The sequence below is a fragment of the Arthrobacter sp. ok909 genome, from assembly GCF_900104405.1.
GTDB lineage: Bacteria > Actinomycetota > Actinomycetes > Actinomycetales > Micrococcaceae > Arthrobacter > Arthrobacter humicola.
The window spans coordinates 113,721-157,439 of sequence record NZ_FNJS01000001.1 but is presented as its reverse complement, the minus strand read 5'-3'; the positions used below and the strand labels follow the sequence as shown (position 1 = coordinate 157,439).

Below are 43,719 nucleotides of genomic sequence, written 5' to 3'. Positions count from 1 at the left end.
GGGTGGGCCCAGAGGCGTTCGGAGCGGGAGATGTCCGGGGTGGCCTCGTCGGTGACGCGCTCGGTGCCGAACTCGAAGAACCCGGCGTCGGCGTAGTGCACGAACGGGATGTCCAGGCCGTCGATCCAGGCCATCGGCTCATCGGTGTCGTTGTGGTGCCCGTGGAAGTTCCAGCCCGGGGTCAGCAGGAAATCGCCGCGGGACATCCGGACCGGGTCCCCGTTCACCACCGTCCAGACCCCTTCGCCCTCGACGACGAAGCGGAACGCGTTCTGCGAGTGGCGGTGCTCGGGCGCGGTCTCCCGGGCGCCGAGGTACTGGATGGCCGCCCACAGCGTGGGGGTCGCGTACGGGGTGCCGGCCAGGCCCGGGTTCGCCAGGGCGATCGCCCGGCGTTCCCCGCCCCGGCCCACCGGGACCAGGTCCCCGGCACGGGCTGCCAGCGGGTACAGATCGCTCCACCGCCAGACGTGGGGCACCGCCTTCGGCGACGGGACCATCGGCATCAAATCCGCGATCTCGGTCCACAGCGGGATCAGGTTCTCCCGGTCAAAATCCCGGTACAACTCCTGCAGCTGGGCGGCTTCTTCGGGCGTCGGCTCCGGAGCAGCATGCCCCGCGGCCACTGATTCGTGAGTCGTGTTCTCGGCGCTGATGGACACGTGGGCCTCCTCGGTAGGTCAGAACAGGTTTTTGGCGTAGTTCGACTCTACGGATGTGGAGGTGTGACCCCCAGCATATTCTGCCTGTCAGAATTGTTGGATTGTTCCCCCCGATGCCCGGCGGGGTACCCCGCTGTGTGCCCGGCCGCGCGCTCAGCGCGCGCTCAGTCCGGCTCGGCCGGATTGGCCGCGATGTCAATCTCCAGCTGCCGGCAGGTTTCCCGCAACGCGGGGACGAGTCCGGCGTCGAACACCCGGCGGAAGCGGGTCGAGGGAGTGGCGACACTGAGTGCGCCGACGACGTGCCCGTGCCGGTTGTGCAGGGCCATCCCGAGGGCGCTCACCCCCTCCTCCGTTCCCTCAAAATTGGCCGCGAAGCCGTTGCCGCGGATGGACTCAAGCTCGCGCAGGAACGCCGGGTACTCCGCGGCGGGAATGGTGTCCCCGCCAATCTCGGCATTGTTGCTGCGAAAGAGTTGGTCGATCATGTGGGGTTCCAGTTCGGCGAGCATGGCCTTACCGCCCGACGTCTTGTTGGCGGGCATGACCGTCCCCTGCCGGTCACCAACCCGCAACACGTTGTTCCCTTCGACCGTGGCCAGGAAGCGCACTTTCGTGCCCACGCGCACCATGAGGTTGACGGTCTCGTTCAGTTGCGCCGAGAGCAGCTCCATGTGCGGCTGGGCGAGCGAGCGCAGCAGCCTGGTCCAGCTCAGGCCCGCTGGCCCGACCCCCATGGCCGCCCCGGGAACATAGCGGCGGTTTTCATCCTGCACGGCAAAGCCCCGGTAGACCAGCATCGCCAGGAGCCGGTGAGCGGTCGAGGGGGCTACGCCGAGCTCGGCGGCGGCGTCCTTGAGCCGTAGCGCGCCGCCGTCGCGGAGCAACTGCAGGAGTTGCAGCGCATTGTCCACCGCCTCGATGGAATAGGTCGGCCGCTTTTGGACGGGCTTCCGGGTGGGCTTGGTTGGCGGGTTGTTCTGCACATCAGAATTGTATTGTTGTTCGTCTGCAATCGCCATGACAGTAGTGGGATGAATCACACACCTTCCGCTGCAGCGCCGGAGCGGCCGACACCGGGTCTTCCCGGCCCCACTACCGCTGATGGGCCTGCATCACGGTTCTCCAAAGGCTCGGCAGCGGCCGTCCTCGTCTGCTGGCTCCTGGTGGTCTTCGATGGCTACGACCTCATCGTCTACGGCACCGTCCAGTCCTCACTGATTTCTGAGACCGGCTGGGGCTTGAATAAGGCGACCGCCGGAACGATCGGCTCCATGGCCTTCGTCGGCATGATGATCGGGGCGATCTTCGCCGGACGCATGGCCGACTCGTGGGGCCGCCGCCGGACCATCCTGGGCTGTGCCATCGTCTTTTCGATCTTCACGATCCTCTGCGCGTTCGCCCCCAGTGCCCCGGTCTTCGGCGTCCTGCGGCTCCTCGCCGGCATCGGACTCGGCGGGCTGGTGCCCTCGGCAAATGCGCTCGTGGCCGAACTCGTCACGGCCAAATGGCGCTCCACCGTCGCCACCCTGATGATGTCCGGTGTCCCGATTGGCGGATCCATCGCAGCCCTCGTCGGCATCCAGCTGATCCCCGCCTTCGGCTGGGAGTCCATGTTCCTGGTCGCCGTGGTTGCCCTGATGGTCGTGGTGCCGCTCGGAGTGAAATACCTTCCGGAGACCCTGGCCCCGGCCAGCGCCGCAGGCAGGGCCGCCCGCAAGGCAGCCGGGAAGGGGCTTGCGGTCAACGAGCCGTCCGGCTTCTCCTCCCTGCTTCGCGCCCCGTACCTGGGGGTGAGCGTGCTGTTCGCCCTGGCAACGATTGCCACCTTGTTCGCCTGGTACGGTCTGGGCACCTGGCTGCCGAACCTCATGCAGCTGGCCGGCTACAACCTGGGCTCAGCCCTGACCTTCGCACTCGCCCTCAACCTCGGTGCCGTGGCCGGCTCGGTCATCACGGCCTGGGCGGGCACCCGCTTCGGTCCGATCCCGACGGCGATCGCCGCGGCCGCCGTCGCTGCCGGAGCCCTCGTGGTCCTTGTGACCGGGCCGCCCGTCGGCCTCGTCTACTTCATGCTGGTCCTCGCCGGCGTCGGCACCCACGGCACGCAGTGCCTCATCATCGCCGCCGTCGCGAGCCACTATCCCGGACACCTGCGCGGAACCGCGCTGGGCTGGGCCCTGGGAACGGGCCGCATCGGCGCCGTCGCCGCACCCCAGATCGGCGGCCTCCTGCTGGCCGCCGGGCTGGGCGTCAATTCCAATTTCCTCGCCTTCGCCGGTGCCGCCGCCATCGCCGCGGTCCTGCTGGCCGCCGTCGGCCTCAAACTCAAGTCCAAACTCTCAACCTCACCCTCACTCACATCAACAGGAGCAAGCAATGTCTGAGCACGCCACGTCCACCGATGTCCTCGTCATCGGAGGGGGAATGGCCGGGCTGGCCGGAGCCCTCGCGCTGCGTGAAAACGGCGCCAACGTCACCCTCGTGGAGCGGGCCCCCGAATTCGGCGAGGTTGGCGCGGGCCTGCAGATGGCCCCCAACGCCTCCCGCGTCCTGCGGCGCTGGGGCCTGCTGGAAAAGGCGCTGGAAATCGGCGTCCAGCCCAAGCATCTGGTCTTCCGCGACGCCGTCACCGGCGAGGAGCTCACCCGCCAGACCCTCGGCGGGGAATTCGAGGAACGCTACGGCGCGCCGTACGTCGTGATCCACCGCAGCGACCTGCACCGGGTCCTGCTCGAAGGCTGCGAGGCGGCGGGCGTCAAGCTCGTCAACGACGTCATGGTCGAGAGCGTTGAAACCGTCAACGGCCGCGGCGTGGCCCACACCGCAGCGGGCGTGGACTACGAGGCCGACGTCGTGATCGGCGCCGACGGACTCAAGTCCACCCTGCGTCCGCTCGTGGCCAACGATGAGCCCGTCCCCTCGGCCTACGTCGCGTACCGCGGCACCGTCCCGATCACCGAAAACACACCCAAGGCCGACCTCGAAGACGTCATCGTCTACCTCGGACCGGACTGCCACCTCGTGCAGTACCCACTGCGGAAGGGCGAGCTGCTGAACACGGTGGCCGTCTTCAAATCGGCCTCGTTCGAACGCGGCGAAGAGCAGTACGGCGGTGTGGACGAGCTGGAGGCCGCGTACAAGGATTGTGTCCCGGCCGTTCAGGAAGGGCTCAAGAACCTGGCCACCGGCATCCGCTGGCCCATGTACGACCGCGACCCGATCGAAAACTGGGTTGCCGGCCGAATGGTGCTGATGGGCGACGCCGCGCACCCCATGCTCCAGTACCTCGCCCAGGGCGCCTGCCAAGCGCTCGAGGACGCCGCCGTGCTGCAGGACGCCACCAATGGCACCGTCTTCACCCAGGGAGGCGTCAACCCGGAAGCCTGGGACGGCGCGATCAAGGAGTTCAACACCATCCGCGCCGGCCGCACGGCCCGGGTCCAGCGCACCGCCCGCGTCTGGGGCGAATCCTGGCACGTGTCCGGCCTGGGCCGGACACTGCGGAACCTGCTCTTCAAGAGCCGGAAGGACAACGACTTCCAGTACAACGACTGGCTGTACGGCCAGGACGGCGACGGCGTACCGGCCGTCCGCGAGGCCCGGTCCAGCCTGACGGACCGGATTTCCGCCTGACCGTTTAGGCCAAGAGCACGAGGTGCGGACCTTGTCCGCACCTCGTGCTCTTGGTTGTTCGTTCGCGAGCTGCTTGTGGGTTTAGCCTACGAGGGCGCGGGTGTGGTCGTTGAGGAACATTCCGCGGGGATCGAACTCCCGGCGTATCTGGATGAAGGTTTCGAGCTCCGGGTAGAGACGCTCCAGGCGGCTCCTCGTCATGAAATGGATCTTGCCCCAGTGTGCACGCGGCTCGAATTCCTGCAGCAGCGCATCTGCATCCCGGAAGAATCGCCAGTAGTCAGTTCCAGGTTGAGTGGTCAGGGTAATGACGGTGGTGTCGCGTCCTTGGAACTGGGACATGTACCCTTCGTCGGCCTTCACCCAGCGGACCTCAACCGGGTACTTCTGGTCGGGATGCTGGGTGCGGATCAGGTCCTGGACAGCCTCGACGGCCTCCAGGCCGTGCTGGCTGGGAACGAAGTACTCGAGTTCATGGAACTGTGTGGTGAACCCGCCCGGGTAGATGCGGTACGACCGGTCCAGCCGGGCACCCTCCGTGCGGGAAATTTCACGGTCGTCCTGGATCTGGGCGATGTTGTACCGCTTGGTGTAGCTGCGGTTCGCCATGTTCTGGTCCGGCGAACCGGGGAGGTCCAGGAGCTCACATGAATCGTCGTCCGGGCACCAGAGGAACGAGTAGTGCCTGTTCGCGTCGATGTCGGCCTGCCAGGTTGCCGCGGTCTCCGCCCACGTGGGATACGTAATCTCCTCCTGCAGATAATAGCGGTCCTCGACCGCCAGTTCGACCTCCAGGAAGATTCCGAGCGTGCCCAAAGCGACCTGGGCGGCCCTGAGTTCGCGGAGTTGCCCTTCACCGATTTCGACGATTTCGCCGTAGCCGTTGATCAGCCGGACCCAGCGCAAGGCGGAGGAGAAACTGCCCAGGTTTTTCCCGGAGCCGTGGGTGCTGGTCGCGAGTGCCCCGGCGATCTGCTGCTTGTCGATGTCACCCTGGTTGCCCAGTGCCAGCCCCTGTTCCCACAGCGGATCGCCAAAGGCGTTGATGGTGGTGCCGGCCAGGGCCCTGGCGCGGCGCCGCCCGCGGTCGGTTCCGGTGATGGCCGAGAGCGCTGACATGTCCATCAGGACGCCGCCGGTCTGAACCAGGGGAGAGGACGAATGTCCTGAGCCGACCGCGCGGACGGGCAGGCCCTCGCGGATGGCGAACCGGACGGCGTCGAGCGCTTCTTGTTCATTCCGGGGCCGGACGGTGAAGGCCGGTGTGGCGCTCTGGTTTCCGCCCCAGTTGGTCCACGTGACGTCGGTCCCGAAGGGAGCGGAAGGGGTCGCCGCGCGTGCCGACGGCGCGGCCTGGGAATGATTCGTGGTGGTCATTGCTGAGCTCCGATGCTGGTATCAACGCTCACGCGCTGTGGTTGATCATGACGTGCTTGGTCCGGGAGTAATCGTCCAGGGCATAGAGTGAGAGGTCGCGGCCATAGCCGGATCCTTTGAATCCGCCCCACGGAACCTCGCAGGCCAACACCAGGTGTGAATTGACCCAGACGGTGCCGAAATCGAGTTGCTTCGGAACGCTCAGCGACAGGCTCGAATCCCGCGTCCACACCGAGGCGGAAAGGCCGTAGGGGCTCTCGTTGGCCCGGGTAATGGCCTCGTCAGTGGTGCTGAAGGACTCGACGGTGACGACGGGACCAAAGATTTCGTGGGTAGCAATATGGGCCCCGGCCGGCACGTTGCTGATCACTGTGGGTTCAATGAAGTAGCCGGGACCGTCCAAGGCCGAGCCGCCGATGGCCACCTGAAGACCCGCAGCCTTTGCCTCGGCAAGCGATTCCTTCACGCGGTCGAAGTGCGGGCGCGAAATCATGGGACCGATTTCCACGTCGTCCCCTGCGCCCGGGGCACCGACGACGAGCGTGCCGACTTCGCGTACCAGGTGCTCGGTAAACTCCTCAGCCACGGATTCGTGGACCAGCACGCGGCAGGCGGCGCCACAGTCCTGGCCGGCATTCCAGAAGCCGGCGTTTCGCACCCCGGCGGCGGCCGCACGGAGGTCGGCATCGGGGAAGACCACAACAGGGGCCTTGCCGCCGAGTTCCAGGTGGACGCGCTTGACGGACTTGCCCGCGGTCTCCGCCACTGCCTGTCCGCTGACGACGCTCCCCGTCAACGCAATGAGGGCGACATCAGGATGTTCGGCAAGCCGCTGCCCAACTGTCCGGCCTTGTCCCGTCACGACGTTGAGGATTCCATCGGGGATGCGTCCGGCCACAAGTTCCGCCAGCTTCAGTGTCGAGAGCGGAGTCTGTTCGGAGGGCTTCAGGACGATGCTGTTTCCGGCGGCCAGGATGGGCGCGATCTTCCACGCAGCCATCAGCAGCGGGTAGTTCCAAGGGGTGATAACGCCGACGACGCCGACGGGTTCCCTGAGGATGACCGAGGTGTGTCCGGTGGCGTAATCGCCGCCCGCCAAAGACGTCAGCGTGCGGGAAGCTCCGGCCATGAACCGGAAGGTGTCGATGGTGCTGGAGACATCGTCCTCCGCGACGGTCCGCGGTTTACCGGTGTTGGCGGACTCGATGAGTTCGAATGCTTCGCGGTTCTCTTCAATGATGTTGGCGATCAGGGACAACACCTCGGACCGTTCCTTCGGCGTGGTGGCGCCCCAGGACTTCCGGGCCGCCACGGCCGCCTCGACCGCAACGTCCACATCCGCGGCTGTTCCGGCCTGCACTGACGCGATGACCTGCTCCGTGGTGGGGTCTACGACGTCGATGAGCTGAGTCGAGGAACCGGAGACAAACGTTCCACCGATGAAGTGCCCCGCGGGAGGCAAAACGCCGGCGAGGCTTTGCTCCGAGGAAGAGCGCCGGACTGCGAACTGCTTGATGTCTGTGAGTGTCATGATAATTGGCCTTTGTTTTTTGCGCCGATCTCGGCGCCGGGAGTTTGTGTGAGTGAGGGCCGCAGATGCCCGGGGTGGACGTTACGTCTGCGGCGCCTCAACCAGGTCAGTTGCGAATGCGGGCGACTGAAAGGGGACGGCAACGGCATCCGGCGTCTTGCGGAGCACCCGTGCCGCAAAGTAGTACAGGGGTGCAACGACCACCAGGCCAACAATCCAGGAGAGGTCCACGCCGTTCATCGCTGCGGCGACGGGCCCCGTGAACATCGCTGTTGCCGAGAACGGAACCTGGATCAGTGCGCCGGCAACATAGGCTCCGATCGCGACCCAGTTGAACCTTCCGTACACCCCGCCGTCGCGCTTGAAGAAGTCTTCAACCCTGTAGTCGCCGTGCCGCAGGAGGTAGTAGTCGACCAGGTTGATGGCCGTCCACGGAACCAGGACGTACATCAGGAACGAGAGGAAGTTCGTGTAGAAGAAGATGAAATTGTCCCGTGCGAACAGCGAGATCAGGAGGGCGAGGGTGAAGAGGATGATCGCCGCAATGGTCCGGGTCTTGGCGTGGGGCAACCAGGTTGGCCTGAACGTCTGCCCAATGGTGAGCGTGCACAGGACCCCGCAGTAGAGATTCATGGCGTTCGACGCCGCAACACCGAGGCAGAAGATTCCGATGACCACCATGGTCCATGGCCCGAGCAGGGCTCCCAGGCTGCCGACTATTTCGACGCTGCTGCCATCGTTGACCAGTGCCAGGGCGAGCGTTCCCACCAAGGCCCCCAAGACCATCGGGAAGAGTGTTCCCAAGACGCAGCCTGAGTAGGATGCCCAGAATGCCGGGGCCGAGCCGGTGCCTTGAGGCATGTAGCGGGAGTAGTCCGAGACGTAGGGAGCGTAGGCGAGCTGCCAGAGGGCGGAGACGGAGATGGTGGCCATGAAGCCCACCCAGTTGAAGTTTCCCTGGTTCAGGAAGCTGGCCGGCAATCCGTGGACGGCCAGGATCCAGACGAAGGCCAGCACCAGCGCCAGACCGGCCACGATGCTCAAGAAGCGTGCATAGGCGTGGATGAGCCGGTAGCCAAAGATGGTGGCGACGACGCTCACGACGCCGATGACAATGATGCCTCCGTCAACACTAATGCCCGGGCTGACTGCGGCCAGTGCTTCGCCGCCAAAGACGAGGTTCGCCGCAAAAAACCCGACGTACATGATCACCACGATGACGACGATTAGCAGCGCCCCGTACGAACCGAACTGGCCGCGGGTCTGAATCATCTGCGCCACGCCCAGTTGCGGGCCTTGGGCCGAATGCAGGGCCATGAAGATGCCACCGACGAGGTTCCCGACGATAATGCCGACGATGGCCGGCACGAAGCTGAGCCCGAACACCGTCGTCGCGAGGCCCCCGGTCACGATGGTCATGATCATGATGTTGGAACCGAACCAAATGGTGAAAAGGTCCCGGGCTTTTCCGTGGCGTTCGTGGGCGGGGATGGGTTGAATAGTCTTGTCCTCGAGCCGGGGCACCTCGGCCGCGACTGCGCGAGTGGGTCGAGCGTTCATGATGCATTCCAGGAGTACATGGGAACCTCTTTGTTCTGTCCCGGCACTTCGTCGAGCACGGGATCTGTTGTATCAATCATTCGTGACTTTTGTCACAGTGAGAATCCGGCGATTGAACAGTTGCCGTAAACCTCTTCATACATATGTATAAATCAGCCGCGACTACCCGGCCGTTGCGGCTCAAACGGTGGCCGATTCCAGCTGTTGGGCGCCGCTGGTGGTGGCCTTGCTGCGGTTCACCATCAACGCCAGAAGGTCGAAGACGAGGGTCGCCGCGGCGACAGTGGTGATGTCTGCGTGGTCATAGGCCGGAGCGACCTCGACGACGTCGGCGCCCACGATGTTGATGCCGTTCAATCCGCGGAGCAGCGCCAGCAGCTCGCGGGAGTGGAGCCCGCCCATTTCCGGCGTGCCGGTGCCCGGCGCGTAGGACGGGTCCAGGACATCGATGTCGATGGAGACGTAGACCGGAGTGTCGCCCAGACGCTCCTTGACGCGCTGGATCGCTGCTGGAACTCCGATAACGTCCAGGTCCGAGCAGCGGATGATCTGGAAGCCGAATTCGTGGTCGCGAAGGAAATCGTTGCGGTCGTAAACCGGGCCGCGGATGCCCACGTGCATCGAGCTGTCCTCGACGAGAAGGCCTTCTTCGAAGGCCCGGCGGAAGATGGTTCCGTGCGTGACGGGCTGGTCGAAATAGGTGTCCCACGTGTCCAGGTGTGCATCGAAGTGGAGCAGTGCCACCGGACCGTGGACCTTGTTCAAGGCCCGCAGCATCGGGAGCGCGATGGTGTGGTCGCCGCCGATGGAGATGAGCCTTTTGCCGGAGTCGGCGTCGCCGAGGAGCGGGAGGGCCTGCTCCTCGATCTCGCGGACTGCGCGGGCGATGTCATATGGGGTGCAGGCGATGTCGCCGGCGTCGACAACCTGCGCCTCGTACACGGGCTCCACGTCGAGTTCCGGATGGTAGCCGGGGCGCAGGAGCCGCGACGCTTCACGGACAGCTGCCGGACCGAAGCGGGCGCCCGGGCGGTAGGAGGTGCCGCCGTCGAAAGGGACACCGACAATGGCAATGTCGTAGTCAGGGACACGGTCGATCTGAGGAAGCCGGGCGAAGGTGCCCAGGCCCGCGTAGCGGGGGACTTTCGTTGCGTCGACGGGGCCGATGGGCTTGTGTGTGGTCATGACAGGGATCCTCCGGTTGCTTTGGTTTCAGACAGCCCCGCGGATTTCTTCTCCGTGCCGGGCATCTGCGCGGTTGCTGCTACCTCCACTATTAGTGATCTGCGTCACGGGGTATATGCGCAGATTGACTACAAATAACCCAGGGGTTTATACATGTGTATAAGCGGCTCGGGGGCGGCCTCCGCACTCATGAACAGGACCCGCGCATGGCGATCACCGTGGCCGAACTGCTGGCCGAACCCCAGTTGGGCCTGAGCCTCCTGGCGGGATCCGCCGGTCTGGGCAACAGGGTCACATGGGCCCACACATCCGACCTCCCGCGGCTGTGGGAATGGGTCACCGGCGGCGAGCTCATGATGACCAACGGGCTGTCCATCCCGGCGGATCCCGCGGGGCAGGTTGAGCTTGCCGAGGCACTGGTCAACGCCGGCGCGAGTGCCCTGGCGATCGGCGAGCAGATGCATGCCCCTAAGCTGCTTCCCGAGTTCTTCGAAGTCTGCGACCACCTGCCGTTGCCGGTCCTCAGCATCCCCTATCCGCTTCCGTTCATCGCCATCGCACGTTCGGTCGCTGAGGCTTCGTTGCTTGAGGAGTCCCGAAAGCTGCGTCAGACGGCTCGCATCTATGACCTCCTTCGGCTGGCGGGGCCTTCTGACGACAACTGGCTAAGTTTGATCGCTGGCATCGAAGCCGAACTCGACGCGAGACTCTTCGTGGTTGATCGACGGTGCCTGCATGCCTGGCATCCCGGAGGCCGGTCGTTGCCGCCGGAGCTCAGGCGTGACCTTGAACCGCTGACCAGCAAGTCACCGGTGGCCAGCAAGAAGTTCCAGTGGCACCGTGTGGGGGACCGTCACCTTCTGATGATGGATATTCCGACTCACGCCAATGCGCTCCTGGTGGTGCTGCCGAAATCCGAGCCGCTCCCGGATGCGGTGGTGCTGCTTCATGCCGCCACAGTCCTTGGGCTGGAGCTATCTCGGACGGTTCTGTCGCTAGAGAACCAGCGCCGGCTCGGTGCTGAGTTCCTTGTGCAGGCCTTTGACGGACGCCTGGGCATAGCCGAGATTGAAAGCCGGCTGCCTGAATTCGGGATTACTTCACGGGAATTCCTCATCGTCTCCATGTCCAGCGACGACGGTGAGGCCCTGGCGGGGATCCACGTAGATTTGTGGCGACACGGCTATCCGACGGCCTGCCAGCGCAGGTTCAATACGTTGCATCTGGCTGTCGCCTCAGACTGCACCGACGATCTCCTGCGGCACGTCGTTCCCTTGAATGTGAAGATCGGGATCAGTCGGCCTTCCGCGGCCGCCGGTGCGCAGAGGGCTCTTCAGGAATCGATGTGGGCGCTTGGGACCGCATCAAGCACCGGCGACCGGCTGGTCCGCTATGCGGAGGGACCCTCGTGGCTCGGACTCACTAGCTTTGAGGAAGGCAACGCTCTGGTACAGCGGCTGCTCGGACCCATTTTCGAGTACGAACAGGGAGAAAATGGGGACCTCATCGTCACGCTGAAGACGTTCCTTGACATGCAACGGTCGTGGCAAAAGACCGCGGGGGCCCTGTTCGCGCATCGGCAGACCATCATCTACCGCATTCGGAAGATCAGTGAGCTGACGGGCCTTGATATGACCGAAACGTCCACGCTGGCGCAACTCTGGTTCGCCCTGCAGATCCACGAAGCCATGGACCTCCAAGGCAATCCGCGGCAGAAGAAGCCGGCCGGCTTCTGAAACGCAACGGCATCGACCGGATGCCGCGCAACGAGACGGCGGGGAGACGGTTGGGATGTGGAAGGCCGATGAGGCGTTGGCGCCGTGCCGTTACCCTGGTTCGTGGCCTGGTGTGCCGTCGCCGTGGTCACTGTTGGTTTCGCCCAGGCTCCGGGCTAGCTGGTCATTGAGCCTATTGACCTGTGCCGTGAGGAGGGCAAGCTCGTCGCTGCCGGAGAGTTCAGCGGCTTTTGTGCGCGCATTGGTTGCGGCGGTGACACTTTCAACCAGCCAGGAGGACACGGCTGCCGTGACCATGCTCAGGACTGCAAACCCGCCGACCATCAGCGCGGACGCAGCCCATCGGCCGGGGACGGTTACGGGGTAGTAATCGCCGTATCCGATCGTTGTGATGGTGACCATCGCCCACCACAAGGCGTCGCCCATCGTGGTGATATTCGCGTTCGGAGCGCCCTTTTCGAAACTGAGGACGCTCAGGGCCACGGTGTAGATCAGAAGGACGGCCGATGCAATGACATAGGCCATGACCCGTGTTCGGATGGCGGTGCCCGGGGCCCGGTCCATGACTTTACGCAAGGTGAAGGGACGCAGGAGCCGCAATGGCCGCGCTACCGGAAGCACCACCATGAGCAGGTCCATAGGGTGGCGGATGAACCATCGGCCCCGCTGGGGCGCCAGCACCAATTTCACAATGTAATCGACGCCGAAGGCAGCCCACGTTGACCAGATGACAAGTGTCAGAAGGGTGGCGTAGGGGGCCGGCGGTTCGACAATGACCAGGATGGAGTAGGCCGCCAGGAAAAGAAAGGCCGCACCGACGAGGGGCCACTCGGAATATTTCTGCCACGTCTGAAGCGTCATGGCTGAATCGTAGGACTTTGTTCCCCGGATGTCCTTACGAAATTGCCGCCCCTGATCCTTCGGATGTTTGCGCCCTTCGGATGTTTGCGGGTGGCAGCCACGTCCTTCCCCGATCCGGCTGCACCCATACCGGCCGTGGCCCCTGACGGATGGATCTCTCTTCATTGGCCGGCCGACAACTCTTGGAGGGCCACCTGCGCAACGCTGACAACCGGCTCCGGCAGCGGTACATTGGGCTTCTCAGGTGCCGACCCGCTCTGTGCCAATAGATTGGCAATCAGATGGGCAATCAGATTGGCACGGCACGATTCCATAATCGGCGGAGGCGACACGCCATGGCGGAAAATCAGGACAAAGACGGAATCGGACGCGCGGGCGCGCGTAAGGACGAGGCGCACAATCACAACCTTGCCAGCGAACTGGGAGTTGTCGAGCAGAACATCCTGCTGCGAATCCAGGATTTTAATGATCCGCGCCAGGAATGGCGGCGGCTGTTCTCGGAGTTTTACGGCACATTTCTCCTCGTCATTGTCGCGGCCGGGGGTGGAATGATGAGTCAGGCCTTCCCCGGTGTCATCAGCCGCACGGCGGCCGTGGTCGCCCCCGGCCTGATGGTGATGGGGATCATCCTGTTTATGGGCAAAATCTCTGGGGCACATCTGAACCCTGCGGTCAGCTTCGCGTTCGCGCTCCGCGGTGACTTCCCGTGGCGCCGGGTGCCGGGCTACATCGTCGTTCAGCTCATCGGCGCGACGCTTGCCTGCCTGCTGCTGCAGGCCGTGATCGGTGTCTCCGCCACGTACGGTTCGAACTATCCGGCGGCGGAGTTTTCGGCGGGCGCCGCGTTCTGGATGGAGACACTGCTCACGCTGGTGCTGGTCAGCGTCATTCTGGGAACCGCCTCCGGGGCCCAGAACATCGGATTGCTCGGGGCCTTTGCAGTAGGCGCCTACATTGCCGTGGCTGGCCTGTGGGGCAGTCCCATCTCCGGCACATCGATGAATCCGGCGCGAACGTTCGGCCCCGACCTCGCCGGCGGCAACTTCAGCGACTACTGGGTGTACGTCGCCGGACCGCTGGCCGGCGCAGCGGCCGCCGTCGGTATCGCATTCATTTTGCGCGGCCCGGGCGGCGGGAAGGCGGGCTCGGGAGCCGCTCAGGGAGACCTCTTCACCGAGACCGCCAAAGAAGAGAAACCCTAACGGTCGGTGGGGCATTTTTTCCTCCGATCCCGGTTTTGCCCTGGCCATGACGTACTGCCCCATGATGCTCCAGTAGATTGTCGGAGGGAAGAGCCGCTTTTTGGGCCGAACGACAGGGAGTAGCGTGAGCAAGTTGATTAAGAGTCAGGCCGGAGCCGATGGAGACTTCGCGGCCAAACTGGCCGCCGCATCGGCGTATCCGCAGCTACGGCTCAACAGTGCGGCCCTCGACAGCAATATCCGGGTCATGGCGGAGTGGTGTCGTGAGCGGGGTGTGGAGCTGGCTCCGCATGTCAAGACAACGATGTCGGCACCGATCATCGAACGGCAGGTGGCTGCAGGCGCGGTCGGCGTAACCGTCGCCACCGTGGATCAGGTCGCTTCGGCGCTGGAGTGGGGACATGTCCGCGTTCTCGTCGCGAACGAGATCGTCGACAGGTTCGGACTACTGCGTGTCCGAACGTGGCTGGAGGAAAATCCGGGCCGGGAAATCCGTTGCTTCGTCGATTCGGCAGCCGGGGTCAAAGCCGCGGCGGCGGCGTTCGACGGCGCGACGGTCGCCCTTGAGGTGCTGATCGACGTGGGAACTCCCGGCGGACGCACCGGAGTCCGCGGCGTGGGCGAGGCCCTGCGCCTGGCCGGGCTGGTCCGTGCCACGCCGGGCCTGAAGCTGGTCGGAGTTGCCGGCTACGAAGGCGTCGTGCCCAATAGCAGGGCCGAGGAGACGGTCACGGCGGTTGACCGGCACTGCCAACTGGTACGGGACACCTATCTGGAAGCCGCGACGTACTTTGAGACCGCCACGCCCATCTATTCCATGGGCGGTTCCGCGTTCCCGGACCGCGTCATCGAGTTCCTTCCTGACCTCGGCGAGGTGCCTGGAACCAGGACTATCCTCCGATCAGGGTGCTATGTGACCCACGATCACGGCACCTACGCAGCCGTCAGCCCCGTGCCGGGTCTCATTCCCGCGCTTTCGGTTCGCGCCGTCGTCCTGTCCATCCCGGAAGAGGGGATCGCCGTCGTCGGCGCGGGCAAACGGGATCTTCCGTACGACGCCGGACTGCCGAGCTTCTTGTCGGCCCGAGCGGCTGACGGTGCGACGAAGACCGGCGCAACCGCAGCGGTGCGAAATCTTTTCGACCACCACGCGGTCCTTACCGGCGTGACCGGTCTGGAGGTCACGGATACTGTGGATTTCGGGATATCCCATCCCTGCTCGGCGTTTGATCGCTGGCCCGAATACGTCGTCACGGACGGGGACGGGCAGGGCATGGGCGTGTGGAGTACCGACTTCCGCCGGTCCTCGCTGGCGCCGCAGTCCTGATTGCGGCGCTCGCGGACGTTGCCACGGCTAACGCCACGACCGCCGTTGTGGTCCCGGCGGTGACGTATCTTTTCGTCGGTGGCTCGCGGGCTTCTACGCGGTCCCGCTGCTGCCCGCACTGCCGGTCAGTCCTTGAGGTGCCGTGTGAGCACGTCAAATTCCTCGACGCCAAGGATCTGCATGTGTTGCTCGGCGCTGGTCTCCGAACGGATTTTGGTCGCAGCTTCCGCGCTGCCAGCAAGGGCTTCCTCGTCCTCCCACAGCGTGATGGACAGCGACTTGTTGTCCTTCCCCAACAGGTAGTAGATGCCAAGGCACCCCGGCAATGCGAGCACCCGGTTGACGGTGTCCTCTGTGGGTGCCCCCGAGCTGTCAGGGCCTGGCTGATAGGTGCTGACGCGAGCGAACATGTCCATCCTCCTAGATACGCGAGAGTTGGAGTGCCTGACGCTCACGCCCTTTAACAGGGAACCGGACCTTCAAAATTGGCGGTCCTGGTGGGCGCTGGCCTGCTCTCCTCCTACCAGTAAGGACCAAGCACTGTGGGTGCACAAGGGTGGAATTGTTGGCTGGGCGCCGGCCCGGCAGGATCCGGAGAAGGCACAGGATCCTGCACTGGACTGGTGAAAGGGCTAGCAGTGGTCAGCTGCCGCAGGCGAAATCCAGGTGATCAGCCACTGGCGCCGAGGGCTGCCCGCGCGTTCTTCTTGAGTTCAGCGAGTTCCTCGCGGGCTACGAGTGCCTCGTCCTGGCTGACGGCCACGAATCGGGTGGCCGTGCCGGGGGCGGCACGCGCCACCAAATCCATGTCGGCGCTGATCACGGTGCCCACCATGGCGTAGCCGCCCCCGGAGACGGCATCGCGATGCAGGATGATGGGTTGCGTGCCGCCGGGGATCTGGATGGACCCGACGGCGTATCCGGCATCCACAATGTTGGACGGGTCGGAGCCGGCGCCGAACGGCTGTTCGCGTTGCTTCCATTTCACGCCGGGGCCGGAGTACCGCAGTCCCATCCGGTCGGCCACTGGAGTCAGCTTCCACTCGCCGTTGAGCAGGTTGTCCAGTCCTTCCTCGGTGAGGAGGTGGTCGTAGAGTCCAAGGACAATCCGGACAGCCTGCTCCTTCGCGAAAACTGGACGGAATTCCTCCGGAACAGTATCGGAGTCGGGCAGGGCCCCGGCGTTGAGCGGCGCGCCCACGGGAACCTGATCGCCGGCCTCCAGTTTGCGCCCGTGGAAACCGCCGATTGCGCCCAAGCTGTAGGTGGACCGGCTGCCGAGCACCTCGGGAACGTCGATGCCGCCCTGGACCGCGATGTAGTAGCGGGTGCCGCCCTTGATGACACCGAAGCTGAGTTCGTCGCCGGCGTTCAGCTGCAGCCGGGTCCACTGCGGCCGGGTTTCGCCGTTGACCTTGACCTCGACCGGGGCCCCGGTGACCGCGACGACGGCATCCTGGTCGGTGGTTAGGGCCGGGCCCAGGTACGTGCATTCGAGGACGGCCTCCTTGGCGGTGTTGCCCACCAAGGCATTACCGAGTTCGGCAGAGTATTGGTCCAGCGAACCGCTCTGCGGGATGCCCACGTTGTAGTGGCCGGTGCGCCCCTGGTCCTGGACCGTGGTGGCCAGCCCCGGGGTCTTGATGTCAAACGCCATTGAGGGCCTCCATGAGTTCCTGGTTGTAGCCTTCGGGATTCGCCAGCGCCTTGGACAGATCAAATGTCACGGGCGCCTGCCGGTAGTGGAACGTCCCTGCGGCGATTTCGGCCTGGATGCCGTTGTATTCGGCCTCGGTGACGGGCTTGAACTTCACGATGTCGCCCGGCCGGAAAAACACCATGAAGTCCTTGAAGTCGGCCAGGGACTGGGTGGGGTCGAAAATCGGCGCGGCAGCGACTCCGAACATCTGGTACCCGCCCGCGCCCCGCACTGAGTAGATGCAGCCGAAGCAGCCACCGTGCCCCACAGTCAATGCTGGTGTATCCGTGCGGGGGCTCAGGTACTTGGGGACTTCCAATTGTTTCTCGCGCTCAACCAGTTGGAAGAGGAACGGCAGGCCGGCGACAAATCCGACCATGGAGACCAGCCACGGCTGCTCGTGGTGGCGCTGGATGAATTCGGCGGCATCCTTGAGGTTGTTGACCTTGGCTGCGTAGTCAATGTCGGTGCCGCCGGGCTCCTGATGGAAACCTTCACGGAATCGCGCCGCCACTTCGGCTGTGAACGGATCGCCATACCAGACAGGAACCTCGATGATTCGGGTTTCGAGTGCCTGCTGCTGATGGTGCGCCAGGTCCCCTTCAATGGTCCGTACGGTCTCTTCAAGGGTCGACGGCGGCAGAACGTCGGGATCGAATCTCACCAGCAGCGAGGCGTTGGCAGGGCATATATCCACGATGCCGGGCAACTCCATCGCCGAAAGCTTCTCGGCGATGGACATCACCCTGAAATTGGCGGCCAGGCTCATCGACTCCGAGACTTCAACGAAGAGGAACTCGTCTCCGCCCCAGGTGTATCGGGCCTCCAACACTGCGGGTGCAGGGCTACTCATGGTGCCTCCATCAGATTGTCGACGGTTTCTATGAACTTCGAGTGGTGCTTGACGGCGGCGAATTCGAGCCGGTCCAGCAGCTTCTTGAGCACGGGGATGGTTGTCTTGACCCCTTCGATCCGGGTCCTGTATAGCGCCTCCAGCGCCCCTTCGATGGCGGCTTCGCGGGTGTCCTTGTGGACAATGAGCTTGGCGAGCATGGAATCGTAGTACGGGCTGACCGTCGATCCTGCCTCCACGCCGGCGTCAATCCGGATCCCGTCGCCTGCAGGCCATTCCAAGGCCGTGATGAGGCCCGGGCTGGGGAAGAAGTTGTTGTGCGGGTCCTCGGCGTTGATGCGGCACTCGATGGCGTGGCCGCTAAAATGAATGTCCTCCTGCCGGACTGACATCGATCCGGTGGAGGCAATGAGCAACTGTTCACGGATCAAGTCGACGCCGGTGATTTCCTCGGTGATGGGATGCTCCACCTGGATGCGTGTGTTCATTTCAATAAACGCGGCCTCGTGGCCGACGGGGTCGTAGAGGAATTCGACCGTTCCGGCGCCGCTGTAGCCGCATTCTCGGGCGAGTTCCACGGAAGATTCCCTGATGGTCCGGCGGACGCCGTCCGGGAGGTCCGGCGCCGGGGCTTCCTCAATGACTTTTTGGGAGCGCCGCTGCATGGAGCAGTCGCGGTCGCCGAGATGGATGAAGTTGGTTCCGTCGCCCAGGACCTGTACCTCCACGTGCCGGGCGTGCTGCACAAAGCGCTCCAGGTAGACGGTCGGATCTCCGAAGGCCGACGCCGCTTCGCCGCGCGCCATCTCTATGGTCTCCAGTAGTTCGCCCTCGTTGTGCACAAAGCGGATGCCCCGGCCCCCGCCGCCAGCGGAGGCCTTGACCATCAGCGGGTAACCAATGCCGCGGGCCTCTTCCAGGGCGTCGGCGTCGGGGTCGAGCGGCCCGTCGGAGCCGCGGAGGATTGGAACGCCTGCCTTGCGGGCGGATTCCCTGGCCAGGGACTTGTTGCCCATCATCTCGATCGCGTCGGCGTCAGGACCCACCCAGGTGAGTCCCGCTGCTGCGACTTTCCGCGCAAACGCGGCGTTTTCGGAGAGGAAGCCGTAGCCAGGGTGGACGGCGTCGCAGCCGTTATCCACCGCTGCGGCGATCACGGCGTCCTGGTTCAGGTAGCTGGCGGGGGCAGGGGCCGGCCCCACCACGACAAAGTTGTCGGCTGTGCGCGCGGCCAGGGAATCGGCGTCGGGCTCGCTGGCCACTAAGAGCGTCTCGATGCCCATTTCACGGGCCGTGCGGGCAATCCGCACGGCAATTTCGCCGCGGTTGGCGATGAGCAGTTTCTTCATCACTAGCCTTCTCGGATGACGATAATGGTGTCGCCGGGATTGACCATTTCGCCCTCGTTGACCTTGAAGGATTCGAGGGTCCCGGCCACATCGGACTGGATTTCGGTGAACTGCTTCATGATTTCGATGATGCCTACGGTCTGGCCGACTTCGATGGTGTCGCCCTCGTTGGCGAAAGGCGGCTTGCCGGGGCCGGGCTTGCGGTAAAAGACTCCGGGTAGGGGGGAAACAATGTTTGCCATGGGGTGCTCGCTTTCAGATTGTTGGATTAATCGGCTCTAACCCAGGACCGCACGCACGGCGCTGGCCACGGCAGTGGAATTGGGTGCGTCGGAGTGCACGCAGATGCTTCGGAACGGGATGTCCAGTTCCGTGCCGTCAACAGCTAGGACTGGGCGGCCGGCCAAGGCCCGGCTGACGCGCTCGGCAGCGGCGTCGGGGTCGGTGGGAGCCGGCCGGCGCTGGATCAGCAGTTCGCCGGCCGAACCGTAATTGAGATCAACATAGAGTTCCGGCACGAACTCCACCCCCATGGCCCGGCACACGGTTTCGTGGGCGGTTCCCGCGAGTCCGAAGAACGGAACGCCATACTGCGCGGCGGTTCCAGCGGCGGCCTGCATCAGTTCCTCATCGCCGGCCAGCATTCCGTAGAGGGCGCCGTGGGGTTTGATGTGGTTCAGTTCAAGACCGTGTTTGCCGAGAAATGCCGTCAGGGCTCCGGTCTGGTAGAGGATGATCGATTCGACCTCAGCCGGGGTCAGTACCATTCGACGGCGTCCGAATCCCACGATGTCAGGCAGGCCCGGGTGGGCTCCCACTGCAACGCCATGCTCGGCGGCCAGCGCCACGGTCCGGTTCATGACGTCCGGATCGCCAGCGTGATAGCCGCAGGCGACGTTGGCGACGTCGATGATGCGCATGAGTTCTTCGTCGTTGCCGAACTCGTGGAGGCCGAGGCCTTCACCCAAATCCGAGTTCAAGAGCACACGCCCTTGAGTGTGGGGAGAGGTGTCGGGGATCACAGTGGTTTGCATGGATGCAACGCTACTCAGCATTTCGAGTTCCCGATATTGTGCAGCTCGCTGAATCTCGGCTCGTGGATTATGCTTGCTGCACTGTTCAGCGGGCCACTCCCGCCATACTTGGAGGCCTTCTTGCGTATCTCAGACTTGGCGGATGACGCAGAACTCAACATCCGCCTTCGCGTTACGGGCGGCGAAGGCCGCCTGGCTCGGCCGATCACCTGGTGCGCCCCCACCGAGCACATGGACCCCTCACCCTTCCTTAGCGTGAATGCCCTTGTGCTGACCAATGGCATGGGCCTGAACGTCAAGGACTTCAGGATCTGGGACGCCTACGTGGAACGTCTGGTGGCCGTACCGGTCTCCGGGCTGGCTTTCGGGCTGGGCGCCGCGCACCGCGAGCTGCCGCCCGGTCTGATCCAGGCCTGCGAGGCGCACGGCCTGCCGCTGCTGGAGCTCCCCGCGGAAGTGCCCTTCGTGCTGATCATGCGCCATGTAGAGCAGGCCATCGCCGCCGAGCGCTACGAGGAGTTGCGAAAGGGCTGGGAGCTGGCCGATGAATGCACCCGGCTGGCGGCCGACGGGCATTCCCTGGCCGAGGTTCTGGAGCGGGTGGCGGACGCCGTCAGCGCAAGGGTGGCCGTGATCGACCACAATTCATTCGAGCTTGTCTCCGCGGGCGCGGCTCACGGCGGACCCACGCGAACCGCGCTGCGCCTCCCCAGCGGCGAATCCGAGCAATTCCGGCTCTCCATCGAGGGGATCGGGAGCAACATCGTGCTGCAGCCCATTCTTGGCCCCGTGGCCGCGGTCATCGCCATGCAGCTGAGCTACACCCTCGGGTCGCATTCGCCCCTCCATTCCCAGGAGGCCGCACGCTTTATGGAGGCCCTCTATGAGGACCGCGGTGAGCCGTCGGCGCCGTTGCGCCGCTACGCCCTCGAATCCGGGTTTGATCCTGACGGCGACTGGGGCGCGGTGCTCATCGGCAGTTCGGAAGAAGTGGCACCCGCAAAGTTGCGTGCCATCGCCTGGCGCGCACGCGCGGGGCTGCAGGCCGGTTTCAGCACGGTGAGGTTCATGGAGGAAGCCGGGCTCACGACTCTTCTGTTGCAGCACAGGCACGGAGCGGCCGACCTGCTGGATGCCACGCGGGGGTTCTTTACGGACGCCCCGGAACTGTCCGTCGTCGTCTCCGAATCACTGAGCCTCGGCGAATTGCCGCTGGCGCTGCAGCTTGCCCGCCGTAGCGTTGGGCCGGCCGGCGTGCACCAGGCGCCGCTGGCCGATCTCGCCGGCATTGTGCGGGGGTTGCCCAGCCCGGGCCTTGTGGCAATGTGCCAGCGGCTGTTGGCCCCGTTGGCCTCGGACGGCGGCAGCGCCTTGCGGGAGACGTTCGACGCTTATCTGCGCCACAGCGGGAATTCCTTGAAAATCTGCGAGGAGCTCTTCATCCACCGAAACACGCTCAGCTACAGGCTGCGGAAAATCGAAGAGCTCCTCAAACTGGATCTGTCTGACGGCGAAGTCCGCGCCACTTGCATGCTCGCCTTGGGAATCGTCGCGGCATCCCACTGAGGAAATCACGCCGGGAAGTCGCGCTCGCTGGCTGGCTTAGACGCCTGCCGGCCGGTGCATTGACGGACCCGGCGACGCCGATCCGGCCCTTCCGATTCACTGAGTAGAGGTTCCCTGGCCTTCTCAATTTGCGCTGCCTCAGGCGCTGCTTTCCCGCACGCAGAGGTCCGGTTCCAGCCTGACCGGTTCGACAATTTCGCCGTCCAGCACGCGCTTGAGGAGCTGCACTGCTGTCCGCCCGATCTCCAGCATCGGCGAACGGACCGAGGACAGCGGAATCGGAAGCTCTGCGGCCAGCGAAGTGTCATTAAAACCAACCACCGCCACGTCGCGGCCAACAGTGAGGCCATGGGACCGCAGGGCTCCCATGGCGCCGATGGCCGCGAAGTCATTGACGGCGAACAGCGCCGTCGGTCGGGGGGTGCAGTGAGTCAGGATTTCCTCCGCCGCTTCCCGTCCGCCGGCGGTATCGAACCGGGACCACACCACTGCCTCGGCAGGGATGTTTCCGCCCAGGGACCGCCATCGGTCCACGAACCCGGCTGTCCGGTCAACGGCCGTGCTGGCGTACGGCTCGCCGGCGATCACTGCGACGTTCCGATGCCCCTTGCTCCATAGGTGGTCGGCCACAAGCTCGCCGCCCAGGACGTCGTCGCAGGTGGCGGACGGGTAGCCCGGGACGCGGCGGTTCATGAGCACGAACGGCACTTTTCGGGCTGTCAACTCCCGCAACAGGCCGTTGTCCAGATGGGCGTCGCCGATGATCAGCCCGTCCACGCGCCGGGCCAGCATGGTGTCCGTCTTCCGTCGTTGTTCCTCCGGGTCGTCCCGGGAGTTCATGACGAACGTCGAATAGCCCAGCTCCGCTGCTGCCTCGTCAATGCCCTCGTACATGATCGCCAGAACAAGGTCCGAAAGCCGGGGCACGATCACTCCCATGAGGCGGGTGCGCCGCGTCCGCAGGCCGGCGGCCTGCGGGTCGGGGGAGTACCCCCGTTTCCGCGCCAGCGCGCGGACGCGTTCGGCCGTCGCCACGGAAGCTGCCCCCCGGGCGACTTCGGAGCCCGAGTGAAGGATCCGGGACACGGTCGACGGATGGATGCCGAGCTCGCTCGCGAGATCCTTAAGTGTGACCGTGCGGTCTCCGGCCGTGGTTTCTTCCATGCGATTCCCTGCCTCAGCTCAAAAAGACGTCACCACCAAGACTGCCCGATAAAGTGGCAGGCTCTGATTCGGGAGCCCTTGACGTGGCGCACCCCACATTCTATAGTCAGTTTACCGCCCTAACCCAATCGATTGGGTAGTAAGGGTTCCGGTGCCAGTCGGCGAAGTATTTACGCCCTCGAAATAGTCGGAGGCGTCAGCAGGAAACGTCGCAAAGATAATCTTTATCCCATAACCCAATCGATTGGGTAGGCGTCTGCTGGCAGCAGATGCAGGACAAACGGAGCGGAAATGACAGTCGCAGATTTGGTTGGCCCCCATGTGGTGTTGCTGGCCACGGGAGGAACCATCTCCTCCCGTGCGTCCGGTGCCGGGGGGGCCGCCGTGGCGTCCGACACAGGGGAGCAGGTGTTCGCCAGCTTGGGGGTGCCGGCCGCCCATCCGGTCCGCGTGGTCGATGTTTTTCGGAAGGGTTCATACCTGCTGACAGTCGACGACATGATCGCCATCTGCGTCAGGATCCGGCAAGCCCTGGCCGATCCGCAGGTTCTCGGCGTCGTGGTGACCCACGGTACGGACACGATGGAGGAGACCGCTTATCTCGTAGACCTCATCCACGACGATCCCCGCCCGGTCGTGTTCACCGGCGCCCAGCAGGCGGCCGACGCCGAGGCTCCGGACGGTCCAGGCAATCTGTCCCGCGCCATCGCCGTCGCCGGTTCCCCGCAGGCGCGCGGAAGCGGCGTGCTGCTGGCTTTCGCCGGAACCATCTTTCCTGCGGCCGGCGTCCGGAAGAGCCACACAACGCGGCTCGATGCCTTCGCCAACCCGGACTTCGGAACGGCAGGGTCGGTGTCAGACTCGGGCGACGTCACGATGCACCGAACGATGCGCGGTGCGCTGCACGGGCTTGCGCCATTGCCGTTGCCGGGCCAGGACGCCGGGTCGCCGCGCGTGGACTTGATTGCCGCCTACCCCGGAGCGGATTCCACTCTCTTGCGGGCCAGCCTCCATGCCGGGGCGGCGGGGCTTGTGCTCCAGGGAACAGGAACAGGCAACGCCAACCGCGAATTGTGCCGGGACGTGGCTGATGCCACGGCGGCCGGCGTCGTGGTTGTGACGAGCACGCGTGTGGACGCCGGCGCCGTCGTCCCCCGATACGGCGACGGCGGCGGTGAAGACCTGCGCGCGGCCGGCGCCATTCCCTCCGGGCTGCTCAGGCCTTCCCAATCGCTGGTCCTGCTGAGCCTTCTGCTCCGGCTTGATACTCCCATGGCCCGCATAGCGGAAGCGTTCGCCCACCGGGGCACGCTTCCTGACTAGTTCCCGCCCCGAATCCAAACCCCACCAACAAACCTCAAAAAAGCGCAGTGAAAGGTTGATCTCATGACTAAGGACATCCAAGTCGCATTCGGCGTCGACGTGGACGCCGTGGCCGGCATGCTCGGTTCCTATGGGGGCGAGGACTCGCCCTGCGATATCTCCCGCGGTCTGTTCAGCGGCGAGGTCGGCGGCCCGCGCCTGATCCGTCTTTTCGAGAAGTACGGACTGCCCGCAACGTGGTTCGTGCCCGGCCACTCGATCGAGACGTTCCCGGACCTGACCCGGATGATCGTGGACGCGGGGCACGAAATCGGTGTGCACGGGTACTCGCATGAAAATCCCATCGCGATGACCCGCGAGCAGGAAACGGCCATCCTGGACCGGTCGATCGAACTCATCGAAAAAGTGTCCGGCCGCCGCCCCACAGGCTACGTCGCTCCCTGGTGGGAGTTTTCCCCGGTCACCAACGAGATACTCCTCGAACGCGGGATCAAGTACGACCACTCCCTGATGCACCGCGACTTCGAGCCTTACTACGTGCGTGTTGGTGACAGCTGGAAGAAGATCGACTACACCAAGGCCGCGGAGACCTGGATGGAGCCACTTGTCCGGGGCAAAGAGACCGATCTCGTCGAGATTCCCGCCAACTGGTACCTGGACGACCTCCCTCCCATGATGTTCATCAAGGCGTCCCCGAACTCCCACGGCTTCGTCAGTCCCCGGGACATCGAACAAATGTGGCGCGACCAGTTCGACTGGGTGTATCGGGAAATGGACCAGGCCTCCTTCACCATGACCATCCATCCGGATGTCTCGGGCCGCCCTCAGGTGCTGCTCATGCTTGAGCGCCTCATCGAACACATCAACTCCCACGAAGGCGTCAGCTGGCTGACGTTCGACCAGATCGCGGACTCCTTCCTCGCCCGCAGCCCCCGAAAGGAAAACCAGTAATGACCATCCAGCAGCCCGCCGTCGATCTAACGCAACCCGCACCGGACGAAAAGCGCCGCTTCCCGGTCTTCTCGAAGCACCACACAACCATCGCCACCGTGCTGGCGCTGTGTGCCTGGACCGTCGCCGTGTTCGACTTCGGACTTTTCGGCACCCTCCTGCCGGCCATGCAGCAGGATTTCGGCTGGACCGCCACCGAAGCCTACGCAATCAACACCTGGATTGCCGTCGGCACCGCGATCGTCTGCTTCGGAATCGGCCCCGTCATTGACCGGCTCGGCCGCCGCAAGGGCATGATGACCACTGTCGGCGGAACCGCCGTTATCTCCGGCCTGACAGCCCTGATCCCGACCGGAATCCCGTTCCTCAGCAACGGCCTGTTGATTCTGGTCCGTTCCTTCGGTGGGCTCGGATTCTCCGAGCAGGCCGTCAACGCGACCTACATGAACGAGGTCTACCAGGTCACCGAAGTCGCGGACAAGCGCAAGCGCCCCGGCTTCCACTACTCCTTCATCCAGGGCGGCTGGCCGCTGGGCTTCCTACTCGCCAGCGCCCTCGCCCTCGTCTTCCTTCCGTCCCTGGGCTGGCGCGCCCTGTACCTGATGGCGACCGTTCCGGCAGCAATCATCGTGTGGCTCATTGCCAAGAAACTCAAGGAAACGCCGCAGTTCGAACTGCACCACAAGCTGACCCAACTCGAGAAGGACGGCAAGACCGAGGATGCACACGCCCTGGCCCACGCATTCGGCGTCGAGCACTCCTCCGCGGCCCCGCTCAAGCGCATCTGGGAGCCGCACCTGCGCCGGAACACAATCGTCTTCTCGCTGGCCTGGATTTTCAACTTCTTCGGCATCCTGATCTTCAGCATCCTCGGCAGCTCCGTCCTGAAGAACGCCAAGGGTGTGGAACTCTCGGACGCCTTCTGGATGCTGATCGTCATCAACATGCTGGCGTACTTTGGCTACGTTTTCCACGGATGGATCGGTGACAAAATAGGCCGCAAGCGCACCATCATCGGCGGCTGGATTCTCTCCGGCATCTGCTTCACCATCATGCTCAGCCCCATCGCCACGAGCCCCTTCATGATCATCCTCACCTACGGCGCCGGTCTGTTCTTCCTGGTCGGACCGTACGCCGCTATCCAGTACTTCATGGCCGAGTGCTACCCCGTCAGCTGCCGGGCTACCGGCACAGCCTTCATCGGCGCAATGAGCCAGCCCGGCACCATTCTCGGCGGCGCGCTGTTCACGGTAGCGGCAGCCAGCGCCGGAACCGGCGCTGCAGCGCTGTGGGTCGGCGCGGCCGGAACGTTGTTCTCCGGCCTCCTGATGATCGCCGCCAAGCCGCCGGTAGAGGCCCTGCTCGAGGATCACCCTCAGGAGGGCGCAGCATGACACCGGAGACAAAGGTGGCCGTGATCACCGGAGCGGCCAGCGGCATTGGACGGGCCCTCGCGGTCCATTACGCCCACCGCGGCGTGCGTTCGGTGATCGGTACCTTTCCCGGAGATCCCCACGACCCGGAAGAAACCCTCCGCCTGGTCAAGGACGCAGACGGCCAAGGGGTCATCCATGAAGTCGATGTCCGCAGCACACTGTCCGTCGATGCGTTCGCTGAACGCGCCCTCGAAGAGTACGGCCGTTTGGACTACGCGGTGGCCAACGCGGGAATCCTGCGTAACTCGCCCTTGGGCGAGATGACCGATGAGCGCTGGGGCGACATGCTCGACGTCGATCTCACCGGTGTGCTCCGGACCCTGCGCGCCGGGTCCGCAAGGATGACCGACGGCGGGGCCATGGTTGCCGTGTCCTCAATTGCCGGAGGCGTCTACGGGTGGGAGGAACATGCCCACTACGCCGCCGCCAAGGCCGGCGTGCTCGGGCTGATCCGCAGCGTGGCCGCTGAACTGGGACCGCGCGGCATCCGTGCCAACGCCGTTATCCCCGGACTCATCGAGACGCCCCAGTCCCTGGACCCCGTGAACTCCCTCGGGCCCGACGGACTGCAACGCGCCGGGCTGGAAATCCCCTGGGGCCGGGTCGGACGGCCCGAGGAGGTTGCCAGCGTGATCGGCTTCCTGACCTCCGATGACGCCGTCTATGTCACAGGTCAATCGCTGATAGTCGACGGCGGTCTCACCATTAAGATGCGTGCCTGAAAAGCCCTGGAAGGACAAGAATGAACAACCCTGACGCCTCTCGTCACACGGAGGGCCGCGCCGTGGTGGTCACGGGCGGAGCCAGCGGGATCGGCAAAGCCATCGCCGAAGCCTTCACCGCCAACGGCGACAGAGTGGCCATACTGGACCGGTCGGGCGTGGCCGGAACCATCGCCGTCGACGTCTCGGATGAAGCGAGCGTGAGGGCTGCCTTCGCCGCCGCGCGGGCCCAGCTCGGCGGCATCGATATTCTCGTGAACAGCGCGGGACTGCTCACCGAATCGCCGCTGGAGGATATGACCCTTGCCATGTGGAACGAGACGATTGGTGTTGACCTGACGGGCGTCTTCCTATGTTGCCGAGAGGTGGTGCGGGAAATGAGGGAGCAGAAGTGGGGCCGCATCATCAACATCGCCTCCCAGCTGGCCATCAAGGGCGGCACCGGGCTCAGCCACTACAGCGCCGCCAAGGCCGGCGTCGTAGGCCTGACCAAGGCCCTGGCCCTGGAAACCGCCGGCGACAATGTACTGGTCAACAGCATCGCCCCGGGGCCCATCGAGACGCCCCTGGTAGACGGCATCTCCGAGGACTGGAAAGCGGCCAAACGTGCCGGACTGCCGCTGCTGCGCTTCGGCCTGCCGGCCGAGGTCGCCCCGACGGCACTGCTTCTCGCCAGCGATCCTGGCGGCAACCTGTATGTCGGCCAGACGCTGGGGCCAAATTCCGGCGACGTCATGCCGTAGGAAGGACACTCACATGTGCGGTGCGTGCGGACGAAGTGTCGTGAGCGATCCAGTGCTGGGGCAAATCAGAACGATGCGGCAACACCTGATTGTCGCCCAAACCATCAACAGCGTCTGCCGATCCTGGCCCGGGGCCTCGAAGGTGGCTGCCACCAGCGGGGGCTGGCTGGTCTCCGGACCGACGGGTGCCACTCAAGCCGTCGCGACTGTGGAAGCGGTGTGGGCGGCGGTTCTGCGCAGCAGCCCGGGAGCGAGGTCTTCGGACGTGCACCGTGCTGAGGGCGGGCCGCGGGTCCCGGAAGAGCCGGGTCCTTCAGGTTCCCCGGCTGTAGCAAGTCTGGAGCCGGAGGACCTGTCCCTCCGGGTTCTGAAACTTGGCCATCAGTTGATGCGGGACCGTGGCACGGCTACCGGATCATAGGCCCGAACACCCGGGAAGCAGCCCGACTGCGCTGTGGCCGCGGTTCTGGCCGGTGCGAAAGTGCCGCTAATGCGCCGTCGTCAGCGGATTCCGCTACGGAAACGGACGCATGACGTCGAAAAGGTCCGGCGCCACGGGGATCCGCGTAGCGCCGGACTTTGTGCGTGGCGGCTAACGGAAAACGCAGCGAAACGGCTACGTCGGAGGCACCGGCCCGGTTTCTCATAGTGTGCGGAGGCATCCTCGGCGCCGCCCGGGTGCGGCGGGTACGAAGGCCCTGTCCCGTCGCCGGTGAATGGTGGGAGGATCCGTAGATAAGCACCAGGACCCATTCGCCGCTTCAGGCGCGCGGTGTGACAGACAGGTCGCACCGATCGGACGGGTCTGACGAGGAGGTTCTGATGATCACTGCCACGATGGATGTAGCCACGATTCCGGTCACGGACCTGGCGAGGGCCAAGTCGTTCTACGGCGATATCCTCGGCCTGACATTCCTGTGGGAGACCCCTGCCGGAGTCCGGTTCCGTTGCGGAGCCGCCAGCGAGATCTCGATCTTCAAGCGGCCGCCCGTCACGACGGAGCACACCCTGGCCCATTTCGAGGTGCAAGATATCGAGGCCGTGGTCCAGGACCTGGATGCCAAGGGCGTGGAATTCCTGGACTACACCGAAGGCCCTCTGGTGACGACGGACCACATCGCCCAGCTCGGCCCCGCGAGGGCTGCGTGGTTCCATGATCCTGACGGCAACACCCTCGGGCTTCGCCAGGGGTAGAACCAGGGCGGCAGGCAGCACCTCCCGCCCGGTCCCGGATCAGGCAGGGGCTCCGTCGGAGCGGGGGCATGGCGCGTCGTTGCGGGCCTCGCGGGCCGCCGCGACGTCCGCGGCGCTTTGCATGTCTCCGCGCGCCCGCAGCCCCGCGACGACGCCGTCAATATCGGCGTCGGGCCGGTTCTGGCTGAGCTTGTGCTTCGCCTCGATCCGGGTAATGAGGAGTTCGACGCCGACGATCGCGCGCAGCTGGCCGGCAATGTAGCGCTCGGGGGCGTCGTCCACGGTCCAGGGCCGCGCTGAGCCGGCTTCGTTGTGGTCGCTCAGCCGCCGGACGTGGCGGGCTAGCCAGGCAGGATCGTCGTGGATGACGAGGGTGCCGTAGACGTGGGCTGTGGAGTAGTTCCAGGTCGGAACGACGCGTCCGTGTTCTGCCTTGGACGCGTACCACGTCGGTGAGATGTAGGCGTCCGCGCCCTGGATGATGAAGAGCGATTCGCCGAGGGCGGGTTCGGACCATTGGGGGTTATTCCTGGCGAGGTGTCCGTGCAGCGCACCGTGCTCACCGGCCGCCGGGTCATAGACAAAGGGCAACAACGTGGCGAGCATGCCGTTCGCCGTGGAAGTGATCAGGTTGGCCGCGGCCGCGCGGGTGAGCAGGTGCTGGACTGAATCGGAGCTGGCGGCGAAATGTGCGGGGATGTACACGGAGGTTTCCCTTCGGATCGGGGGCCTGGGGTCGGGGATCGGACGCGGGGCGGGGCGCGCGGGCCGGGTGTGCGGAGTGCGGTGCGGGGTGCGCTCGAGGGGCCGGAGACGGCTGCCGGTCAGGGGCCTGTCTTCGCCGTCGCAGCAGCCGTCGCTGTAGCCGTCGGTGTCGCTGTAGCCGTTTCGGTTGCCGAAGCCGGCGCACCTGCTGTCGCATCCATACTGGTACTCGCTTTCGCCCTCGGGCTGCCGGGCCGGGAACGGACCGCCAGCCCGGCGCAGAGTATCACCGCGGCCCCGCCGATGATGGTGGTCCAGCTCAGGTTCTCGCCCAGTATGATCCCGGCCCAGCAAATGCTCAACACCGGCTGGACCAATTGGATCTGGCTGACTTGCGCCATGGGGCCGATGGCCAGGCCGTGGTACCAGGCGAAGAAGCCAAGGAACATGCTCACGATCCCAAGGTAGGCGAAGGCCGCCCACTGCGCGGGGGTGCCGGCGGGTGGTTGCCCGGCGATGGAGAGCGCCGCCAGGCACACCATGAGCGGAGAGGCAAGCACGAGCGCCCAGGACACTGTCTGCCAGGCCCCGAGTTCGCGGGCCAGCTTGCCGCCTTCGGCGTAGCCGATTGCAGCGCACACCACGGCGCCGAAAAGAAGCAGGTCCGCCAGATGCAGCTGCCCGATGCCGCCGGATTGAGCGGAGGCGAACACGATGGCCGCAACCGCGCCGACGCCGGTGATGACCCAGAAGATGACGGGAGGGCGTTCGTGGCCGCGAAGCACTGCCATCGTTGCGGTCGCCGCGGGGAGTAGCGCGATAACGACAGCGCCGTGGCTGGCAGGAACCGAGGTGAGGGCGAAGGACGTCAGCAGCGGGAAGCCCGCAACCACGCCGCCGGCGACCACGGCAACTCGCGCCCACTGGGACCCGCGGGGCGCCCGCTGGCGCGTCAACGCGAGGGCGCACGCGGCGAGAACGGCCGCGACGACGGCCCGCCCCGATCCGATGAACAACGGCGACAGCCCGGCAACGGCCACGCGCGTGAACGGAACCGTGAAGGAAAAGGCGGCGACGCCGAGCAGTCCCCACCACAGTCCGGTGGCCGGCCGGGACGATAACGGTTGGCCAAATATCTCAGTAGCGCTACTGTTGTCTATCATATCCAACGATAGCACCTCGAAAATCACCGAACGCCTCCGGGAGTGGATTGCCGGTGCCGCGCCCGGCGCCAGGCTGCCCTCGACGCGGTCCCTGGTCGCCGAGTACCAGGCCAGCCCCGTCACCGTGCAGAAGGTGCTCCGCACGCTTGCCGCACAGGGCCTGATCGAAAGCCGACCCGGCGTCGGAACCTTTGTGCGGGCCGTCCGGACGGCCCGGCCTGCGGACTACGGCTGGCAGACGGCCGCACTGGGCTCACCACGGGCGCCGCTCCGTCCCGTCTCCGCGGCGATGCGCAGCGCGCCGAACGATGTCATCGCCTTCCACTCCGGCTACCCGGACCGCGAACTCCTGCCCGAGCGTCTGGTGCGGGCGGCCCTGACCCGGGCAGCCCGGGGGGACGCCGCCCTTTCCCGCCCACCCGCCGCGGGCCTGCCCGAACTGCAGTCCTGGTTCGCACACGAACTCCGGGCCTCAACGCCGGCCGGTGTCACGCCGCCGACGCCCAGCGATGTGATCGTGCTCCCCGGCAGCCAGAGCGGGCTCAGTTCCGTGTTCCGGGCGCTGGTCGGCAGGGGACAGCCGCTGCTGGTGGAATCCCCGACGTACTGGGGAGCCATCCTGGCCGCAACGCAGGCCGGCGTCCGGGTGGTTCCCGTGCCGAGCGGCCCCGAGGGCCCCGACCCGGAGGAGTTGGCCCGAGCCTTTGCCGAGACCAGTGCGCGGGTGTTCTATGCGCAGCCGAACTATGCCAATCCCACCGGTGCGCAATGGGCCACGCGCGTAGGGGAGCAGGTGCTGGAGGCAGTGCGCGCCCACGGCGCGTTCCTCGTCGAGGACGATTGGGCACATGATTTCGGCATCACCACCGACGCCGCACCCCTGGCCGCCCGGGACGATTCCGGCCATGTCGTCTACCTGCGCTCGCTGACCAAGAGCGTGTCCCCGGGCATCCGCGTCGCTGCGGTGATCGCCCGCGGCCCCGCGCGCGACCGCATTCTGGCCGACCGGGGTGCCGAATCGATGTACGTCAGCGGCGTGCTCCAGGCGGCCGCCCTCGACGTCGTGACGCACCCGGCGTGGCAGACCCACCTGCGCGGCCTGCGCCACCAGCTCCAGGACCGCCGGGACCTGCTGGTCGGCAGCCTGCGGGAGCATGCCCCGCTGGCCCACGTTGAGCACGTGCCCAGGGGCGGGCTGAACCTGTGGGCCCGCCTGCCCGACGGGACCGATGTCGATCAGCTCGTCCGTGACTGCGAAGCTGCCGGGGTCATCATCGCCGCCGGGACCGAGTGGTTCCCGGCCGAACCGGCCGGACCATTCATCCGGCTCAACTACGCCGGCCCCAATCCGGGCGCCTTCCGGGAAGGCGCGCGCATCCTCGGCCAGGTACTCGAGCGCACAGTCGGCCGGTAGGGCGGAGGCTCCGGGGTCCCGCACTGTCTCGCTGGTGGTCCGGTGTTCTCAGGCCGGCGGGCGTGGCTGGACGTGGAGTGTTTCCAGATAGTTTTCGTCGTACTTTTCTTCCCGGGGTTCATCGCTGGGAAAACCGCCGGGAAGTTTGCCATGGTTCAGGCCCGCCAGAAGGAGATGTTCAATCCCCGGCCCGCTGTTCACGTTCGCTGCCTGATTGGTCCGTGTGGGCCGCCCCGGTATTTTGGCGTTGGCCATTTCGTCGATTCCGGCCGCGCCGGCGGCCACCAAGAGAAACGCGGCAGCGGCCGCCAGCCCGGGAACTAATGTTTTTCTCCATGCCCTCATCCCCTCATCCTGGGCTCCTCACATGGGAACCGGGCGCCTTTTTCCCTTGGTAGAGGCTGTGAAAGCCACCGCGGCGCCCGATCCGCGCTATCCCGCGTCGCGGGGCGCGAACATGATGACGGCGACCCCGAACAGGCACACCGCCGAACCCAGGATGTCCCACCGGTCCGGCCGGAAGCCGTCGAAGATCATGCCCCAGGCCAGGGAACCGGCCACGAACACGCCACCGTACGCCGCGAGGATGCGCCCGAAGTGCGGGTCGGGCTGCAGCGTGGCCACGAAGCCGTAGATGCCCAGCGCCACGACACCCAGACCGGCCCACCACCAGTCCCGGCCTTCGCGGACGGACTGCCACACGAGCCACGCCCCACCGATTTCGGCCGCCGCGGCCAGGATGAACAGCACGATGGTTTTTGCGATAGTCACGCCATCATGATGGCACCCGCCGCCGCGTCATCCGTGCGGGCACGCGCCGATGCTTCCGCCGGACCCGTCACACGGGGTCATCGCTTGCATCGTCGGCCGCCCCTCCCTATAACTTTAAGTTTCAAGTAAAGTTCTGCCGGGAATGCCGCGGACCGCACGTCGTCTGGCCGGTCGGTCCCGCTCCGGCGCAACGCCTGCACCTTCCTGCCGAATGCCTGAGGACCTGAGATGACCCTTGTGTCAGAGACCATCGAACAAGCCGCACCCGCTCCAGCGGCCGCCGTGCGCAGCCGGGTCTCCGTGCCTCTGCGGTTCGCGGACGGGTTCACCGCCGACGCCGAGGTGCTGACCTTCAGCGGACTCACCGATGGAAAGGAACACCTGCTCCTCGCCCTCGGCGACTGGGAGCAGGCCCTGCTGGACGCGGCGCGCGGCGGCTCGGGACCCCTGGTGCGGCTGCACAGCGAATGCCTCACCGGGGATGTGTTCGGGAGCCAGCGGTGTGACTGCGGTCCGCAGTTGCGGGAGGCTGTGGAGCGGATCGCGGCCGCCGGCGGGTTCCTGCTCTACCTCCGCCAGGAAGGCCGCGGCATCGGCCTGTATTCCAAGCTCGATGCCTACGCCCTGCAGGACGGCGGACTGGACACTTACGAGGCCAACCTCGCTCTCGGACACGGCGAGGACGAGCGGGACTACACGGCCGCGGCGCAGATGCTCGGCGCCCTGGGCGCCGGGACGGTCCGCCTGCTCAGCAACAACCCGGACAAGGCAGCCCAGCTGACCGTCCTCGGCGTCGACGTTTCCACGCAGATCGCCACCGGCGTCCACGTGTCCCCGGCCAACCTCCGGTACCTGACCGCCAAACGCGACCACACCTCCCACACGCTCCAGCTCCCGCCCGACGCCGGCCCCGGCCGTGATGAGCCGCGCAGCAGCATCCTCGCCGGGACTGCCGCCCGGCCCGCTGCCGCGGTGCCCGTCGTCGTCCCTACCCATGATGAGATGCTGGCCCGCGCTCAGGGACTCATTCCCGGCCTGCGCGAGCGGGCCGCGGAAACAGAGCAGCTTCGCCGCATACCCGACTCCACCATGGCGGAACTGCGGTCGGCCGAAATCTTCCACATGCTCTCCCCGAAGGCTGCCGGGGGATTCGGCATGGGACTGGAGACCTACGTCGACGTCGTGCGCCGGCTTGCGAGGGGGTGCGCCTCCACGGCATGGAGCGTGGGCCATCTGGTCGAGCATGTCTGGATGCTCGCACGCTGGCCCCGGGAAGCGCAGGACGAAGTCTTTGCGAACGGTCCGGCACCGCTTGCAGCCGCCACCGGCGCGCCGGCCGGGGTGGCGGAGAAGGTGCCGGGAGGCTACTCCATCTCGGGCCGGTGGACCTTCGCCTCCGGGGTGATGCACTCCGAGTGGGCGCTGCTCGCGGCGCAGCACGGCGCGGTGCGCTTGCAGTGCCTGGTGCCCCTGGCCGACGTCGAGGTTCTCGATGTGTGGCACACCGCCGGGCTGAGGGGAACCGGGAGCAACGACATCCTGGCCCGGAATCTGTTCGTCCCGGAGCATCGAGCGCTGGACTGGGAACTCCTGGCAGCCGAGGCCAATCCGGGCAGCGAACTCCATCAGGATCCGCTGATCCACACCCCCATGGGCGCGCTGCTGAATATGGTGGCCCCTGCCGCCGCCTTGGGCTCAGCCGAGTACGCGGTCGAACTCTTCCGCGAGCTGTTGATGGTGCGCAAGGTCAAGCACACCGTGGAGACGCGGCAGGCCGACTCGCCGCTCGCGCAGGTCCGCTATGCGCAGGCTTACGGCCTGGTTGCCACGGCACGGCTGCATTGGCAGGAGGCTGTCCGGGTGGTCTCGTCCTCCCATGCGCGCAGGCCCTCCATAATGACGGACCGGGAGCGCGCTGACTACCGGCTGTCCCTCGCGCTGAGCGGCGAGGCCTCGGCTGAAGCGGTCCGCCTGGTCATGACGGGATCCGGCGGGAGCGTCCACCGGCTGTCGCACCCGCTCCAGCGGATCCAGCGCGACGTCAACGTCCTGCTGAACCACGCGGCGCTCACCAGGGATCCGGTGCTCGAGCAGGCCGGCCGCGGCCTCCTGGGCCTCGGGTTCACCGTGCCCACGTTCTGACCGGAGCCCGCCGGGCGCCGGGCGGGGGACGGGAAGAAGCTTGAAGCTTCAATAAAAACGAGGTACGATGATGCCATGACTCAGATCGCTGACCGCCCTCCGGTTCTCTTCCTCAGCCACGGCGCGCCGCCTCTGGCCGACGACTCCACATGGACCCGCCAACTCAACGACTGGTCCGGCACCTTTGGCAAGCCCAAGGACATCTTGATGGTCTCGGCGCACTGGGAGAATGCGCCGGTGACGCTCAGCGCCACCCGGCGCGATCCCGGCCTGGTCTACGACTTCTGGGGCTTCCCCCAGAAGTACTACGACGTGGCGTATGACGCCCCGCAGGCACCTGAGTTGGCAGCCGAAGTGGAGAAGCTCGTGGCCGCCCACGGCCACCACGTGGAGCGCGATGAAAGCCGCGGCCTGGACCACGGCGCATACGTTCCCCTGAAGGAGATGTACCCCGCAGCAGACGTGCCGGTGGTGCAGATGTCCATGCCGACGCTGGATCCGCAGGGACTGTTCGAACTCGGCATGTCGCTTGGGCCTCTGCGCGACCGGGGCACGCTGATCGTCGGATCCGGTTTCACCACGCACAACCTGCGCTGGTTCAATCCCGCCGGCGGACCGGACACCGCCCCGCCGGCAGCATCCAGCGAATTCGACCACTGGGCCGAGGAAGCCATGGCCCGCGGCGACGTCGACTCCATCCTCGATTTCCTGAACAAGGCGCCGGCCGCCCGCGAAGCGCACCCCCGGAGCGAGCACTGGGCTCCGCTCTATGTTGCCCTCGGGGCCGCATACGGCTCGGGAGACATCCAGGCCAGGACGGCGATCGACGGCTTCTGGTTCGGGCTGTCCAAGCGCTCGTGGACCCTGACATAGGCGTTAGGTACAAGACGGTACAAAACGCGGGCCGGCGCCTGCGCCGCCGCGTGGACAGCCGAACGATGGACGGCGTCGCACAACGTAACACCGGAATGCCCGGCGCCGGGCACCGGTTGCGATCCCCGGTGCCGGTTCGCCGGCACGGCCAAGACTTGACATGAACTTCACCTCAGATTCCAGGAGCGCGACATGACGATTGCAGTAACGGGTGCCACAGGACAGCTGGGCCGATTGGTCCTTGAGGACCTACTCAGCAGCCAAGAGCCGGGTTCCCTCGTGGCGGTGGTCCGCGACGCCGCGAAAGCCGGTGATCTGGCGTCCCGGGGTGTCCAGGTGCGCGTAGCGGACTATTCCGATCCTGCCGCGCTCGAGGCCGCTCTCGCCGGCGTTGAGAAGCTCCTGCTGGTCTCCGGCAGCGAGGTAGGCTCCCGGGTGGCACAGCACGCCAACGTGGTCGGCGCGGCCAAAGCGGCAGGTGTCCGTTTCATCGCCTATACGTCCGTCCTGGCGGCGGACACCACAGAGCTGATCCTGGCGCCCGAGCACAAGGCAACCGAGGAACTCATCCGGGCTTCCGGACTCGACTTCACGCTCCTGCGCAACGGCTGGTACTCCGAAAACTACGCCCAGACCGTGGCCACGGCCCGGCAGACGGGCGCCATCGTCGCCGCTGCCGGTGACGGCAGGGTCGCCAGCGCCGCACGGGCGGACTATGCGGCCGCCGCCGCGGCGGTGCTCACCTCCGCCGGGCACGAGGGCCGCACCTACGAGCTCTCCGGCGACTACGCGTGGGACTTCAAGGAACTGGCGACGGCGATCGCCGGGATCGCCGGACGGGAAGTCGTGTACCAGCCCGTGTCCGCGCCCGAGCTGATCCAGGTCCTGACTGCCGCCGGGCTCGATCAAGGGACCGCAGGATTCCTCGCCGCCCTTGACACGGACACGAAAGCTGGTCTTCTGGCCACCGTCACGGGCGAGCTCTCCGGGCTGATCGGACGGCCCACGACGCCGCTGCTGGAGGCGCTGACGTCCGCCGCCGCAAGCTAGGGGCTGCGGTCACGCCGGGCGCCATTATCGACGGTTTCATCCGTTCCGGGTGACGGCTCCCGGCCGGGCCGGACATAGCGTTGGGTTATCGCCGGCGGAGGACCGCCCGGGACCCAAAGATCCGGCAACGGATTCGGATTTCGGACTTGGACCAAGGCCTTTCCTGGAGTGGAACGGGCGGCCTGTGCCGGCGGACCAGTACCAGGCAACGCCAGCGAATCGAAGTGAGCCATGTTAGTCCGGAACAAGCATGCCGCCGTCACGTCAGAGGCACGTGCGCTCTTCGTCGGCAGCGTGGGCTTCGCAGTCCTCGGCGGCGTCGCGCTTCTGCTCGTCGGGCGGGAACCTGTGGCGTTGTCCGGACGAGGATCGGCCGGTGACATTGCAGCGATCGGCACGGCGGTTCTTGGTGCCGCGGCGGTGGTGGCCGGTTGCCTGCAACGCCCGATGCCGGTGTCACCGCAGTTCCGCGGCGGCCGGACGCGTTCCGCGATCGACGTCGGCGCCCTCGCGCTAGCCCACGCGTGTATGTTCCTGCTCGGCTGGCTGGCGCTCTTTTGGATCTTCCAGCAAGCGTTCATCGGCGCGGTCCTCTACCCGGTGGCGGCCGCAGTCCTGGTCGGGGGTGCGGGGGCCATCAGCGCCTACGTCGCGTACCTCTCCGCGCTCGGCATGTCCGCCTATCGGCTCGCCGCACTCCTCGCCGGTTTCCTCGTCACTGGTGTCCTCACGAGCATGCTCACGGCAGCGGACCCCTTCTGGTGGCAGAAGCACCTCAGCGCCCTCGGCATGAGCTCGGACGTCTCCGGGGCGACGTTCAACTTCACCTTGATCGTCGGCGGCGTCGTGGTCACCACCCTGGCGGGATATTCGACGGCGACGCTCGCTGCGAGCGCCAACACCCCGGCCGCGCTTCACCGGGTAAGGCTGCTCGAAGGCGGCATCGTCCTGATCGGCGTGTTCCTCGCCGGCGTGGGAGTGTTCCCGGTCGATGAGCGCTTCGGGATCCACACCCTGGTTGCCTCCGGCATGGTGGTGGTGTTCGCGACGCTCATTGTCCGCATCCGGGCCCTCATCCCCTCCATCTCGCCCGCCTTCGCAGCGCTCGGGTGGGTGTTCCTGGCAGCCATCGTTGTCGCCGCGCTGCTGTGGTTCCCGGTCGGCTACTACAACCTGACCGCGGTGGAGCTCATCGCCGGATTGTTGATCTTCTCGTGGCTCATCGTCCTGATCCGCAACCTTGCCGCCGTTGACGCCGACCGGCTCGGCGCGGACCTGTTCGAGGCTGACCGGCCGTCCGGGCCGCAGATACAACGCACCGGATCAGGCCATCCTGTTTCAAACGCAACGGACGGGACAGCGGCCGAACCGTGAGTGCTGCCGGCCGGCGCTGCGGCCGGCCTTTGTTTACGCGGCAACCGCCAGAAGATGCCACCGCAATCCCATCCGTTGGCCACACGGGGGGAGAGCCTCCCCCGAAGGCCGGTGGTCAGGGGGATTAGACTCCGTTCATGCGCCTGGCGATGGTTGGAGCCGTGTTGCTTGTGGCCGGTGCCGTGGCGGTTGCCGCCGGGGCGCTGCCTTTGGCCGACGTGGCCGCACTCATCGACCGGGTGGCTCCAATCCTGCTTTTCGTTGTCGCCATGACCATCGTGACGGAGCTGGCCAGCGACGCCGGCGTCTTCTTCTGGACCGCCCGCAGGCTCCGGCACTGGGGCCGCGGACGCAGCATTACCCAGTGGCTGTTCCTGGCCGTATTCGCGGCGCTGAGCACCATCTTCCTGTCCCTGGACACAACAGCGGTGCTTCTGACCCCGGTGGTGGTCAGCGTGACCCGGCAGGCAGGCCTGCCGGCGCTGCCTTTCGCGCTGACGACTGTGTGGCTGGCCAACACGGCCAGCCTGCTGTTGCCCATCTCAAATCTGACAAACCTTTTAGCCCAGCACAGCCTGGGCGGGACCAGCCCCGCCGCCTTCGCGGCCCTGATGTGGGCCCCATCCGCTGCCGCCATCGTCGTGCCGCTGGTGTTCGTCGGCATCGTCTTCCGCCGCGACCTACGCAAGCGCTATTCACGGATACCGGTCGGGGGGATCAGGCCGGATCAGCCCGCCGGAGGAGGATCCGGGGCCGCAGCGACCGACCGGGTTCTGCTCGGCGCCAGCGCACTCGTGCTGGCACTGCTCCTGCCAGCGCTCGTGTCCGGGGTCCCGGTCTGGATCCCGGCGCTGGCTGCCGCCGTCGTGCTGGCAGTCGTGTTCGCGCTGCGGCGGCCGCGGGTGCTCAAGGTTCCTCTGGTTCCGTGGTCTCTGCTCCTGTTCGCCTCCGGCCTCTTCCTTGTGATGGAAACCATCCGGCATCTGGGCGCTCCGGCGTTGCTGAGTCAACTGGCCGGGCAAGGCCAGGGGACAACGGACTTGCTTCGGCTGGCCGCGACGGGAGCGGTCGGTTCCAATCTGCTGAACAATTCGCCTGCCTATCTGCTGGCAGAGCCACTGGCGGAGACGCCGCAGCGCATGGCGGCGTTGCTGATCGGAGTCAATGCCGGCCCGCTCATCACCCCGTGGGCGTCGCTGGCCACCCTGATCTGGCACGAGCGGCTGGTGCGGATGAATGTCCTCATCACGTGGAAGGGCTACGCGATCTTCGGTCTGATCGTCGGACCCCTGACAGTACTGGCCGCAGTGTTGGCACTGGCCGCAGCCCAGCCGTGAACCGGACGGTGCCTGGTCCAGGCAGCGGCCAGGTACCGGATCCGCACTTACCGGATCCGAGCAAACCGGCAAGAATGAAGTGCGGCCGCCACGGTATCCCGGGCCTGCGCCAACGACAACGGAGGTGCCTCCATGCTCAGCCTGCAGGACATCGACAATATCGTCCTCAACGGAGGCATCGTGGTGGACGCGGAGGGGGAGAAAATCGGCTCCGTGGAACAGATCTTCACCAGCGGCGATTCCGGTGATCCGGCGTTTGTCACCGTGCGGACCGGTTTGTTCGGCATGTCCGAGTCCTTCGCCCCGCTCTCCGGGGCCAGCATCGAGGAATCCGTGATCAGGGTTGCCTTCGCCAAGGACACGATCAAGAACGGCCCGCGCATCGACAGCGACCGCGGTGTGATCACGGAGACGCAGGAACAGGAGCTCTACCGCTACTACGGGCTGGTGGCCGACACCGCTGGCGAGGCATCCGCCGTCGGGACAAGCCCGAGCGGTTCCCCGCCGTCAACCGGGGAGACCGCGCCGGCACACTCGACGGCCGACTCCGCGGCGGTCGAAGCAGTGCCCGACGCCGCCAGGGCGAGGATCGAGGGGCAGCTTCCCCCGCAGCCTTTGCCGCAGGGCGGGCCGCCACCGCCTCATGGTGGGCCGCCACCGCCTCATGCTGGGCCGCCACCGCCTCATCTGCAGAAGCATGTGCCCCCGCACCCCCTGCCGCATCCCGGTCCACCGCCGCCGCAGGAACAGGCTCCGGTTCAGTAAGCACGGTTGTGCGGACCGGCCCCGCTATGGGGTAACGATGTTGAACGCCGGGTCTCCGGAGTCCAGTACCCCCAACAGTGCCGGCAGGACGGCGCGGCTGCCACTCAGACTGATGCCCTCCGAAGTGGTGTCCCCGCCGAGCAGGGCCAGCAGGCTGTTCTTCGTGAGCCGGATCTCGACGTCGGCAGATTCACCGTCCAGCCGGTCGCTGATCAGTACGCCGTTGCGGAGGGTGACATGGTAGGCGGCGTCGAGGTCCGTGAACGTGACGTTGAGCGAGAGGTCCAGGTCCCAGGCATTGGGCCCGTTCACCGAGATGGCGAGGGAGCCGAAGAGCTGCTCGGGGGTGAGCTGGGCAACGATCGCCGGTGCCGCCGTCGCGGTGGGTGTCCCGAAGTTGGCGTCCCGAAGCTCCGTGGCGCCGGAGAGGAAGAAGTTCCGCCACGTTCCGTTCTCGGCGCCAAAGCCAAGCTGTTCCAGCGTGTCCGCATACAGTTCCCCGCGCCGCGGCGTGGCCGGCGTCGACGAAAATCGCGTGGTCGAGCAACGTGGCCGCCCAACGGAAGTCACCGGACTCAAAGGCAGTCCTCGCGGTGCTCACGACGTGCTCGAGTCCGCCCATCGCGTCCACGTAGCGGGCGGCGAGCTCCGCGGGAGGGTGCGGCCAGAGCCTCGCCGGGTTTCCGTTGAACCACCCCATGTAGCGCTGGTAGATGGCTTTCACATTGTGGCTCACCGAACCGTAGTAGCCCCGGGCATGCCACGCGTTCGCAAGGGCCGGCGGCAATTCGATGATCTCGGCGATCTCGGCCCCGGTGTATCCCTGGTTGATGTACCGGAGCGTCTGATCGTGGAGGTAGGCATAAAGGTCCCGCTGGGCTGAGAGGTAGGCGACAATCCGGTCCGTCCCCCACGTCGGCCAGTGATGTGAGGCGAAGACGACGTCGGTCCGGATGCCAAACATCCTGATCGCCTGCGTCAGGTACGTGGACCAAACGTGGGGGTCGCGGACCAGCGCCCCGCGGATGGTGAGCAGGTTATGCAGCGTGTGGGTCGCATTTTCGGCCATGCACAGGGCACGATGCCGGGGGAAGTAGAAATGCATTTCCGCCGGGGCCTCGGTCCCGGGGGCCATCTGGAATTCGATCTCGACACCGTCCACAGTGTGGCGCTCGCCGGTCTCGCGGATCTCAAGCGTTGGCCCTATCAGCCCGATTTCGCCCATCGAGGTCGTTTGGCCAAGGCCGGCACCGACCTGGCCCTGCGGGCCGCACTCGAGTGCGGCACCCTACATGTAGCCGGCCCGGCGTCCCATGGCCGGGCCGGCGTAAACGTTCTCCGAGACAGCGTGCTCCACAAAGCCCTCCGGGGCGATCACGGCGATGCGCCCGGCGTCGGCATCTTCCTGGGTGGCAACGCCGAAGAAGCCGCCGAAGTGGTCGACGTGGCTGTGTGAGTAGATGACGGCGACAACAGCCCTCTCACCCCGGTTCGACCGGTAGAGCTTGAGCGCTGCTGCTGCCGTCTCGGTTGAGATGAGTGGATCGATCACAATGACCCCGGTGTCACCTTCCACAAAGGTGATATTTGAAAGGTCGAGGCCGCGGACCTGGTAGATTCCCGCCACCACCTCAAACAGACCCTGCTTGGCAACCAGCCCCGACTGCCGCCAGAGGCTCGGATTCACGGTGGCGGGGGCCGCCCCGCTAAGGAACGAGTATTTGTCGTTGTCCCACACCACCCTCCCGTCAGCAGCGTCGACCACTGCGGGACTCAGGGCCGCGATGAAACCACGTGCCGAGTCCTCGTTATCGGACGCATCCGCGAACGGCAGGGATTCGGAAAGCTTCTGGTGAGCGGCCACGATGGCCCGCTCGGCTGGTTTGTGGGTCAAAGGATTTCGCCATCCCCTCCGAAGGACCATGGGCGTTCATCGTGGCATACCGTCGAAGCGCCGGCCATCACCCGTTTCGGGTGACCCCGTGAACGTGACCCGTGCCTGTGCCTGTGCCTGTGCCAGTGCCCGCACCCGTGCGGGGGGCGCGTGGACGTGACCTGCCGGTGTGCGGTAGGGCTAAGCGGAGGCCAGCGTCTTCGTCAGGATTGTGCCGCCCACCCCGACCAGGACCGCGCCCGAACCCGCGACGATGATCCGTTTGGTCCGGGGCCGGGCCAGGAATGCGGTCACTTTCTGCAGCCCGCTGAGTAGAAGTGCGTACCAGGCCAGGGCGATCAGCAGGAAAATGCCCGCCATCACGGTGTGCTGGGCGAGGGACGGCAGCGGGGCGAAATTGAATTGCGGGAACAGCGACAAATAGAAGACAGCGACTTTTGGATTGAGCAGGTTGCTCACCATGCCCTGTACGAACGGCGAACTCCCGCCGAACCGGCGGCCGGCCCGCGGTGCCGCCGGCGGGCCGGGCCGGCCGGGTTTGCTCATAGTGCTGGCGAATGCCTCCGCGAGCGCCCGGGCTCCCAGGTAGAGCAGGTACGTGGCCCCGGCGATCTTGATCCCGGTCCCAAGAATCTCTGAGGCTCCCAGGAGCGCCGTGATACCGAGCACTGCCAGCAAGGCAAGAATTGTGTTGCCAACCATGATTCCGCCGGCGGCCGCCGTTGCCGAGCGAGGGCCGCGGGCCGCATTCCGGAGGACCAGCGCAAAGTCGGGACCGGGCACCAGTACGACGACGAGGCAGGTCAAGACAAAGGCCGTTATCTGTTCGACCATCGTGGATTGCCTCCCGGCGTCGGCTTGTTCAGAAGTCGGATTGTTTAGAAGTCGGATAGTTCAGTGCTCGGATAGTTCAGTGGGGCGGGAAGATCTGTCCGGCAACAAAGCCCGGGCAGTCTTACACCTTAGGCCATCCCCGTGTGACTGACGTGCTTCCCCGACGAGTCCGGACTGCGAAGCCGACACCTCACCCCCAAGGCATGATTCCGTCACGCAGGCGAAAAGCTAGGTTGGCATAGACATCCCACCACGATGGCCGCTGGCAGGACACGTTCCGGCAGGA

Annotated in this window: 41 protein-coding genes and 1 pseudogene; 20 read left to right on the top strand and 22 right to left on the bottom strand. The window is 65.8% G+C overall.

Annotated elements, in window-relative coordinates; all coding sequences use genetic code 11:
- Both BLR03_RS00715 and BLR03_RS00710 read right to left on the bottom strand, forming a co-directional pair.
- Positions 1-662: cupin domain-containing protein (locus BLR03_RS00715; RefSeq protein ID WP_139184456.1), on the bottom strand; the 662-nt coding region annotated here is incomplete at its 3' end.
- Positions 663-826: 164 nt separating this feature from the next.
- Entirely contained in the window at positions 827-1,648 is an 822-nt protein-coding gene (locus tag BLR03_RS00710; protein WP_091248793.1) for an IclR family transcriptional regulator, read from the bottom strand.
- Between the two features lie 48 nt (positions 1,649-1,696).
- On the opposite strand from BLR03_RS00710, the gene BLR03_RS00705 reads away from it, so the two are divergent.
- Together BLR03_RS00705 and BLR03_RS00700 are read left to right on the top strand one after the other, a co-directional pair.
- Positions 1,697-3,049 carry an MFS transporter gene (locus tag BLR03_RS00705; protein ID WP_091248178.1) on the top strand — a complete coding sequence of 451 codons (1,353 nt, stop codon included), beginning with the start codon at positions 1,697-1,699 and terminating at the stop codon, positions 3,047-3,049.
- The gene (locus BLR03_RS00700) at positions 3,042-4,298 is read left to right on the top strand and encodes an FAD-dependent oxidoreductase (RefSeq protein ID WP_091248177.1); all 1,257 of its coding nucleotides are present in this window, start codon (positions 3,042-3,044) and stop codon (positions 4,296-4,298) included. The genes BLR03_RS00705 and BLR03_RS00700 overlap by 8 nt, the downstream gene beginning before the upstream one ends.
- 81 nt (positions 4,299-4,379) lie before the next feature.
- On the opposite strand, the gene BLR03_RS00695 is transcribed toward BLR03_RS00700, so the two are convergent.
- The 4 genes from BLR03_RS00695 to speB all read right to left on the bottom strand — a co-directional run bounded on the left by BLR03_RS00695 (position 4,380) and on the right by speB (position 9,951).
- Complete coding sequence (locus BLR03_RS00695) at positions 4,380-5,675, bottom strand: D-arabinono-1,4-lactone oxidase (protein ID WP_091248174.1); 1,296 nt, start codon at positions 5,673-5,675, stop codon at positions 4,380-4,382.
- 28 nt (positions 5,676-5,703) lie between these two features.
- The gene (locus BLR03_RS00690; protein ID WP_175460357.1) at positions 5,704-7,206 is read right to left on the bottom strand and encodes an aminobutyraldehyde dehydrogenase; all 1,503 of its coding nucleotides are present in this window, start codon (positions 7,204-7,206) and stop codon (positions 5,704-5,706) included.
- Between the two features lie 81 nt (positions 7,207-7,287).
- Positions 7,288-8,766, bottom strand: a complete 1,479-nt coding sequence (locus BLR03_RS00685) for a purine-cytosine permease family protein (protein WP_091248173.1) — start codon at positions 8,764-8,766, stop codon at positions 7,288-7,290.
- Between the two features lie 180 nt (positions 8,767-8,946).
- The gene (gene speB, locus BLR03_RS00680) at positions 8,947-9,951 is read right to left on the bottom strand and encodes an agmatinase (protein WP_091248170.1); all 1,005 of its coding nucleotides are present in this window, start codon (positions 9,949-9,951) and stop codon (positions 8,947-8,949) included.
- Positions 9,952-10,157: 206 nt separating this feature from the next.
- On the opposite strand from speB, the gene BLR03_RS00675 reads away from it, so the two are divergent.
- Entirely contained in the window at positions 10,158-11,687 is a 1,530-nt protein-coding gene (locus BLR03_RS00675) for a PucR family transcriptional regulator (protein WP_091248168.1), read from the top strand.
- A gap of 90 nt (positions 11,688-11,777) precedes the next feature.
- Here BLR03_RS00675 and BLR03_RS00670 read toward each other — a convergent pair whose 3' ends face one another.
- Entirely contained in the window at positions 11,778-12,548 is a 771-nt protein-coding gene (locus tag BLR03_RS00670; protein WP_091248164.1) for a potassium channel family protein, read from the bottom strand.
- A gap of 281 nt (positions 12,549-12,829) precedes the next feature.
- Between BLR03_RS00670 and BLR03_RS00665 the strand changes: the two genes are divergently transcribed.
- Positions 12,830-13,750: an MIP/aquaporin family protein gene (locus BLR03_RS00665; protein ID WP_254788087.1), complete on the top strand. Its 921-nt coding sequence runs from the start codon at positions 12,830-12,832 to the stop codon at positions 13,748-13,750.
- A gap of 124 nt (positions 13,751-13,874) precedes the next feature.
- The gene (locus BLR03_RS00660) at positions 13,875-15,077 is read left to right on the top strand and encodes an alanine racemase (protein WP_254788086.1); all 1,203 of its coding nucleotides are present in this window, start codon (positions 13,875-13,877) and stop codon (positions 15,075-15,077) included.
- Between the two features lie 125 nt (positions 15,078-15,202).
- Here BLR03_RS00660 and BLR03_RS00655 read toward each other — a convergent pair whose 3' ends face one another.
- The 6 genes from BLR03_RS00655 to pxpA all read right to left on the bottom strand — a co-directional run bounded on the left by BLR03_RS00655 (position 15,203) and on the right by pxpA (position 20,012).
- Positions 15,203-15,487: a hypothetical protein gene (locus tag BLR03_RS00655; RefSeq protein ID WP_254788085.1), complete on the bottom strand. Its 285-nt coding sequence runs from the start codon at positions 15,485-15,487 to the stop codon at positions 15,203-15,205.
- 260 nt (positions 15,488-15,747) lie between these two features.
- Positions 15,748-16,734, bottom strand: a complete 987-nt coding sequence (locus tag BLR03_RS00650) for a 5-oxoprolinase subunit C family protein (protein WP_091248159.1) — start codon at positions 16,732-16,734, stop codon at positions 15,748-15,750.
- A complete protein-coding gene (locus BLR03_RS00645) occupies positions 16,724-17,629 on the bottom strand; it encodes a 5-oxoprolinase subunit B family protein (protein WP_091248157.1) in 906 nt (301 codons plus the stop codon). Before BLR03_RS00645 ends, BLR03_RS00650 begins: the two co-directional genes overlap by 11 nt.
- On the bottom strand, positions 17,626-18,978 hold the full coding sequence (locus BLR03_RS00640; RefSeq protein ID WP_091248154.1) for an acetyl-CoA carboxylase biotin carboxylase subunit: 1,353 nt from the start codon (positions 18,976-18,978) through the stop codon (positions 17,626-17,628). The genes BLR03_RS00645 and BLR03_RS00640 overlap by 4 nt, the downstream gene beginning before the upstream one ends.
- Positions 18,979-18,980: 2 nt before the next feature.
- On the bottom strand, positions 18,981-19,220 hold the full coding sequence (locus tag BLR03_RS00635) for an acetyl-CoA carboxylase (protein ID WP_091248151.1): 240 nt from the start codon (positions 19,218-19,220) through the stop codon (positions 18,981-18,983).
- Between the two features lie 36 nt (positions 19,221-19,256).
- On the bottom strand, positions 19,257-20,012 hold the full coding sequence (gene pxpA / locus BLR03_RS00630; RefSeq protein ID WP_091248786.1) for a 5-oxoprolinase subunit PxpA: 756 nt from the start codon (positions 20,010-20,012) through the stop codon (positions 19,257-19,259).
- Between the two features lie 120 nt (positions 20,013-20,132).
- Between pxpA and BLR03_RS00625 the strand changes: the two genes are divergently transcribed.
- Entirely contained in the window at positions 20,133-21,578 is a 1,446-nt protein-coding gene (locus BLR03_RS00625) for a PucR family transcriptional regulator (RefSeq protein WP_175460356.1), read from the top strand.
- Positions 21,579-21,716: 138 nt separating this feature from the next.
- On the opposite strand, the gene BLR03_RS00620 is transcribed toward BLR03_RS00625, so the two are convergent.
- Complete coding sequence (locus BLR03_RS00620) at positions 21,717-22,742, bottom strand: LacI family DNA-binding transcriptional regulator (protein WP_091248144.1); 1,026 nt, start codon at positions 22,740-22,742, stop codon at positions 21,717-21,719.
- Between the two features lie 291 nt (positions 22,743-23,033).
- Between BLR03_RS00620 and BLR03_RS00615 the strand changes: the two genes are divergently transcribed.
- From BLR03_RS00615 to BLR03_RS00590, 6 genes are all read left to right on the top strand, one after another.
- A complete protein-coding gene (locus tag BLR03_RS00615) occupies positions 23,034-24,065 on the top strand; it encodes an asparaginase (protein WP_175460355.1) in 1,032 nt (343 codons plus the stop codon).
- A 63-nt stretch (positions 24,066-24,128) separates the two neighbouring features.
- Positions 24,129-25,016, top strand: coding sequence for a polysaccharide deacetylase family protein (locus BLR03_RS00610; protein WP_091248141.1), 888 nt, complete (start codon positions 24,129-24,131; stop codon positions 25,014-25,016).
- On the top strand, positions 25,016-26,410 hold the full coding sequence (locus BLR03_RS00605) for an MFS transporter (RefSeq protein ID WP_091248138.1): 1,395 nt from the start codon (positions 25,016-25,018) through the stop codon (positions 26,408-26,410). Before BLR03_RS00610 ends, BLR03_RS00605 begins: the two co-directional genes overlap by 1 nt.
- Positions 26,407-27,174 carry an SDR family NAD(P)-dependent oxidoreductase gene (locus tag BLR03_RS00600; protein WP_091248135.1) on the top strand — a complete coding sequence of 256 codons (768 nt, stop codon included), beginning with the start codon at positions 26,407-26,409 and terminating at the stop codon, positions 27,172-27,174. The genes BLR03_RS00605 and BLR03_RS00600 overlap by 4 nt, the downstream gene beginning before the upstream one ends.
- A 20-nt stretch (positions 27,175-27,194) precedes the next feature.
- Entirely contained in the window at positions 27,195-27,917 is a 723-nt protein-coding gene (locus BLR03_RS00595; RefSeq protein ID WP_091248133.1) for an SDR family NAD(P)-dependent oxidoreductase, read from the top strand.
- A gap of 822 nt (positions 27,918-28,739) precedes the next feature.
- A complete protein-coding gene (locus BLR03_RS00590; protein WP_091248130.1) occupies positions 28,740-29,111 on the top strand; it encodes a VOC family protein in 372 nt (123 codons plus the stop codon).
- Between the two features lie 39 nt (positions 29,112-29,150).
- Here the strand turns inward: BLR03_RS00590 and BLR03_RS00585 are convergent, their stop codons facing one another.
- Positions 29,151-29,816, bottom strand: coding sequence for an FMN-binding negative transcriptional regulator (locus BLR03_RS00585; protein WP_091248128.1), 666 nt, complete (start codon positions 29,814-29,816; stop codon positions 29,151-29,153).
- Positions 29,817-29,935: 119 nt separating this feature from the next.
- Complete coding sequence (locus BLR03_RS00580) at positions 29,936-30,979, bottom strand: DMT family transporter (protein ID WP_091248125.1); 1,044 nt, start codon at positions 30,977-30,979, stop codon at positions 29,936-29,938.
- Between BLR03_RS00580 and BLR03_RS00575 the strand changes: the two genes are divergently transcribed.
- Entirely contained in the window at positions 30,978-32,393 is a 1,416-nt protein-coding gene (locus BLR03_RS00575) for an aminotransferase-like domain-containing protein (RefSeq protein WP_091248781.1), read from the top strand. The genes BLR03_RS00580 and BLR03_RS00575 overlap by 2 nt on opposite strands.
- 48 nt (positions 32,394-32,441) lie before the next feature.
- On the opposite strand, the gene BLR03_RS00570 is transcribed toward BLR03_RS00575, so the two are convergent.
- Positions 32,442-32,648, bottom strand: a complete 207-nt coding sequence (locus tag BLR03_RS00570; protein WP_139184449.1) for a hypothetical protein — start codon at positions 32,646-32,648, stop codon at positions 32,442-32,444.
- 177 nt (positions 32,649-32,825) lie between these two features.
- The gene (locus BLR03_RS00565; protein ID WP_091248119.1) at positions 32,826-33,164 is read right to left on the bottom strand and encodes a YnfA family protein; all 339 of its coding nucleotides are present in this window, start codon (positions 33,162-33,164) and stop codon (positions 32,826-32,828) included.
- Positions 33,165-33,392: 228 nt separating this feature from the next.
- Between BLR03_RS00565 and ribA the strand changes: the two genes are divergently transcribed.
- From ribA to BLR03_RS00535, 6 genes are all read left to right on the top strand, one after another.
- Positions 33,393-35,306 (top strand): GTP cyclohydrolase II RibA, encoded by a 1,914-nt coding sequence (gene ribA / locus BLR03_RS25155; protein WP_091248115.1) that lies wholly within the window; start codon positions 33,393-33,395, stop codon positions 35,304-35,306.
- Positions 35,307-35,381: 75 nt separating this feature from the next.
- Positions 35,382-36,179 carry a dioxygenase family protein gene (locus BLR03_RS00555; protein ID WP_091248112.1) on the top strand — a complete coding sequence of 266 codons (798 nt, stop codon included), beginning with the start codon at positions 35,382-35,384 and terminating at the stop codon, positions 36,177-36,179.
- Positions 36,180-36,371: 192 nt separating this feature from the next.
- A complete protein-coding gene (locus BLR03_RS00550; protein WP_091248110.1) occupies positions 36,372-37,229 on the top strand; it encodes an SDR family oxidoreductase in 858 nt (285 codons plus the stop codon).
- Between the two features lie 231 nt (positions 37,230-37,460).
- On the top strand, positions 37,461-38,603 hold the full coding sequence (locus BLR03_RS00545) for a DUF998 domain-containing protein (RefSeq protein ID WP_091248108.1): 1,143 nt from the start codon (positions 37,461-37,463) through the stop codon (positions 38,601-38,603).
- A gap of 137 nt (positions 38,604-38,740) precedes the next feature.
- A complete protein-coding gene (locus tag BLR03_RS00540; protein ID WP_091248106.1) occupies positions 38,741-39,940 on the top strand; it encodes an SLC13 family permease in 1,200 nt (399 codons plus the stop codon).
- Positions 39,941-40,072: 132 nt separating this feature from the next.
- Positions 40,073-40,705: a PRC-barrel domain-containing protein gene (locus tag BLR03_RS00535; RefSeq protein WP_091248103.1), complete on the top strand. Its 633-nt coding sequence runs from the start codon at positions 40,073-40,075 to the stop codon at positions 40,703-40,705.
- A 24-nt stretch (positions 40,706-40,729) separates the two neighbouring features.
- On the opposite strand, the gene BLR03_RS24810 is transcribed toward BLR03_RS00535, so the two are convergent.
- Entirely contained in the window at positions 40,730-41,275 is a 546-nt protein-coding gene (locus BLR03_RS24810) for an alkyl sulfatase C-terminal domain-containing protein (RefSeq protein WP_254788084.1), read from the bottom strand.
- Positions 41,265-41,492: pseudogene (locus tag BLR03_RS24805) on the bottom strand (alkyl sulfatase dimerization domain-containing protein); the annotation flags it as partial. The gene BLR03_RS24810 and the pseudogene BLR03_RS24805, both read right to left, overlap by 11 nt.
- Between BLR03_RS24805 and BLR03_RS25150 the strand changes: the two are divergent.
- A complete protein-coding gene (locus BLR03_RS25150) occupies positions 41,463-41,588 on the top strand; it encodes a hypothetical protein (protein WP_302846562.1) in 126 nt (41 codons plus the stop codon). The pseudogene BLR03_RS24805 and the gene BLR03_RS25150 sit on opposite strands and share 30 nt — an antisense overlap.
- A gap of 405 nt (positions 41,589-41,993) precedes the next feature.
- Here the strand turns inward: BLR03_RS25150 and BLR03_RS25260 are convergent, their stop codons facing one another.
- Positions 41,994-42,599 (bottom strand): MBL fold metallo-hydrolase, encoded by a 606-nt coding sequence (locus BLR03_RS25260; RefSeq protein WP_368086926.1) that lies wholly within the window; start codon positions 42,597-42,599, stop codon positions 41,994-41,996.
- A gap of 180 nt (positions 42,600-42,779) precedes the next feature.
- Complete coding sequence (locus BLR03_RS00525) at positions 42,780-43,433, bottom strand: LysE family translocator (protein WP_091248101.1); 654 nt, start codon at positions 43,431-43,433, stop codon at positions 42,780-42,782.
- Positions 43,434-43,719: the final 286 nt, after the last annotated feature.

Coding starts and splice junctions, on each gene's coding strand:
- BLR03_RS00705 (WP_091248178.1), top strand. CDS start 1,697: ATGAATCACACACCTTCCGCTGCAGCGCCGGAGCGGCCGACACCGGGT.
- BLR03_RS00700 (WP_091248177.1), top strand. CDS start 3,042: ATGTCTGAGCACGCCACGTCCACCGATGTCCTCGTCATCGGAGGGGGA.
- BLR03_RS00695 (WP_091248174.1), bottom strand. CDS start 5,675: ATGACCACCACGAATCATTCCCAGGCCGCGCCGTCGGCACGCGCGGCG.
- BLR03_RS00690 (WP_175460357.1), bottom strand. CDS start 7,206: ATGACACTCACAGACATCAAGCAGTTCGCAGTCCGGCGCTCTTCCTCG.
- BLR03_RS00685 (WP_091248173.1), bottom strand. CDS start 8,766: ATGAACGCTCGACCCACTCGCGCAGTCGCGGCCGAGGTGCCCCGGCTC.
- speB (WP_091248170.1), bottom strand. CDS start 9,951: ATGACCACACACAAGCCCATCGGCCCCGTCGACGCAACGAAAGTCCCC.
- BLR03_RS00675 (WP_091248168.1), top strand. CDS start 10,158: ATGGCGATCACCGTGGCCGAACTGCTGGCCGAACCCCAGTTGGGCCTG.
- BLR03_RS00670 (WP_091248164.1), bottom strand. CDS start 12,548: ATGACGCTTCAGACGTGGCAGAAATATTCCGAGTGGCCCCTCGTCGGT.
- BLR03_RS00665 (WP_254788087.1), top strand. CDS start 12,830: ATGGGCAATCAGATTGGCACGGCACGATTCCATAATCGGCGGAGGCGA.
- BLR03_RS00655 (WP_254788085.1), bottom strand. CDS start 15,487: ATGTTCGCTCGCGTCAGCACCTATCAGCCAGGCCCTGACAGCTCGGGG.
- BLR03_RS00650 (WP_091248159.1), bottom strand. CDS start 16,734: ATGGCGTTTGACATCAAGACCCCGGGGCTGGCCACCACGGTCCAGGAC.
- BLR03_RS00645 (WP_091248157.1), bottom strand. CDS start 17,629: ATGAGTAGCCCTGCACCCGCAGTGTTGGAGGCCCGATACACCTGGGGC.
- BLR03_RS00640 (WP_091248154.1), bottom strand. CDS start 18,978: ATGAAGAAACTGCTCATCGCCAACCGCGGCGAAATTGCCGTGCGGATT.
- BLR03_RS00635 (WP_091248151.1), bottom strand. CDS start 19,220: ATGGCAAACATTGTTTCCCCCCTACCCGGAGTCTTTTACCGCAAGCCC.
- pxpA (WP_091248786.1), bottom strand. CDS start 20,012: ATGCAAACCACTGTGATCCCCGACACCTCTCCCCACACTCAAGGGCGT.
- BLR03_RS00620 (WP_091248144.1), bottom strand. CDS start 22,742: ATGGAAGAAACCACGGCCGGAGACCGCACGGTCACACTTAAGGATCTC.
- BLR03_RS00615 (WP_175460355.1), top strand. CDS start 23,034: ATGACAGTCGCAGATTTGGTTGGCCCCCATGTGGTGTTGCTGGCCACG.
- BLR03_RS00610 (WP_091248141.1), top strand. CDS start 24,129: ATGACTAAGGACATCCAAGTCGCATTCGGCGTCGACGTGGACGCCGTG.
- BLR03_RS00605 (WP_091248138.1), top strand. CDS start 25,016: ATGACCATCCAGCAGCCCGCCGTCGATCTAACGCAACCCGCACCGGAC.
- BLR03_RS00600 (WP_091248135.1), top strand. CDS start 26,407: ATGACACCGGAGACAAAGGTGGCCGTGATCACCGGAGCGGCCAGCGGC.
- BLR03_RS00595 (WP_091248133.1), top strand. CDS start 27,195: ATGAACAACCCTGACGCCTCTCGTCACACGGAGGGCCGCGCCGTGGTG.
- BLR03_RS00590 (WP_091248130.1), top strand. CDS start 28,740: ATGATCACTGCCACGATGGATGTAGCCACGATTCCGGTCACGGACCTG.
- BLR03_RS00580 (WP_091248125.1), bottom strand. CDS start 30,979: ATGATAGACAACAGTAGCGCTACTGAGATATTTGGCCAACCGTTATCG.
- BLR03_RS00570 (WP_139184449.1), bottom strand. CDS start 32,648: ATGGCCAACGCCAAAATACCGGGGCGGCCCACACGGACCAATCAGGCA.
- ribA (WP_091248115.1), top strand. CDS start 33,393: ATGACCCTTGTGTCAGAGACCATCGAACAAGCCGCACCCGCTCCAGCG.
- BLR03_RS00555 (WP_091248112.1), top strand. CDS start 35,382: ATGACTCAGATCGCTGACCGCCCTCCGGTTCTCTTCCTCAGCCACGGC.
- BLR03_RS00550 (WP_091248110.1), top strand. CDS start 36,372: ATGACGATTGCAGTAACGGGTGCCACAGGACAGCTGGGCCGATTGGTC.
- BLR03_RS00545 (WP_091248108.1), top strand. CDS start 37,461: ATGTTAGTCCGGAACAAGCATGCCGCCGTCACGTCAGAGGCACGTGCG.
- BLR03_RS00540 (WP_091248106.1), top strand. CDS start 38,741: ATGCGCCTGGCGATGGTTGGAGCCGTGTTGCTTGTGGCCGGTGCCGTG.
- BLR03_RS00535 (WP_091248103.1), top strand. CDS start 40,073: ATGCTCAGCCTGCAGGACATCGACAATATCGTCCTCAACGGAGGCATC.
- BLR03_RS25150 (WP_302846562.1), top strand. CDS start 41,463: ATGCCACGCGTTCGCAAGGGCCGGCGGCAATTCGATGATCTCGGCGAT.
- BLR03_RS00525 (WP_091248101.1), bottom strand. CDS start 43,433: ATGGTCGAACAGATAACGGCCTTTGTCTTGACCTGCCTCGTCGTCGTA.